General features: G+C 70.1%; 53 protein-coding genes (2 of these 53 running past the window's edge). 33 read left to right on the forward strand and 20 right to left on the reverse strand.

All coding sequences use genetic code 11. From position 1 onward, the window contains the following. The 8 genes from G4D86_RS10170 to G4D86_RS10205 form a co-directional block, all read left to right on the forward strand. Nucleotides 1-199, forward strand: the 3' portion of a protein-coding gene (locus G4D86_RS10170) for a hypothetical protein (RefSeq protein WP_163992035.1). Its footprint begins 1,280 nt before the window's first position; the window shows 199 of its 1,479 coding nt (coding positions 1,281-1,479); its start codon lies off the left edge, out of view; the stop codon is at nt 197-199. Next, the gene (locus G4D86_RS10175; RefSeq protein WP_163992037.1) at nt 196-3,312 is read left to right on the forward strand and encodes an IPT/TIG domain-containing protein; all 3,117 of its coding nucleotides are present in this window, start codon (nt 196-198) and stop codon (nt 3,310-3,312) included. The genes G4D86_RS10170 and G4D86_RS10175 overlap by 4 nt, the downstream gene beginning before the upstream one ends. Before the next feature lie 73 nt (nt 3,313-3,385). Continuing rightward, entirely contained in the window at nt 3,386-4,420 is a 1,035-nt protein-coding gene (locus G4D86_RS10180) for a hypothetical protein (protein ID WP_163992039.1), read from the forward strand. A 135-nt stretch (nt 4,421-4,555) separates the two neighbouring features. Continuing rightward, on the forward strand, nt 4,556-5,101 hold the full coding sequence (locus tag G4D86_RS10185) for a hypothetical protein (protein ID WP_240360155.1): 546 nt from the start codon (nt 4,556-4,558) through the stop codon (nt 5,099-5,101). Nucleotides 5,102-5,234: 133 nt separating this feature from the next. Continuing rightward, entirely contained in the window at nt 5,235-5,960 is a 726-nt protein-coding gene (locus G4D86_RS10190) for an SDR family oxidoreductase (protein WP_163992043.1), read from the forward strand. Then, the gene (locus tag G4D86_RS10195) at nt 5,957-6,796 is read left to right on the forward strand and encodes a dihydroneopterin aldolase (protein ID WP_163992045.1); all 840 of its coding nucleotides are present in this window, start codon (nt 5,957-5,959) and stop codon (nt 6,794-6,796) included. The genes G4D86_RS10190 and G4D86_RS10195 overlap by 4 nt, the downstream gene beginning before the upstream one ends. Continuing rightward, nucleotides 6,793-7,572 carry an SDR family NAD(P)-dependent oxidoreductase gene (locus G4D86_RS10200; protein ID WP_163992047.1) on the forward strand — a complete coding sequence of 260 codons (780 nt, stop codon included), beginning with the start codon at nt 6,793-6,795 and terminating at the stop codon, nt 7,570-7,572. Before G4D86_RS10195 ends, G4D86_RS10200 begins: the two co-directional genes overlap by 4 nt. A gap of 22 nt (nt 7,573-7,594) precedes the next feature. Beyond that, nucleotides 7,595-8,344 carry a queuosine precursor transporter gene (locus tag G4D86_RS10205; RefSeq protein WP_163992049.1) on the forward strand — a complete coding sequence of 250 codons (750 nt, stop codon included), beginning with the start codon at nt 7,595-7,597 and terminating at the stop codon, nt 8,342-8,344. Nucleotide 8,345: 1 nt separating this feature from the next. Here G4D86_RS10205 and G4D86_RS10210 read toward each other — a convergent pair whose 3' ends face one another. From G4D86_RS10210 to queD, 9 genes are all read right to left on the reverse strand, one after another. Next, the gene (locus G4D86_RS10210; RefSeq protein ID WP_163992051.1) at nt 8,346-9,650 is read right to left on the reverse strand and encodes a hypothetical protein; all 1,305 of its coding nucleotides are present in this window, start codon (nt 9,648-9,650) and stop codon (nt 8,346-8,348) included. A 192-nt stretch (nt 9,651-9,842) separates the two neighbouring features. Beyond that, nucleotides 9,843-10,754, reverse strand: coding sequence for an alpha/beta fold hydrolase (locus G4D86_RS10215; protein WP_240360156.1), 912 nt, complete (start codon nt 10,752-10,754; stop codon nt 9,843-9,845). After that, nucleotides 10,751-11,875: an alpha/beta fold hydrolase gene (locus G4D86_RS10220; protein WP_163992053.1), complete on the reverse strand. Its 1,125-nt coding sequence runs from the start codon at nt 11,873-11,875 to the stop codon at nt 10,751-10,753. Before G4D86_RS10220 ends, G4D86_RS10215 begins: the two co-directional genes overlap by 4 nt. 1 nt (nt 11,876) lies before the next feature. After that, complete coding sequence (locus G4D86_RS10225; protein ID WP_163992055.1) at nt 11,877-12,329, reverse strand: hypothetical protein; 453 nt, start codon at nt 12,327-12,329, stop codon at nt 11,877-11,879. An 82-nt stretch (nt 12,330-12,411) separates the two neighbouring features. Continuing rightward, the gene (locus G4D86_RS10230) at nt 12,412-12,966 is read right to left on the reverse strand and encodes a Uma2 family endonuclease (RefSeq protein WP_163992244.1); all 555 of its coding nucleotides are present in this window, start codon (nt 12,964-12,966) and stop codon (nt 12,412-12,414) included. A gap of 153 nt (nt 12,967-13,119) precedes the next feature. Further along, complete coding sequence (locus G4D86_RS10235) at nt 13,120-14,154, reverse strand: M23 family metallopeptidase (RefSeq protein WP_163992057.1); 1,035 nt, start codon at nt 14,152-14,154, stop codon at nt 13,120-13,122. Nucleotides 14,155-14,307: 153 nt separating this feature from the next. Next, on the reverse strand, nt 14,308-15,054 hold the full coding sequence (locus G4D86_RS10240; RefSeq protein WP_163992059.1) for an SDR family NAD(P)-dependent oxidoreductase: 747 nt from the start codon (nt 15,052-15,054) through the stop codon (nt 14,308-14,310). A 113-nt stretch (nt 15,055-15,167) separates the two neighbouring features. Next, nucleotides 15,168-16,316, reverse strand: coding sequence for a TPM domain-containing protein (locus tag G4D86_RS10245; protein ID WP_163992060.1), 1,149 nt, complete (start codon nt 16,314-16,316; stop codon nt 15,168-15,170). A 90-nt stretch (nt 16,317-16,406) separates the two neighbouring features. Then, nucleotides 16,407-16,769, reverse strand: coding sequence for a 6-carboxytetrahydropterin synthase QueD (gene queD, locus G4D86_RS10250; RefSeq protein WP_163992062.1), 363 nt, complete (start codon nt 16,767-16,769; stop codon nt 16,407-16,409). Nucleotides 16,770-17,188: 419 nt separating this feature from the next. Here queD and G4D86_RS10255 point away from each other — a divergent pair, with 419 nt between their 5' ends. Genes G4D86_RS10255 through G4D86_RS10265 form a run of 3 tightly spaced genes read left to right on the forward strand, consistent with a single transcriptional unit; the run spans nt 17,189 to nt 22,815 of the window. Then, nucleotides 17,189-18,874 carry a right-handed parallel beta-helix repeat-containing protein gene (locus G4D86_RS10255; RefSeq protein ID WP_205519523.1) on the forward strand — a complete coding sequence of 562 codons (1,686 nt, stop codon included), beginning with the start codon at nt 17,189-17,191 and terminating at the stop codon, nt 18,872-18,874. A gap of 55 nt (nt 18,875-18,929) precedes the next feature. Beyond that, on the forward strand, nt 18,930-20,909 hold the full coding sequence (locus G4D86_RS10260) for a GAF domain-containing sensor histidine kinase (RefSeq protein ID WP_163992066.1): 1,980 nt from the start codon (nt 18,930-18,932) through the stop codon (nt 20,907-20,909). Next, a complete protein-coding gene (locus tag G4D86_RS10265) occupies nt 20,899-22,815 on the forward strand; it encodes an ATP-binding protein (protein WP_163992068.1) in 1,917 nt (638 codons plus the stop codon). The genes G4D86_RS10260 and G4D86_RS10265 overlap by 11 nt, the downstream gene beginning before the upstream one ends. A 10-nt stretch (nt 22,816-22,825) precedes the next feature. On the opposite strand, the gene G4D86_RS10270 is transcribed toward G4D86_RS10265, so the two are convergent. From G4D86_RS10270 to G4D86_RS10285, 4 genes are all read right to left on the reverse strand, one after another. Further along, nucleotides 22,826-23,641, reverse strand: a complete 816-nt coding sequence (locus tag G4D86_RS10270; protein WP_163992070.1) for an isocitrate lyase/PEP mutase family protein — start codon at nt 23,639-23,641, stop codon at nt 22,826-22,828. Between the two features lie 92 nt (nt 23,642-23,733). Further along, complete coding sequence (ogt, locus tag G4D86_RS10275; RefSeq protein ID WP_205519524.1) at nt 23,734-24,282, reverse strand: methylated-DNA--[protein]-cysteine S-methyltransferase; 549 nt, start codon at nt 24,280-24,282, stop codon at nt 23,734-23,736. Further along, nucleotides 24,275-25,789, reverse strand: a complete 1,515-nt coding sequence (locus G4D86_RS10280; RefSeq protein ID WP_163992072.1) for an AlkA N-terminal domain-containing protein — start codon at nt 25,787-25,789, stop codon at nt 24,275-24,277. Before G4D86_RS10280 ends, ogt begins: the two co-directional genes overlap by 8 nt. A 66-nt stretch (nt 25,790-25,855) precedes the next feature. Next, complete coding sequence (locus tag G4D86_RS10285; RefSeq protein WP_163992074.1) at nt 25,856-26,752, reverse strand: GspE/PulE/PilB domain-containing protein; 897 nt, start codon at nt 26,750-26,752, stop codon at nt 25,856-25,858. Nucleotides 26,753-27,078: 326 nt separating this feature from the next. Here G4D86_RS10285 and G4D86_RS10290 point away from each other — a divergent pair, with 326 nt between their 5' ends. The 4 genes from G4D86_RS10290 to G4D86_RS10305 all read left to right on the forward strand — a co-directional run bounded on the left by G4D86_RS10290 (nt 27,079) and on the right by G4D86_RS10305 (nt 29,766). After that, complete coding sequence (locus G4D86_RS10290) at nt 27,079-27,813, forward strand: MotA/TolQ/ExbB proton channel family protein (RefSeq protein WP_163992076.1); 735 nt, start codon at nt 27,079-27,081, stop codon at nt 27,811-27,813. Nucleotides 27,814-27,929: 116 nt separating this feature from the next. Beyond that, nucleotides 27,930-28,415, forward strand: coding sequence for an ExbD/TolR family protein (locus tag G4D86_RS10295; RefSeq protein WP_163992079.1), 486 nt, complete (start codon nt 27,930-27,932; stop codon nt 28,413-28,415). Between the two features lie 25 nt (nt 28,416-28,440). Then, nucleotides 28,441-29,022 carry an ExbD/TolR family protein gene (locus G4D86_RS10300; RefSeq protein WP_163992081.1) on the forward strand — a complete coding sequence of 194 codons (582 nt, stop codon included), beginning with the start codon at nt 28,441-28,443 and terminating at the stop codon, nt 29,020-29,022. 87 nt (nt 29,023-29,109) lie between these two features. Further along, entirely contained in the window at nt 29,110-29,766 is a 657-nt protein-coding gene (locus G4D86_RS10305) for an HAD family hydrolase (protein WP_163992083.1), read from the forward strand. A gap of 18 nt (nt 29,767-29,784) precedes the next feature. Here G4D86_RS10305 and G4D86_RS10310 read toward each other — a convergent pair whose 3' ends face one another. Beyond that, nucleotides 29,785-30,582, reverse strand: coding sequence for a helix-turn-helix transcriptional regulator (locus G4D86_RS10310; protein WP_163992085.1), 798 nt, complete (start codon nt 30,580-30,582; stop codon nt 29,785-29,787). A gap of 142 nt (nt 30,583-30,724) precedes the next feature. Between G4D86_RS10310 and G4D86_RS10315 the strand changes: the two genes are divergently transcribed. Both G4D86_RS10315 and G4D86_RS10320 read left to right on the forward strand, forming a co-directional pair. Then, nucleotides 30,725-31,339: a putative glycolipid-binding domain-containing protein gene (locus G4D86_RS10315; protein ID WP_163992087.1), complete on the forward strand. Its 615-nt coding sequence runs from the start codon at nt 30,725-30,727 to the stop codon at nt 31,337-31,339. A 51-nt stretch (nt 31,340-31,390) separates the two neighbouring features. Further along, the gene (locus G4D86_RS10320; RefSeq protein WP_163992089.1) at nt 31,391-31,957 is read left to right on the forward strand and encodes a hypothetical protein; all 567 of its coding nucleotides are present in this window, start codon (nt 31,391-31,393) and stop codon (nt 31,955-31,957) included. A gap of 2 nt (nt 31,958-31,959) precedes the next feature. On the opposite strand, the gene G4D86_RS10325 is transcribed toward G4D86_RS10320, so the two are convergent. Further along, entirely contained in the window at nt 31,960-33,348 is a 1,389-nt protein-coding gene (locus G4D86_RS10325) for a sensor histidine kinase (RefSeq protein WP_240360157.1), read from the reverse strand. Between the two features lie 294 nt (nt 33,349-33,642). Here G4D86_RS10325 and G4D86_RS10330 point away from each other — a divergent pair, with 294 nt between their 5' ends. From G4D86_RS10330 to G4D86_RS10345, 4 genes are all read left to right on the forward strand, one after another. Further along, on the forward strand, nt 33,643-34,851 hold the full coding sequence (locus G4D86_RS10330) for a tetratricopeptide repeat protein (protein WP_240360158.1): 1,209 nt from the start codon (nt 33,643-33,645) through the stop codon (nt 34,849-34,851). Beyond that, entirely contained in the window at nt 34,848-35,975 is a 1,128-nt protein-coding gene (locus G4D86_RS10335; RefSeq protein WP_163992095.1) for a HupE/UreJ family protein, read from the forward strand. The genes G4D86_RS10330 and G4D86_RS10335 overlap by 4 nt, the downstream gene beginning before the upstream one ends. Before the next feature lie 160 nt (nt 35,976-36,135). Continuing rightward, entirely contained in the window at nt 36,136-37,665 is a 1,530-nt protein-coding gene (locus G4D86_RS10340; RefSeq protein WP_163992097.1) for a DUF4331 domain-containing protein, read from the forward strand. A gap of 4 nt (nt 37,666-37,669) precedes the next feature. Then, complete coding sequence (locus tag G4D86_RS10345; RefSeq protein ID WP_163990895.1) at nt 37,670-37,948, forward strand: hypothetical protein; 279 nt, start codon at nt 37,670-37,672, stop codon at nt 37,946-37,948. Between the two features lie 130 nt (nt 37,949-38,078). On the opposite strand, the gene G4D86_RS10350 is transcribed toward G4D86_RS10345, so the two are convergent. Beyond that, complete coding sequence (locus G4D86_RS10350) at nt 38,079-38,300, reverse strand: DUF5683 domain-containing protein (protein ID WP_163992099.1); 222 nt, start codon at nt 38,298-38,300, stop codon at nt 38,079-38,081. Nucleotides 38,301-38,433: 133 nt separating this feature from the next. Here G4D86_RS10350 and espC point away from each other — a divergent pair, with 133 nt between their 5' ends. The 3 genes from espC (at nt 38,434) to G4D86_RS10365 (ending at nt 41,932) form a co-directional block, all read left to right on the forward strand. Continuing rightward, nucleotides 38,434-40,950, forward strand: a complete 2,517-nt coding sequence (espC, locus tag G4D86_RS10355; protein WP_163992101.1) for a serine histidine kinase EspC — start codon at nt 38,434-38,436, stop codon at nt 40,948-40,950. A gap of 189 nt (nt 40,951-41,139) precedes the next feature. Continuing rightward, nucleotides 41,140-41,451: a beta-propeller domain-containing protein gene (locus tag G4D86_RS10360; RefSeq protein WP_163992103.1), complete on the forward strand. Its 312-nt coding sequence runs from the start codon at nt 41,140-41,142 to the stop codon at nt 41,449-41,451. A 103-nt stretch (nt 41,452-41,554) separates the two neighbouring features. Further along, complete coding sequence (locus tag G4D86_RS10365) at nt 41,555-41,932, forward strand: VOC family protein (protein WP_163992106.1); 378 nt, start codon at nt 41,555-41,557, stop codon at nt 41,930-41,932. A gap of 16 nt (nt 41,933-41,948) precedes the next feature. On the opposite strand, the gene G4D86_RS10370 is transcribed toward G4D86_RS10365, so the two are convergent. Next, nucleotides 41,949-42,587 carry a TetR/AcrR family transcriptional regulator gene (locus tag G4D86_RS10370; protein ID WP_240360159.1) on the reverse strand — a complete coding sequence of 213 codons (639 nt, stop codon included), beginning with the start codon at nt 42,585-42,587 and terminating at the stop codon, nt 41,949-41,951. An 81-nt stretch (nt 42,588-42,668) separates the two neighbouring features. Between G4D86_RS10370 and G4D86_RS10375 the strand changes: the two genes are divergently transcribed. Continuing rightward, complete coding sequence (locus tag G4D86_RS10375) at nt 42,669-43,454, forward strand: fatty acid desaturase (RefSeq protein WP_163992108.1); 786 nt, start codon at nt 42,669-42,671, stop codon at nt 43,452-43,454. After that, the gene (gene trhA / locus G4D86_RS10380) at nt 43,451-44,104 is read left to right on the forward strand and encodes a PAQR family membrane homeostasis protein TrhA (RefSeq protein ID WP_163992250.1); all 654 of its coding nucleotides are present in this window, start codon (nt 43,451-43,453) and stop codon (nt 44,102-44,104) included. The genes G4D86_RS10375 and trhA overlap by 4 nt, the downstream gene beginning before the upstream one ends. Before the next feature lie 9 nt (nt 44,105-44,113). Here trhA and G4D86_RS10385 read toward each other — a convergent pair whose 3' ends face one another. Further along, nucleotides 44,114-44,995 (reverse strand): hypothetical protein, encoded by an 882-nt coding sequence (locus tag G4D86_RS10385; RefSeq protein WP_163992110.1) that lies wholly within the window; start codon nt 44,993-44,995, stop codon nt 44,114-44,116. 231 nt (nt 44,996-45,226) lie between these two features. On the opposite strand from G4D86_RS10385, the gene G4D86_RS10390 reads away from it, so the two are divergent. From G4D86_RS10390 to G4D86_RS10410, 5 genes are all read left to right on the forward strand, one after another. Beyond that, nucleotides 45,227-47,446, forward strand: a complete 2,220-nt coding sequence (locus G4D86_RS10390) for a M4 family metallopeptidase (protein ID WP_163992112.1) — start codon at nt 45,227-45,229, stop codon at nt 47,444-47,446. A 180-nt stretch (nt 47,447-47,626) separates the two neighbouring features. Next, complete coding sequence (locus tag G4D86_RS10395; protein WP_163992114.1) at nt 47,627-48,619, forward strand: hypothetical protein; 993 nt, start codon at nt 47,627-47,629, stop codon at nt 48,617-48,619. 237 nt (nt 48,620-48,856) lie between these two features. Then, the gene (locus G4D86_RS10400) at nt 48,857-49,132 is read left to right on the forward strand and encodes a hypothetical protein (protein ID WP_163992116.1); all 276 of its coding nucleotides are present in this window, start codon (nt 48,857-48,859) and stop codon (nt 49,130-49,132) included. 722 nt (nt 49,133-49,854) lie between these two features. Further along, nucleotides 49,855-50,559, forward strand: a complete 705-nt coding sequence (locus G4D86_RS10405; RefSeq protein WP_163992119.1) for a glutathione binding-like protein — start codon at nt 49,855-49,857, stop codon at nt 50,557-50,559. Nucleotides 50,560-50,585: 26 nt separating this feature from the next. Next, on the forward strand, nt 50,586-51,392 hold the full coding sequence (locus G4D86_RS10410) for an MBL fold metallo-hydrolase (protein WP_163992121.1): 807 nt from the start codon (nt 50,586-50,588) through the stop codon (nt 51,390-51,392). 804 nt (nt 51,393-52,196) lie between these two features. Here G4D86_RS10410 and G4D86_RS10415 read toward each other — a convergent pair. After that, on the reverse strand, nt 52,197-53,042 hold the full coding sequence (locus tag G4D86_RS10415) for a hypothetical protein (protein WP_163992123.1): 846 nt from the start codon (nt 53,040-53,042) through the stop codon (nt 52,197-52,199). Nucleotides 53,043-53,766: 724 nt separating this feature from the next. Between G4D86_RS10415 and G4D86_RS10420 the strand changes: the two genes are divergently transcribed. Then, the gene (locus tag G4D86_RS10420) at nt 53,767-54,069 is read left to right on the forward strand and encodes a transposase (protein ID WP_240360173.1); all 303 of its coding nucleotides are present in this window, start codon (nt 53,767-53,769) and stop codon (nt 54,067-54,069) included. 44 nt (nt 54,070-54,113) lie between these two features. Beyond that, nucleotides 54,114-54,782, forward strand: coding sequence for a hypothetical protein (locus G4D86_RS10425; RefSeq protein ID WP_163992126.1), 669 nt, complete (start codon nt 54,114-54,116; stop codon nt 54,780-54,782). Nucleotides 54,783-54,923: 141 nt separating this feature from the next. On the opposite strand, the gene G4D86_RS10430 is transcribed toward G4D86_RS10425, so the two are convergent. Continuing rightward, nucleotides 54,924-55,438, reverse strand: the 3' portion of a protein-coding gene (locus G4D86_RS10430) for a hypothetical protein (RefSeq protein ID WP_163992128.1). Its footprint extends 151 nt past the window's final position; 515 of the gene's 666 nt are visible here — the last part of the coding sequence; its start codon lies off the right edge, out of view; it ends in the stop codon at nt 54,924-54,926.

Consider the following 55,438-nt stretch of genomic DNA (forward strand, 5'->3'; position numbering starts at 1 on the left):
CGCCGCGGACGGCTTGCTACGCCTGTGTCTCCTCGAAGGAGCGGACCCCCACGAGCTGGGCTGCTCCACCGAGGCCAACGGAGCGACGGTCTCACTGCCCACCTCCATCGCAGGAGGAAAGACGCTCACCGCGCGAGTCACCGGAGCCGATGCGCGCACTGCGAATGGCTACACCCTCCGCGCGGAGCTGCTGCCATGAGCCATGGCCGCCGGACCCGGTGCCATGTCACCGCCATCGCAGGCCTCCTGCGTCTGGCGGTGCTGCTCGTGCTCGCCGCCTGTGGTGACAGCCCGCGTCCGCCGGGAGTCACCCCCGACGCCGGCCTCATCGATGGGGGAAGCGGAGCCGAAGACGCGGGCACGGATGCGGGCTCCCAACCCGACGCGGGCCCCGCCCCCACGCTCAACTCGCTCCTGCCAGCACGGGGCGACAGTCGAGGTGGCACCTGGGTGCGACTGACGGGCAGCGGCTTCGTCCAGGGCGTGGCCGCGACTCCCACGGAAGCAGCCCGCCGCACGGTGCTCGAGCTGGGCGAGCGCGAGGTGCGCGACTTTCAAATCATCGACGACACTTCGCTCGACCTCCGGACACCGCCGGGCGTTCCCGGGCCCGCGAGCATCACGCTGGAGAACCCGCGAGGCACGGCTCGCTGCGAAGCCTGCTTCACGTACTTCGAATCCTTCGACCTGCGAGACCTCTCTCCGGCGGAAGGTGCGCTCTCCGGTGGCAACACGGTGACACTGGTGGGCACGGGCTTCCCCGCGCAGCTCCAGGTCCTCTTCGGAGGCACGGCGAGTCCCGCCGTCACACGAGTCTCCTCCACCGAATTGCGAGTCGTCGTCCCCCGAGCCCTGAACGAGGGGCCCGTGGACGTAAGGGTCCACGGGCAGGGAAGCGGAGGCGTGCTGCGGCGCGCGTATCGCTACATCAGCGACCCACGAATCACGGACCTCGCTCCGCTCACCGGCCCTCAGTCCGGAGGCACGCGGGTGGTGCTCACGGGGAAGGGCTTCGAGGGCACGACTGCCGTCCTCTTCGGAAGCACCCCCGCCCCACTGTTCCAGGTGGACTCACCATCCCAGCTCACGGCGACCACGCCACCGGGCCCGAGCGCGGGAGCCCTCGACGTGACAGTCCTCACCCCGCGAGGCCCCTGGAAGGTACGCAACGGCTTCACCTACGAGGAGTCCACCCCGGGCACTCTCGCCCTGCGCGGAGTCTTCCCCCACGTCGGCACGAGGGCGGACGGCACGGTGACGCTCACGGGGAGCGGGCTCGACGCGCCAGGCCTCGCGGTGTCCTTCGGAGGTCAGGCCGTCCCGCTCGTCACGGCCACGCCGACCACGGCCACTGTCACTGTACCCGTGCAATCCTCGCTGCCACGCATCGTCACCGTGAGCGCCACGGCCGGCACCGAGAGCACCAGCCTCCCGAATGGCTACACCTTCCGGCTCGCGCTCTCCCAGGTGACGCCCGACGCGGGGCCCACCGCCGGCGGGACGCAGGTCACGGTGGAAGGAACGTTCATTCCACCGGACGCGGTGGCGCGGGTGGGGGCGCTCGACGCCACGGCGGCCGCGACGCCCACGCAGGAACAGCTTCTCTTCACGACACCTCCAGGAGGCGCGGGCGCGCAGGCCCTCCATGTCTTCTCCGCGAGCGACCCGGAGAACGAAGCCCTCCTGCCGGCCGCCTTCAGCTACGAGGCGCCGCTCATGCTCGCGCAGTTGGAGCCCGTCCGAGGAGCCATCGCCGGAGGCACCCGCGTGACGGTGCGAGGCGCGGGCTTCGGTGCAGGCACCACCGTCACCTTCGGAGGCGAGCCCGCGACGGACGTGCAGGTGGTGGACGGCCACACGCTGACCTGCCGCACGCCGTCCTCGCGAGTGCAGTCCCCGGTGGAGGTGGCCCTCACGCGAGGAACCACCCGCACCGCGCTGCCCGAGGTCTTCACCTACTTCGACCCAAGGGGCCCCGGAGGACTCTCCGGTGGACCGCTCACGGGCACGCTGAACGTCACGGTGCTCGACACCTCGTCGGGGGCCTACGGTCAGCCGGTCGCGGGAGCACGGGTGATGCTCGGCCCGTATGCGTCGACTCCGCTCCAGGGCGTCACGGATGCGAGGGGCCAACTCACGCTCTCGGACCCACGGATGGTGGGCGCACAGGTCGCCACGGCCTTCAAGGACGGCTACGACGCGGTGACGGTGGCGGGCATCCGCGCGGAGAACCTGACGGTGTTCCTGCGCAAGCTCACGAGCGACGGCAACCCGGGCAACCCACCCGAGCTTTCCCCCGCCGCCATCACCGGTCGGGTGCGAGGCTTCAAGCCACCGAGGCCCCTCGGCCCGAATGAAGTGTTGGAGGCCCGAGTCTTCGTCGCCCAGCCGAGCCCCACCTCCGGCCCGCCCTTCGCGGGACCGGGAGACCGGCGCGCGGACACGTGGCGCGTGCGAGAGGACGGAGGCACGTTCCAGGTCCACAGCCAGCCCGGCCTGCGCGCGGTGTACGCGGTGCTGGGCGTACTGAAGGACGAGGTGGATTTCGAGCCCTACCTGCTCGGAGTGCGGCGCGGCATCGCGGCCTCATCCACGCGAGTCGCGCAAGGGCAGGACGTGGTGCTCGACATGCACCTGGACGTCACCGCGCCGCTCACGGTGGACGGCCCCATCAACATGTCGGGACAGCCCGCGCTGCACCAGGTGTACGCGTGGCTGGACCTGGGCGCGGAGGGACTGGTGCCGCACCCGCACAACTGGGGCACGGGGACGCGCTTCTTCTCCGTCATCGAAGGCCCGGGTCCACGGCTCACGTTCCCCGGCCTGCCACGGCTGGACGGAGCGAGCCTCCTGTTCCTCGACCTGCTGCGAGGCACCACCACGTATCCGCAGAGCCTGCTCTACCACCGTCAGCCGGGAGACCCCGCGCAGGGCATGACGCTCGGGCCCCTGCTACCGCTACCAACCTTCACCGTCCCTCCATCCGGCCAGCGCTTCACTGGCGAGGTGGCGTGGAGCACGGCCCCGTCGTCCACGGAGCCCGACGTGCAGCGGCTCACTCTCACCGCGCTGGGCGAAGGCAGCGGCATCCGCTGGACGGCCATCCTCCCGGCAGGAGTGACTCACGTCACGCTGCCAGTCCCCGCGCTGGAGTTGCTCCGCGCGGGTCTGCCCGAGGGCACTCGCCTGCGCGCGGACCTGTCCATGGCACGAGTGCCTCGCTTCGAGTACGCGCAGTGGACGTACGACACGCTCTCGCCCGCGACGTGGACCGCCTACGTGCTGAGCCGCTCGGAGGTCTTCGACCCGTGAACAACCGTCGCCGTTCATGGCCCGCGGCGCTACTGACGGCCTACGTGCCGAGCCGCTCGGAGGTCTGCGCTCCATGAACCATCGCAGCACATTGCTCGCAGCGCTGCTACTGCTCGTGCTCGCCGCCTGCCACGAGGACACTCCGGAGCCGGGCACGGTCTGCCGAGCGGACGCGGACTGTGGCTCGCCCGCGGAGGCGTACCGCTGCGACACGCAGGCCCATGTCTGCCGTTGCCGCACGGACACCGCTTGCGGCCCGAGCGAGACCTGCAACGCAGCAGGTTTCTGCCAGGACCGCGCGGGCTGCGAGTCGAACGCGGACTGCGGCGACGCCTCCCTCTTCTGCGACACGGGCACCGGGACCTGCCTCACCCGAGGCCGCTGCACCTCTGACCTGCACTGCCCGCTGGGCGAGGTCTGTGACGTCTCACGCACCGCGTGCGTGTCCGGCTGCCGGAGCGAAGGCGACTGTCCGGGCACGGCCTGCCGCTGTGGCGACGCGCCCTGTACCTGCGACGCCACCACGCCCGAGGGCCGTGCCGCCTGCGCGCTGGGCGTCTGCGACGCATCCTTCTGCGCGGAAGCCACGGACTGTGCCTTCGGCGAGCGCTGCGGCACCACCACCCACAGCTGCGACAGCGACTTCGACCCGACGCGCCGCCCCTACTGCGCGAGCTGCACCTACGGAGGCGGCCTCCAGGTTTGCGGTCGCGGCGCGAACTTCTGCCTGCGCGAGGCCACGAGTCCGGGCACCGCCTTCTGCGGCGTGGACTGCTCGCAGGGGCAGGGCTGTCCCCATGGCTACCAGTGCGCGGACGTCGTGGTGGCCGCGAGCCGTGCACGCTGTCGCTCGGATGCGGAGTGCGCGGACCGCTGTGTCATCGAGGAGGGCGACGTGGAGGGCTTCTGCACCTGCCAGCAGGACGCGGACTGTGTGCAGGACGCATGCAGCCAGGGCGCGTGTACGGTGAGTCGCCGGCCCTGCACGGGGGACGCGGACTGCCGCCCCATCCGCTGCGTGGACTCTGGAGGCGTGCGTGGCTGCCTCGTGGGGCAGAACTGTGCCCCCGAGGAGGGGTTGACCTGCGCGGAGGTCGCACCCCGCTAACCCCGCATGCTCCCGGGCCTTTCCAATGTAGGTCCAGGTGGCGCCCGCCCGGGGAAATGGCGAGGCCCCGGGCATTGAATGAACTGCGGGGACCCCCGTCAGAAGGTGCAAGCAGGACGACGGAGGTTGAACGACATGGCTCTCAAGACTGGTATCGCGTCCCTGGTTCTCGGCACCCTTCTCTTCGGCTCCACGGCGGCTCTGGCGGAAGACGGCAGCGTGCGTGACTGGGCCAACCAGGAGGCCTCGCGGCGGACGAACGGCGGCGACAACAACAACTACCGCGATGACCGCCGCAACGACCGCCACGATGACCGCCGCGACAACCGCTACGACGACCGCAACCATGGTGGCGGCAACGGCTACGTCGAGGTCCACGTCCACGGCAGCGCGTGCCACCACGGCCCGGCGCCGATGCCTCCTCCGCAGGCCCGTGGCCGCTACGAGCTGCAGACGGTGAACCGCTACGTCGACGGCCGGAACGACCGCGTGTGGGTCCCCGAGGTCTGCAAGGAGCGCTACACCCGGCGCGGGCACGTCACGAAGTGCACGGGCGGCTTCTACGAGAACCGCTGGGTCCCCGGCCACTACGAGGCGGTGCAGGAGTGGGTCTGGGTGTCCTACGGAAATGACGGCGGCTGGCGCAACAACCGCGCCCACGCGGCCAGCTACTACCCGTAGCGAAGACGGTTTCGAGTTTTAGGGGCAGGGAGTACCGCGGGGCGCGTCGGACTACGGGGGTAGTTCGGTGCGCCCCGCGCCTTTTCAGGCGCATGGTGCCTTTCCGCGGGCGGCCTGTTACTGAATGCGGCCCATGGGTACCGCATTCGTCACGGGAGCCGGCATCCGCATCGGCAGCGCGGTGGCTCGCGCCCTCGGCCGCGCCGGTTATGACCTGGCGCTCCACGCGAACCGCTCGCTCGACTCGCTGGAGTCGCTGGCGGAAGAACTCCGGGCGCTCGGCCGCCGCGTCACCCTCCACGCCGGCGACTTGAGCAACCCTGACGCGGTGGACGCGCTCGGCGTCCAGGTGCGCGAGGCGTGCCCCGCGCTGGACGTGGTGGTCCACAATGCGGGCCTCTTCGAGCGGGTGGACTTCGCCTCCGTCTCCCGCGCGCAGTACCGCACGATGCTGGCGGTGAACCTGGACGCGCCCTTCTTCCTCACGCAGGCGCTGCTGCCCAGCCTGCGCGCCGGGAAGGACCCGCTGGTGGTGCACCTCACCGACGTCGGCGGCGAGCGGCCGGTGAGCCACTACTCGCATTACTCGGTGAGCAAGGCGGGCCTCATCATGCTCACCCGCGCGCTGGCGGTGGAATTGGCCCCGCACGTGCGAGTCAACGCCGTGTCCCCGGGCACGGTGGCCTTCCCCGAGGACTTCGACGCGGCGGCGCGCGAGGCGGTGCTGAAGCGGATTCCCCTGGGGCGCGAGGGCACCGTCGAGGACATCGCCCGCACCGTCGTCTTCCTCGCCCGCGAGGCGCCGTACATCACCGGGCAGGTCATCGCCGTGGATGGCGGCAGGAGCGCACAGCTATGAATGGAGAGCCCCCCTTCCATCCCCCGGTCGTGACGACTCCGCAGGGCCGGCCGCTGGACGTCATCGAGCTGCGGGGCCTCACGGTGGATTGCATCGTGGGTGTCTTCAACCGCGAGCGCTTCGCGGCCCAGCCGCTGCGACTGGACGTGGCGCTCTTCCTGGACACGCGCAGCGCGGCGGCGGGCGGGAAGCTGGCGAACACGGTGAACTACGGCCGGCTGACGGGCGAGCTGCGCTTCCTCCTGGAGGCGTGCCGCTTCGAGCTGCTGGAGTCCGCCGCGGAGGCCGTGTGCCGCTACGTGCTCGCGCCGCCCACGGGCGACGTGCCCCGGGCGCAGGTGTACGCGGCCACGGTGCGCGTCACCAAGCCGCAGGCGCTGGGCGGCATGGCGGTGCCGTCGCTCCAGATTCACCGCACCTCCGAGGAGATGGAGTACGCGCGCGAGGACAAGCCCTTCGGCCGCGTGGACATCATCCACGAGGGCGCGGGCTACGGCGTCTACCGCCTGCGCGTGAAGCCCGGCGGCACCATCCCCACGCACGTGCACCGGCAGATGGAGGAGAGCGAGTTGGTGCTCGGCCCCGGCTTGCTGCTGCAAGGCAAGCCGGTGGAGCGCGGCATGGCCTTCCACTGGCCGCGCGGCTTCCCGCACCGGTACGACAACCCGACGGCCACGGAGCAGACGGTGCTGTGCGTGGACCGGCCGCGCTTCATCCCCACGGATGAAGTGGAGACGGAGCCGCCCGCGGAGGGACTCGCCCCCGCCGCGGGCTTCTCCTACTACCCGCACGAGGCACCCGTGGCCCCGGGCTCGCCGGCGGAGCGCAGCCCGTGAGCGCGACGGGCACCCGGAAGGTGCTCATCACCGGCGGAGGCACCGGCATCGGCCGCGCGGTGGCGGAGGCGCTGCTGCGCGCGGGCGGGCAGGTGGTGGTGACGGGTCGGCGCGCGGAGGTGCTGGAGTCGCTCGTGCGCGAGTGGCCGGGTAAGGCCTACGCCCTGCCGTGTGACCTGGCTTCACCGGAAGCGCGCGAAGGGTTGCTGCGCCGCGCGGCCGCGCTGCTCGGCGGGCTGGACGGCTTCGTCCACAGCGCGGGTCAGGTGGTGCATCAGCCGCCGGGCCACATCGGCGAGGACGCCCTGCGCGCACAGCTCGAGGTCAACCTGGTGGCGCCGCTGCGGCTGGGAGAGCAGGCGCTGGAGGTGCTGGAGCCGGGCGGCGCCCAGGTCTTCGTGGCCTCCACGCTGGCCACGCGCCCCGTCCTCACCAGCGCGGTGTACAGCGCGGCGAAGGCGGGGCTGCTCCAGGTGATGAAGGTGCTGGCCCTGGCCGGCGCCGCACGGGGCGTGCGAGCCAGCGCCGTGCTCCCAGGCGTGGTGGAGACGGACATGACACGCGAGGTGCGGCTCGCACCGGGGGAAGGTCCGCTGTCACCCACGGAGTCCGCGCGCAGGCAGGAGGTCCAGCTTGCCAGCCTGCGGGCGCTGCACCCGCTCGGTCGCCTGGGCGCACCGGAGGAGGTCGGCGAGGCGGTGCGCTACCTCCTGGGCGCCTCCTGGCTCACCGGCTCGGAGCTGGTGCTGGATGGGGGACTACTGCTCAGGGAGTGAGGCGCGGTATAGACGCGGGGCGATGGTACTCGACAGGCGGATTCAGCTCTTCGTGGTGCTGGCGGCGGTGTTCGTCATCTCGCTGGTGGTGGGCGACATCATCTCGGTGAAGCTGTTCGAGGTGAAGCTGGGGCCCATCGTCGCGGTGATGTCCATCGGGATGCTGCCGTTCCCGGTGACGTTCCTCCTCACGGACATCCTCAACGAGTTCTACGGGAAGAAGGCCGCCCGCTTCATCACCTGGGTGGGCTTCTTCATGGCCATCTTCGCCTTCGTGGTGATTGCCATCGCGGTGCGGGTGCCCTGGGCTCCGCTCACGCTCGCGCCGGACTGGAAGGGCGCGGTGGAGCCGACGTTCAACAACATCTTCGCCGGCTCGCAGCGCATCCTGATGGCGTCGATGGTGGCCTATCTCATCGGCCAGTTCTGCGACATCGCCATCTTCAACCTGCTCAAGCGCGTCACGCAGAACCGCATGCTGTGGCTGCGCGCGACGGGCTCCACGCTGGTGTCGCAGCTCATCGACACGGTGGTGGTGCAGTTCATCGCGTGGTCGGGCCTGCTGTCCACCGCGACCATCCTGAACCTCATCTACACGTCCTACGCGGTGAAGCTGCTGGTGGCGGTGTGTCTGACGCCGTTCATCTACCTGGGCCACGCCTTCGTCGAGCGCAAGCTGGGCATCAAGCCCGTGGTGCTCGGGGAGAATGGCGAGCCCGTGGAAGCGCCCGCGCAGGCCGCGCCCCCGGAAGCCACGTCCCGCGCCGCCTGAGTCAGGGCACCAGTCGCTGGAGGAAGACGTCGGTGTCGTCCGCGGCGAAGGAGCGGCCGCCGAAGGAGCGCGTGCCGGAGAACATGCCCGCGCCCACCACGTCTCCGCCGGGCAGGAAGGTGACGTCGCGGAGCAGCGGCGTCGCGAAGCACGGCGCGGTGACGTAGAAGTCCTGCCACAGCACGTCGCCCCCGGCCGACAGGCGCGCCAGCTCCGAGCCGCACCCGTGCCGCCACAGCATCGCCGAGCTCCCGTCCGTGTCCACCGCGAGGCGTGCCCCCTCCGAGCCGCTCACGTCCTCGCTGTCCAGTACTCGTCCCCAGAGCGGCTCGCCGTAGGCGTCCGTGGCCAGGGTGAACACGGTGCGGAAGCAGCCGCGCTCCGAGCAGGGCGTCTGCAACGTGTCGCGCCCCCACTGGAGGGTGCCGTTGAAGTCACCGGTGAAGAGGAAGCTGCCATCCGGACGGAAGGACACGTCCGTGAAGTTCGGCGCGCCGGGGCCCACGTCGCGCTCCCAGCGTATCTCGCCGTCGGGTGACAGGCGCACGATGAAGCCGCGGCTCTCGAAGGGGCCCAGGGGCTTCTGTCCCGCCATGATGAGCCCGCCCTCCACGTCCAGCGCGGCGACGGTGGCCGAGCCCACCGCGGGGACGTCCCGCTTCCAGCGCGAGCCTCCCCCCGCGTCGTGGCGCTCCACCTCCAGCCCATGCGCCAGCATCAGCTCTCCGGCTCCATCCGGAAGCAGCGCCTTCACGGGGCCCGTGGCCCGGGCCCAGCGGGGACTCCCGTCCGCCGCCAGCTTCGCCACGAAGTGGCTGCCGGTGATGACGGTGTCGCCCATGCGCAGCTGGCCCTCCACCTTGCCGGCGACGAAGACGTCGCCCGAGGTGGAGACCGCGAGCATCAGCGCATCCACGTCCGCGAGGCCCTTCGCTCCCGGCTCGGGGGTGAAGCTCCTGCTCCAGAGCTGCTGCCCGTTGCCGTCATGGCGCGAGACGGTGAGCGTCGTGCCGTCGGGGTCCTGGGACGTATCGCTGGAGGTGGGGGCCTCGCTCGTGCCGAGCAGGACGACGCCGCCACTCCCATCCGAGGCGACGGCCGTGACGTCCTGTCTGCCGGCCATGGCGGTGTGTGTCGTCCAGCGGGCGTCTCCCGGGACGAACTCGGGAGGCGTGCCCGGCGCGGGGTGCGGCTCCTCGACGACGGGTTGCGGCGCGGGGCCCGTCTTTCCCTGGTCGCAGCCACTTCCGAGCGCGGCCCAGACGCCCAGCGCCAGCCCCGCCGTGCCTGCTCGCCAACGCATCATGCCCGTCCCCACTCCCGCCCCGGTCTCCGGCCGGTCGCGAAACTGTGCAGGCCTGCCCGGAGAGGCAAGGCCAGGGTCCGGTACTTCACGGAGCGGAGGGCGTGAAGCCAGCCTCATGAGGCCGAAGGCCCACCCGGTGTCGAGCCGCCGACACCGGTCAGCTCGCACCAGCGGGCCAGGAGCATCGCGCCCTCAGACGCCCTCGTGCACCAGCGGGGCGAGGATGTCCCTCCAGTGGGAGTAGATGGAGAAGTGCCCGCCGCCCGTGAGGAAGTGGGGCACGGCGCGCGGAATCCGCGTGGCCAGGTAGCGCCCCATCTGCGGCGGGACGATGCTGTCTCCCTCCCAGTACCAGAGGTCCACCTCGCAGCGAATCTCCTCCAGCGGCACGTCCCACGGTGCCGCGAGGATGTGCGCCTCGCGCCGCATGCCCGCGATGCCGTTGCGCGTGGCCTCGCGGCGCCAGCCCTGCACCTGCGCGGCGATGAGCGGGTCCGCCAGCACGGCGCGGTCATCCGGCGATGCGTGCGCCATCACCCCGGCCAGCGCTTTCGCCGGATTCGCACGCACCTGCCGGTCATGCATGGCCATCAGCGGGTGCAGCAGCCACTCAGGCCACGCCGCCATCGAGTACGCGTTGCGGTAGTCCCGGTTCACTCCCTCCATGGCCCCACGCCGCTTCAGCGGCGACGCCCCGGAGACGATGGCCGCGCGGGTGAGGCGCGCCCCCAGCTTCCACGCGCAGGCGGCGACATACGGCCCGCCCGCGGACACGCCGAAGAGGGCGAAGCGGCCCACCTTCAGCGCGTTGGCGAGCTGCTCCAGGTCGTCCGCGAAGTCCAGCAGCGTGCGCCCGGGCTGGTAGTCCGACAGCCCGTAGCCCGGCCGGTCCGGGGTGATGAGGCGCACCCCCAGCCCGTGCGTGAGTCGGTCATCCGGGTGCCGCATGTAGCGCGAGCCCGGGTTGCCGTGGATGAAGACCACCGGCAGGCCGTCCAGGTCACCGGACTCGACATACGCGAGCCGCCGCCCGTCCCGCAGGCGGATGGAGCCCTCGCGCACCTGTACTCCCGCCCCTGAGGTCTCTGTCTCGGTGGAAATCATGGCTCCATCGTCTTCGAGCGCGCGCCAATCCAGGCGGCGATGGAGGGCCACACCACGGTGGCGCCCTTGCTGGAGGCGGACAGGCCGATATGGCCCACCGGGTAGCGACGCGTCTCGACGTCCTTCGAGGACACCAGCGACGGCAGCGGCTCGCTCATGGCGGGCAGGGCGATGGTGTCCTGCTCGGCGATGACATTGAGCACCGAGCACTGGATGCGGCCCAGGTCGATGTGCTGCTCGCCCACCTTCATCTGCGCCTTGGGGAAGAGGTTCTGCTGGTAGCAGTCCTTGATGTACTGGCGGTAGACCTCGCCGGGGAAGGGAACGGGGTCGGCGCCCCAGCGCTCCATGGCGAGGAAGGTGGTGACGAAGTCCGGGTCGTCGATGCGGCGGCACACCTCCAGCCAGCGCGTGAGGCGCTGCACCGGTGCGGCCATCATGAAGCCGCTCTCCAGCACCTTGGTGGGCACGTTGCCGTACGCGTCCACCAGCGAGTCCACGTCGAAGTTCTCCGCCGACGTCCACAGCGTGTAGACGCCGCCCTTGCTGAAGTCCACGGGCGTGGCCTGGGCCACCAGGTTGCGCACGCCCTCGGGGTAGAGGGACGTGTACGCCAGCGCCATGGTGCCGCCCATGCAGTAGCCGTAGAGCGTCAGCTCGCGGCTCTTGCTCACGCGCAGCGTCCACTGCACCGCCGTCTGGATGAGGCCGCCGAGCAGCTCTTCCCAGTCGATGTGCTCCTCGGTCTTCCCGGGCACGCCCCAGTCGATGGCGTAGACGTCGTAGCCGGCGTGCGTGAGGTGCTCGATGAGGCTGCGGCCGGGGAGGAAGTCGAGGATGTACCAGCGGTTGATGAGCGAATAGACGAAGAGGATGGGCGTGCGGAAGCGCCGCCGGGGCGAGGCATAGCGCAACAGGCGCATGCTGCCGCGCGTGTACACCACCGTGTGGGGCGTGGCGCTGATGGGCGGCTCGCGCACGCCGGACGCCTTCTCGATGATGGACTTGAGGTACGGGTAGGGATTGAGCGGCCGCGCCTTGAGGACGCTGGCCACGGCGCGCGGGAGGTCGAGCTTGCCCGCGACGAACGAGCGGAGACGCTGGGTGGTGGACGCGGTCATGTCAGGTGCGGCGCGTGGACGAGGCGCGTCCCTTCGGGCGGGGCGCGCGGGTTTCGGAGTCAGGGGCGTCAGCCTCGGAGGACTCGGGGGTGTGGACGAGGTCCACCATCGTCTCGAGCTGGGTGCCGAGCGCCTCCACCTGGTCATTCACGCGGCGGAGCTGGTCCCTGAGGTCTTCCACCTCGGAGGGCGTGGGCAGGCGCAGGGTGCGCAGGGTGCGCTCCACGAGTCCCCGGCGGCGGATGCGGGCATTGAAGCCCTGGCGCATGAGACCGCCGCTGACCCGCAGGTAGGTGGGGCTCTCCGCGAGGCGTGCGAGCACCTTGGTGAGGCCCTGCTCGGCGCGGGTGAAGACCTTGCCGGTGCGCGTCTGCGGGTGGGTGAGCTGCCCCAGCAGCTTCAGGCCGCGGGCGAGGAGCCCCTTGTTGGGAGCTGAAAGGTCCGACTGACTCATGGATGGGATCTTAGCCCAATGATGGGAGGGGCGCGCCGGGGCCCTCATTCTTCCCGCAAAAACATGAACCCTGATTCACTCCTCAGCGCTTCCAGAGAAACGCCAGGCTCAACGGAAGCGCCTCGAACGGCTCGGCCTGGACCACGACGTTGCCCGCGTACACGCCGAGTTGCTTCCAGCTCTTGCCTTCCAGCCGGAAGACCTCCAGCGACTGGCTGCGCGGGTCCACGAACCACAGGTGCCCCACGTCCTCACGGGCGTACACCGCCATCTTCCGGCCCCGGTCCAGCGCCTCGGTGGAGGGCGAGAGCACCTCGCAGACCCAATCAGGCGCGAGCTTCACTCCAACGATGTCCGGCATCTCGGGCATCCGCTCACGCCGCCAGCCCGCGATGTCGGGCACCAGCACATCCCGCCTCAGGTGAAGCTCGGGCTCGAGGAGGTGCAGCCAGCCGCCCGGGCCTTCTTTTCTCCCGAACGGCCCGAGCTCTCTGAAGAGCTCCCCCGCCGCCAGGTTGTGGACCGTGCGTGGCTGGGGACTGACGTACAGCTCGCCATCGACAATCTGGCTGACGACGCCCTCGGGGAGGCGCTCCCGTGCCTCGTACACGCTCTCCGTCCTCGGCTTGTCGCCCATGTCCCCAGGATGCGGCCCCGCCCCGTTCGTCGCAACCCGCTCCCCGTCCTGCACCTGGATGTCTTCGCTCATGTGTCCAGCATGCACCAGACCTCTGACATCCTGCACATGGGGGGCAATCCTCCAGGTAACTCGCGAAAATGCTGACCCGCCTCAATCCGCCGAGGCGTAGCGCTCGAACGTGCGTGGAATGCCCTTGTCCTCGTCGACGTCCTGGAAGGTGACGGGGATGCCGTCGCCGCCCTTCTCCACCACGAAGTGGATGTGGCCGGTGAGGCTGTTGCCCACGTTGCCGACCTCCGCCAGCGGGTCTCCCTGCTTGACGGTTTCGCCTTCCGTCACCTTCGCGCTGCCGGTCTTGATGTGCATGTACTTCGCCACGGTGCCGTCATCGTGCTTCACCGTGATGAAGTTGTTCTTCTTGCCCTTGCCGTTGCCCTCGAAGTCCTGCTCGACACCGAGCACCGTGCCGCCGCGCGCCGCCAGCACCGGGGTGCCGCACTGGCGCCGGAAGTCCCAGGCAAACTCCTCGTCCTCCTTGTGGTTGAAGTGCGAGTTGTTGCCCTGGATGACCCACGAGCGCTCCCCGTCGGGGTACGGCAGCTGGTACGGCGAGTTGGCCGCCGTCGGATAGGCCCCGGCCTCGATGGAGCCGCGCAGCAGCATCCACGCGACGAGCCACACCACGCCCCACAACCCGTACACCGCCGTGCCGATGATGGCGAGCCGCCCCCAGCCGGGAAGCGCCACGCGCTGTCCCGCTTCACCCGCCGTCTCTCGCGCGATGAAGGGCGCGGCGAACCAGGCGCCGAAGCACAGCATGCTGCCCACCAATCCACCCCAGTGGTACATCCCCGACAGCCACACCGGGCCGCACGACGCGAAGGCGCCGAAGCCGAAGGCGAACGCCGTGACGATGGACAAGAGCGCCCCAATCAAGGGAAGCGCCTTCGTCCAGAACACCGTGGCGTCGAACCGGTTCGCCTCGCCCCCGCGGACGGCCAGCGCGCGCCGGAGTCCGTGGAGCGTGAGCACGATGAAGCCGCCCCACGTCAGCAGCGCCACCACCGCGGTGGGCACCATGGGCCCGTCCCCCGCGAAGCCCGCGAAGGAGGCGAAGAACATCAACGCCGCGTAGCCCCCCAGGAGGATGAGAAGGACCGACGCAGCCGTTCCGTAACGAGTCATCGCTGTTCCCCCCGCCCGCGTGGACCTCACGCATGGCTTCTCATGAGGGGAACGGCGGACGGGGCAGGGTGTCGTCCGCGAAGAGGGCCCACCACCGGCCCGGGCCTCCATCGGACGCCGGGCCCACGGCGGGCGGCGCGAGCGCCTCCTCGCTCAGCCCCGCTTCACCGGCAGCGGCCCGAAGGCCTGCGCCACCGGCATCAGGGAGATGATGTTGATGTTCACGTGCGCGGGGCGCGTGGTCACCCAGTGCACCGCGTCCGCGATGTCCTCGGGCGTCAGCGGCTGGGTGTTGGCGTAGAGGGACGCGGCGCGCGTCTCGTCGCCCTTGAAGCGGACGCTGGAGAACTCGGTGCCGCCCACCAGGCCGGGCTCGATGTCCGTCACGCGCACGGCGGTGCCGTGCAGGTCCGCGCGCAGGTTGAGGCTGAACTGGTGCACGAAGGCCTTGGTGGCGCCGTACACGTTGCCGCCGGGGTAGGGGAACTCCGCGGCGATGGAGCCCATGTTGACGATGTGGCCCCGGTTGCGCGCCACCATGCCGGGCAGCACCGCGTGCGTGGAGTACAGGACGCCCTTCACGTTGGTGTCCACCATCACGTCCCAGTCCTCCACGCGCGCCGACTGCGCCAGGTCCAACCCCAGCGCGAGGCCCGCGTTGTTGACCAGCACGTCCACCTCGGCGAACTCCGCCGGCAGCGAGCGCACCGCGCGCTCCACCGCCTCGCGGTCCGTGATGTCGAGCGTCACGGGAAGCAGCCGCTCTCCCAGCTCCGCCCGCATCGCCTCCAGCCGCTCCGTCCGCCGCCCGATGGCGATGACGCGCGCGCCGTCCTGGAGGAAGCGCCGGGTGATGGCCAGCCCGAATCCGGAGGTGGCTCCGGTGATGAACACGTTCATGGGATTGCCCTCGAAACTCGAAGTCGGTTTCCGGGCGCTACATGCCACGGGCGGGACGGCCGCGCACGGGATTGATGCCGCCCGTCACGGCCCGGCGACACATGAGGTGCGGGCTACCACGACGAGCTGGAGCCACCCCCGCCGAAGTCTCCGCCCCCTCCGCTCCACGAGCTGTCCGAGCTGGAGCTGCTGGACGAGGACGAGTCGGAAGAGGAGGACGAGTCGGAATAGGAGGACGACGAGGACGAGTCGGAATAGGAGGGCGAGGAGGACCCCGACGACGATGAGGAGTCTCCAGAGGACGAGGAAGCGCCACCCCACGACGAGGAGCCGCTGCCGCTGGTGGCAGCCCGGATGATGGCCCAGAACACGAAGGTGCTGCCGACGAAGCAGCCGCTGAACATGAGCGTGCTCCAGAGCAGGTCCAGCACGTTGGCGGAGTGCGGCCCCATGCCCACGAGCCCGCCGCAGCCGAGCACGAACGCGGCGGCAAGCACCGCCACGACCCGGGAGGCGTGGATGCCGAAGAGGGCTTGCAGGAAGAACACCGTCGCGATGAAGGCGAAGGCCCACAGGAAGTCCGCGGTGGGGCGCTGGCTCGACTGGACGGCGAGGGTGATGACCCCCAGAGGCAGCAGCACGAGCGCGCCCCCGGCCCCGGCCAGCTTCACGGCGCCGAGTCGCTTCCTCCACGGTCCCACGCACAGCCCCAGCAGCACACCGACGGCGAACCCGCCGAACATCAACCCCAGGAAGGCCTCACCCACCTTCGCCGCGGGCCACGGAGCCTGGTACGCCACCACGCCGTCGGCATTCGGAATGCGCAGACGCACGCCCTGCACCACCGCCAGCAGCGCGCCCCCGTAGTCACCCTGTCGCAGCAGCGGCCCCTGCGCGTCGAGCAGCGTGCGCACGGCGTCGTCCGGGAGGTACTCCTCCAGCCCGTAGCCCACCTCCAGCCGCTGGCGCCGGTCATTCACCGCGAGCACGAGCAGCAGCCCGTTGTCCTGGCCCTTGCCGCCGCCCTTCCACGCCTCGGCAACCTGCAGGGCATAGTCCTCGATGGGCACCCCGCCGGTGGTGTCCACCATGAGCACCGCCATCTGCGCGCCCGTCTGCTCGCGCAGGCGGACGAGCTCGGTGGCCACGGCCTCTTTGTCGGAGGGGGACAGCCGCCCGCTCGTGTCCACCACGGGCCGGTCCACGACGGGCGTGGCACCGAGCAGGAGCACGGGCAGCAGCAGCAACAGAGACTTCAGCATGCGGGGCCCCCTCGACGGCCCGCCCGCTCGGAGCGGGGCACGGGCCGGAGGGAACGATACGTCAGAACGCCAGGAGGGCGGCAGTGCCCCCTAGTCGTCCTCGCCCTGGTAGATGCAGCCGCTGGTGCACGTCTCGCGCACGACGACGCGGCTGAGCTGCGGGAGCGTGGGCCGCAGCCGCTTCCAGATCCACCGCGACAGATTCTCACTGGTGGGGTTGTCCAGGCCCTCGATCTCGTTGAGGTAGTAGTGGTCCAGCCGCATCCGCACGGGCTCGAAGGCCTCCTTGATGTCGGAGAAGTCCATCACCCAGCCGGTGCGCTCACCCACGGGGCCGCGCACGTGGATTTCCACCCGGTAGCTGTGCCCGTGAAGCCGGCTGCACTTGTGGTTGGGGGGCACATTGGGCAGCCGGTGGGCCGCCTCGAAGGTGAATTCCTTGAAGATGTCCAAGGCGTCTCCTGACCGCGGGTGGGGCGGGCTCATATCCCGCGCGCTCCGCCCCTCGTCAAGGAACGCCGGACCCGCCTCCGAGCATGAGCAGACCGCCCGCCCACGCGCACGTCCGCCCGCTCCCGCCCGGGCCGACCTTCTCTCAGGGTGAAACAGAAGAGGCCCGACTCGGGAATATCTCCGCCTCCACGGGCCCACATATGCTCGCCAATCTGGCGAATGCCGGCCCCGCGACGCATCAGCCGCGCTTCTTTCCGCATTCCGCAACCCTGCGGAATCGCGATTCTCGCCTCCTTCCCCTACGTCCCGGCAGGCATGGGTTGCCGTTGGGTGCGGGAATGAACAGCGCGGGGCCCGGAATTGGCGGCCGTCCTCGCGAGCGCCCCACACGTCGCGACCCACACAAGGAGTCTCACAGGATGCGCCAACGGTTTCCGCTGATACCGGCCCTCTGCTCCGCTGTCCTGCTTTCCTCCGTCGCCTGCAATGGCAAGGGAGAGCTCTCCCAAGACACCGGTGCGTACCCGGCTCCGGGCGAGGCCCCTTCGGCGGAGACGCCCCCGGTCGTCCTGCCCGACCTTCCCGGCAGCTCCGACGACGACGAGACGCCGACCCCGCCGGAGGACCCCGACCCGACCCCCGGCCCGCTCCCCATCCCGGACCTGCCGACCGACCCCGTCCCGACGCCGACTCCCACCCCGACGCCCACGCCCACTCCGACGCCGGAGCCCGAGCCGGAGTTCTCGCGCATCCTCTGGGTGGCCACCAACGGCAGCGACAGCGCGGCCGGCTCGCAGGGCGCGCCGCTGCGCACGGTGACGAAGGCGCTGTCGCTGCTCAAGCCGGGCGAGGCCGTGTACCTCAAGGCCGGCACCTGGTCCGAGCGCCTCAAGCTGGAGGAGAAGGGCGGCTCGGAGGCGTCGCCGCTCACCGTGAGGGCCGCGCCCGGCGCCACGGTGGTGCTGAAGCCCTCGGGCAGCGGGTCCGCGTTGGTGGACGTGCGGGGCGCGTACTGGCGCATCGAGGGGATGACGCTCGACCTGGCGGGGGATGCCTCCTTCGCGGTGCTGTGGCGCGGCGTGGGCGCGCACCACGGCGTGCTGCGCGGCTGCACGGTGAAGAACGGCACCGCGGGCGCGGGCGTCAACGTGGGCGAGAAGGCCGCCGACGTGCTCATCGAGAACAACGTCATCAACAACTTCAGCCGCGGCACCGACGACAGCCACGGCGTCATCCTGCAGACCACGTCGAAGAACGTGGTGGTGCGCGGCAATGACATCCACCACAACTCCGGGGACGCGGTGCAGTGCATCGGCCCCGAGGCCGGCGCCACCGTCTCCGGCACGCCCTTCGACAACCTCCTCGTCGAGGACAACGAGCTGCACGAGAACCGGGAGAACGGCGCCGACATCAAGACGTGCACGCACGTCACCCTGCGCGGCAACATCGTCTGGGGCCACAAGTCCTCCACGACGTCGCGTGGCGAGGGCGTGGTGGTGCACCTGTCCGCGAAGGACGTCACGCTGGAGGACAACGTCTTCTACAACAACGGCCGCGCCATCAGCATCGGCGGCGTGCGCGTGGACGCGCCTCCCACCAACATCATCATCCGCCGCAACCTCGTCCGTGACGCGCTCGGCGGCAGCGAGGAGGGCAGTGGCATCCGCGTGGACACCTCCATCAACGTGAAGGTGCAGCAGAACACCGTGTGGAACGTGCCGGGCCCGTGCCTCATCTTCGGCCACGGCGACACCGGCCCCAGCGCCACCCTGGACGTGCGCAACAACGTCTTCGCCGGCTGCGGCGTGGCGGCGCGCGGCGGGCCGGAGCGCACCAACACCGTGCTGGACTCCAATCTTTATTTCCGCTCCGGCGGGGCGGCCGTCTTCCGCCTGAATGGGGTGGACATGGACTTCACGGACTGGAAGGCGGGCAGCGGCCTGGACCGCCGCTCGCTGGAGAAGTCGCCGGCCTTCCTCAACATCGACACCGGGGACTTCCGTCTCGGTACCGGCTCGCCTGCCCGCAACGTGGGAGTCTCACTGGGGCTGACGTACTGCGGTGCCGCGCCGGACCTGGGTGCCTTCGAGTCGGACTGCCCCTGAGCGTCCGGGCCGTGTAGAGTGGGGCTCCCCGCCTTCCCTGGACCCCACCTCCCACGTGCCGTCCTCGCTGGAATTCGCTCTCGGCATCACTCTGGTGCCTCCCGACTCGCAGGCGCGTGAGGCGCTCAGCGCCTCGGCCGCGCGTGCGGGACTGCGGGTGGTGGAGGGCCTGGAAGAGGCCTCCCTCGCCCTGGTGGACCTGACCCTGCCCGGCAGTGGCTCCGCGCTGCGGAACCTGCTCGACGGCCCCCGCGCCACCAGCCTCACGCTGGTGGTGCTGGTGGAGCCCGGCGAGCGGGGCTTCGCCGCCGCGCAGGCGCTCAAGCCCGCCGACATCCTCACCATGCCGGTGGCCACGCATGAGTTGGCGTGGCGGCTCCAGTGCGCCGCCGCGCGCCATGTGGAGCGCGGCGAGCAGGAGCGCAGCCAGGAGGACCTGGCCCTCCTGCTGGAGTTGACGGCGGAGTACGCGGAGAGCTCCGACGTGGAGGCGCTCCTGCACGGCGTCACCCGGCGGCTGGCGGAGAAGCTGGACATCGCCCGCGCCACGCTGGTGATGCTCGGCCGCAACGCCGACGAGGGCGTCATCGTCGCCGCCAGCGACGACCCGGCCCTCAAGGACCTGCGCATCGAGCTGTCGCGCTACCCCGAGATTCGCGAGGTGATGCGCACCGGCAAGCCGGTGGTGATGCAGGAGGCGTCCACGCACCCGCTGCTGGGCGACGTGGAGCGCCGCGCGGTGGCCGCCAGGGGCATCCACGCCATCGCCGCGCTGCCGCTGCCGGTGCGCGGGCAGGTGCGCGGCGTGCTGCTGGTGCGCGCGGCGGGCACGCGGCGCACCTTCACGCCCCGGGAAATCGACTTCCTCACCACCGTGGCGCACGCCACCGCGGTGGCGCTGCGCAACGCGTCCATCCTCCAGTCCGTGCGCGGGCAGACGGAGGCGGAGAAGACGGCGCGCCTGGCCGCCGAGGAGCAGGCGGCCTCCTTCAAGCCCTACCAGCTCTTCTTCGCGCACGTCAGCGAGGGCGTGGCCATCCTCGACGACAAGGCCTGCGTGCTGTCGCTCAACCCGTCGGGCGCGGCCATGCTGGACCTCCCGGCGGTGGAGGCTCGCGGCCGCCACCTGCACCAGGTCACCCAGCCGGTGGACGAGTGCGTGCTGATGGAATTGGTGACGACGGCCTCGCACGGCGAGGCCCGCTCCGGCGTGGACGTGGAGGTGCGCACCGCCGCGGGCCGGCGCCTGACGCTGTCCATGTCCGCCGCGCCCATGCGCGACGAGGACGCGGCCACCATCCTCTCCTTCCGGGACGTCACCGACGCGCGCAAGCTGGAGTACGAGCTGCGCCAGACGAAGGACTTCCTGGAGCGGCTCATCGACTCGTCGGTGGACGCCATCATCGCGGCGGACGTGAAGGGGCGCATCATCCTCTTCAACAAGGGCGCGGAGGCCATGTGCGGCTACACCGCGCAGGAGGCCATGAGCGGCCTCACCGTCCACCAGCTCTATCCGCCCGGCGTGGCCAAGCGGGTCATGGCCATGCTCCGCAGCCCGGAGCACGGCGGCAAGGGCCGCCTGTCGCTCACCCGCGAGGAGCTGATGCACCGCTCGGGTGAGCGGGTGCCGGTGAACATGACGGCCTCCATCGTCTACGAGGGCGGCCGCGAGGTGTTCAGCGTGGGCATCTTCACGGACATGCGCGCCCGCATGCAGCTGGAGCGCAAGCTGTCCGACGTGGAGACGCGGCTGGAGGAGAGCGAGAAGAGCGCCGTCATCGTCGCGCTCGCCGGCACCGCCGCGCACGAGCTGAACCAGCCGCTCACGTCCGTCATGGGCTACGCGGAGCTGCTCAAGCGCAAGCTGAAGGAGGAGGACTTCGCCTGGAAGCCGGTGGACATCATCTACCGCGAGGCGGAGCGCATGGCGGAGATCGTCCGGAAGATTGGGAAGATCACCCGCTACGAGACGAAGTCGTACATGGGGGCGCAACAGATTCTCGACCTGGACAAGGCCACCTCCCATGAAGACTGAGCCCCGCGTCGTTCGCATTCCCGGCGGCCCCTCTGCAGAGGCGTTCCAGGCCTTCTTCGAGGCGCTGGACGCGCCCTCGGCCATGTGTGACCCGAGCCTGCGGCTGGTGGCCGTCAACGACGCCTTCCGCCGCTTCTGCGCCGAGCACCATGTGTCGGTGGACGACGTGGCGCGCGCGCTGGCCGGCGCCTGCGTGCCCTCGGACGGCGCCAGCTGCGACGTGGAGCTGCTGGCCGACCTGGCGGGCGTGGTGCTCACGCTGTCGCGCCGCGGAGACGTGGTGGCGGTGCGCGCGCGCAACGAACCGGAGCTGGCGCGCAACCGGCTGGTGGTGGCGGAGAAGGCCCTGCTGGAGCAGGCGCGCACGGAGAGCGTGCTGCTCGATTTGGGCCGCAGCGTGGCCGAGTCCGGCGGCGAGGAGGAGCTGGTCGCGGCGGTGGCGCGCGGGGTGAAGGAGCTGTTCCCCGGGCGCTCCTTCTGCATCCGGATTACCGACGCGCGCACCGGCGGGCTGACGTCGCTCTACGCGGAGGGGCGCCTGAAGGAAGGCGCGCACGAGCCGCTGGCGCTGCTCCAGCGTGCGGTGGACAAGACGAACCTGTCGCCCACGTCACTGCCCCCGGGCCGCGTGGCGGTGCTGGGCGAAGTGCCGCTCTTGTTCGAGGGCTGCAGGCACGGGGTGAGCGCGCCGCTGGTGGCCAGCGGGCAGCTCTTCGGCGCCATCAACATGGAGTACCCGGAGGGCTTCGACGCGGACGTGCAGCACGACGAGCGCGTCCTCCTGCAGCTCGCCAACCAGGTGGCGGTGGCGGTGAAGAACGCGAAGCTCATCGACGAGCTGACGTTCGTCCGCAAGTACCTGGAGGACCTGCTGGAGAAGGCCAACGCGCTCATCCTGGTGGCCAGCCGGGACAAGCAGGTGGTGGTCTTCAACCAGGCCATCAGCGCGCTCACCGGCTTCCGCAAGGAGGACGTGCTGGGCAAGGACCTCTTCTGGCTGGTGCCGGAGAGCGAGCACCTGCGGCTGACGCAGGTCATCGCCTCGGCCATGCGCGGCGAGTCGGTGAACAGCTTCGAGACGCGCCTGCTCTCCCGCGACGGCGGCGAGGTGCGCGTGTCCTTCGCCACGTCCTCCATGCTCACGCAGCATGGTGAGGTGGAGGGCGTCATCGCCATCGGTCAGGACATCACGGTGGTGAAGGAGCTGGAGAAGCGCATCATCCACGCGGAGAAGCTGGCCTCCATCGGTCAGCTCGCGGCCAGCGTGGTGCACGAAATCAACAACCCGATGACGGCGGTGGCCACGTACGCGGACGCGCTGCTGCAGCGCTCGCGGCTGACGCCGGGCGCGAATCCGGCGGACCAGGAGAAGCTGAAGAAGATCCTGGAGAGCAGCCACCGCATCCTGCGCTTCACGCGCGATTTGGTGAGCTACGCGCGGCCGGCGCAGGACAAGCCGGAGCGGGTGCTGCTCAACGCCGTGGTCGACATGGCGGTGGGCTTCTGCGAGCACGTGGTGGCGCAGGCGCGCGTCAGCGTGCACCGCGAGTACTCGGAGCTGCCGCCGCTGTCCGCGGTGCGCGCCAACCTGGTGCAGGTGTTCGTCAACCTCATCACCAACGCGTGCCACGCGATGCCGCCCGGTGGCTCGGTGTACCTGTCCACGGGCCGGGACGGGCAGGACGCGGTGGTGACGGTGCGTGACACGGGCACGGGCATCGACCCCAAGCACCTGCAGCGCATCTTCGAGCCGTTCTTCACCACCAAGCCGGAAGGGAAGGGCACCGGCTTGGGCCTGTCCATCTGCCAGGGGATTGTCGAGAACCACGGCGGCCGGCTCACGGTGGAGAGCACCGTGGGCTCGGGGACGACGTTCACCGTGCGGCTGCCGCTGCCGGTGGGGTGAGGTTCCGGACTCAGCGCGGCGCCATCAGCGCGTTGAGCTCGGGGTAGGAGAGGGCGCCCTCGAACAGCGCGGGCGTGGCCCCGTCTCGCAGGAAGGCGGTGGTCAGCGCCGCTGCCCTTCCGAGGACGGCCGTGGCGATGTTGATGCCCGCGCTCAGGCGGCGCACGCCCATCGCCTGGAGTTCCGAAGGAGAGGGCAGGCCCGGCCGTGCCATCACGTTCAGCGGAAGCCCCGCCCCCGAGGCCACGGCCCGGATGTCCGCCGCGTCCACCATCGCCGGAACGAAGAGGCCGTCCGCCCCCGCGGCGCGATAGCGCTCGGCGCGAGCCAGCGTCTCCTCGACGCGCCGCTCCTTGGGAGCCAGCCCTTGCAGGTAGACGTCCGTCCGGGCATTCACGAACACGTCCACGCCGAGCCGCGCGGCCGCGCGCTTCACTTGCTCGAGCTTGGCGCAGAAGAGGTCCGGCGAGCCGGCGCCGTCCTCCAGGTTGATGCCCACCGCGCCCGCTTCCAGCACGGTGACGACCGTCGCGCCCACGGTGGCGGGGTCATCCGAATAGCCGCCCTCCATGTCCACGGTGAGGGGCACGCGGATGACGCGGGCCATCTCCGCCACCGTCGCGGCCAGCAGCCGCACCGGCAGGTGGTTCCCGTCCGCGTACCCATGGGACCAGGCCACGCCGGCGCTGGTGGTGGCGACGGCCTTCGCTCCCAGGCTCTCCGTCAGCCGCGCGCTTCCCGCGTCCCAGGCATTGGCGAGGAGCAGCAGTCCTTCGGTGTGCAGCCGGCGGAACACCTGGGCATTCACTGATTGGGGCGAGGTCATGGCTTGGTTCCTTTCCTTCGGAGGACGCAGTTATGCGCTCGAGCGTGCGGGTGCGCACGCTCGTTTCGTGGGCTCGTGGGTGTGAGGTCTGTCTACCGGGCGAACGGGAGGAGCGACTGGGACGCGGCGTGGCCCTCGTGGGCGAGCAGCCAGCGCTTCCGCTCGATTCCGCCGCCATAGCCGGTGAGTGAGCCGTTGGCGCCAACGACGCGATGGCAGGGCACGACGATGCCCACTGGATTCGCTCCGTTCGCGAGCCCCACCGCGCGCACGGCGGCGGGGCGACCGATGCGTCGCGCGAGCTCGGAGTACGAGACTGTCGTGCCGCAGGGGATGTCGCGCAGCGCGGCCCACACCGTGCGCTGGAAGGGCGTGCCGCCGGTCTCCACGGGCATGCTGGCAATGATGCCGAGGTCTCCCGCGAAGTACGTGCTCATCGTCGTGGTGAGGCCCCCGGGATTCCGCTCGGGCACGAGCTCGAAGCCGCCCTCTCCGTAGTGCAGGCGCAGCAACTGGCGCATGCGAGCCTCGTAGTCGGTCCAGTCGATGGCGCGCAGCCGGCCTTCTCGGTCAGCGACGATGACCAGCTCGCCAATCGGCGTCTCGGTCCGGTCGATGAACAGGCGCAGGGGCTCAGCCATGACGGGCCTCCCGGGCCTGCTGGCTCATCACCGCATCGGCGGCCCACAGGTGCTGCGCGGCATAGGCCCGCCAGGGTCTCCAGGGCTCCGCGCGTTGCAGCAGCCCCTCGGGCGTCGGCCGCTCGCCCGCGTCGTTGGCCGCGCCTCGCAGCAGCGCGACATCACTGGCCGGAAACGCATCTGTCTCACGCAGGGCGCGCAGCGCGATGTACTGCGCCGTCCACTCCCCCACGCCACGAATGGAGCGCAGCCGGGCAATCGCCTCCTCGACCGTGCCGAAGGGACGGAAGAGGTGAGGGTCCGCCATCGCCGCCTCCGCCAGCGCCTTGAGCGACGCCCGCCGCGCCGAGGGCATGCCCAGCGCGCCGAGGTCCGTCGAGGCCACGCGCTCCGGCGAGGGGAACGCGCGGGACAGCGCCGCGTGGAGGCTCGCCGCCTCGGGAAGGACTTCACCGCAGAGGGCCACCAGCCGGACCGCGAGCTGCCGCGCCGCGACCACCGTCACCTGCTGGCCCAGGATGGCCCGCACCGCGAGCTCGAACCCGTCCCACCCTCCCGGCGCGCGCAGGCCCGGGCGCTGCGCCAGCAGCGGCGCCAGGAACGGGTCTCTCGACAGGTGCGCGCCAATGGTCTCGATGTCCGCGCCCACGTCGAACACCCGCCGCACGCGCGCCAGGATGGCGGGAAGGGCGCGCACGTCCGGGAAGCGCACCGTGACGACCAGGTTGTTCCGCGCCGGCTCGTGCTGGACCTCCACCGTGCCGAGCCGTCCATCCTGCGCCACCGTCCGCCGGTAGCGCCCGTCCACCACCTGCTCCACGCCGTCGATGGCGCGCGCTTCCAGATACGCCAGCATCGCCGCCTGGTCATACGGCGGGCGGTAGCGAAGCCGGAGCGTCACTCCCGCTTCGCCCACGGAGCCCGCGGGCAGCTCCGTCAATGCCTTGCGTCGCAGCTCGCTCGGCGGGCGGTGAAACAAATCATGAAACGTTTCATTGAAGCGCCGGACGCTGCCGAAGCCGGCGGCGAGCGCCACCTCCGCCATGGGCATCCGTGTCTCTTGAATGAGCTGCTTGGCGAAGAGCACCCGCCGCGTCTGGGCCACCGCCACCGGCGACGCTCCGAGGTGCTGCTTGAACAGCCGGCGAAGCTGGCGCCCGCCCACCCCCAGGCGCTCGGCCACTTCGTCGACGCCCGCCTCACCGCCATCCAGTCCGCCGTCCGCGATGATGGCCAGCGCCCGGGACACGGTGTTGGAAGTCCCGCGCCACGAGGCCAGGTCCGGGGCCGTCTCCGGCCGGCAGCGTAGGCACGGCCGGAAGCCTTCCTCCTGCGCGGCGGCGGCCGAGGCATGGAAGGTACAGTTCTTGAGGAGCGGCGTACGGGCCGGGCAGATGGGGCGGCAGTAGATGCCCGTCGACGTCACCCCGACGAACAGGCGTCCGTCGAACCGGGCATCACGAGTCTGGAGGACGCGGTAGCACGCGTCGCGGTCGAGCAGGTCCATGTGCTGACCCTTCTCATGTCCGGGTGAAGCGCTCTCGCGGTTTTCGGACATGACCATCCCAGCCCGTCAGCGCTCACCCTCGTCGTCCAGCTCGCGGGTGAACTCCTCCTTCGACAGCAATCCCTTGCGCGCCATGATCCTCATCAGCGCCCAGAACTTCCGCTCCAGCTCCTCGATGCGGTCCGGGTCCTCGCGCGCCTGCCCGAAGAGATAATCCAGGTCATCCAGCACGCCGCCAGCATTGGCCGCCGGCTTCGGCTTCGCTGCCTGGGCCTGCCCGCGCCGCTGCTTGCGCTGCTCCTCCCGGTCGCGGATCAACTCCGCAAGGGACGTGCGCTGGGTCGTCTCGCCCGGCGGCAACTCCTCGCCGACGATGACGTCCTCTTCCTCCTCCTCGGGAGGCGGCGCCTTCGCCACCGGCGCCGCGGGCCTCGCCGGCACGGCCGAGGGCCTGGCCGCCACCGGAGCGCGCGGCGTCGGGGCCGGAGCCGCCGTGCCCTGCCCGTTGGCCACCGCCACCGGCACCTTGTGGTAGTAGCGCAGGATGGCGCTGCGCACCGCCGACAGGGCCGCCACGCGCGTGCTCACCTTCAGGCCGGTGGTGAACTCGATTTCCTCCACCGCCGTCACGTTGAGCGGATCACTCATCGCCACCACGAGCTGCCGCCGCCCGCCCACGCTCTCCAGTGCGATGGGGAACAGGTCGTGCTGCTCACAGAAGCGCGCACGCAGCAGGTGCACCGCCGCCCACTCGGGGGTGATCGCCGCCAGGTCCACCTGGGGCAGCCCCAGCGCCTGGCTCAGCGCGCCCGCCAGCGTGGCCTCCGTAATCACGCCCTGCGCGATGAGCGCGGCCCCCAATCGCTGTCCCGACTTGCGGTGCGCGGCCAGCCCCGCCTCGAGCTGCGCGACGCTGATCGCCCGCTGCTCCAAAAGCAGCTCGCCAATGCGCTTCCTCGCCATGACGCCGCGCTTAGCATGCGTTCGCGAGCCCCGGAAGCGCGCGCCGTGTCACATCTGACTCGTCTTGGGAATCCCCCCGAAAATGCCTGCCCTGCTGCTGGGGAGACATCCTGGCAAGGGGTGGACCGGCGCAAAATTCCTGTGAGATTTCAGCACTTAACGTCACTGGGCCCGCCTTGACACCCCTGCCCTGCATTCCTAAAGTCGGCACACCGTTTTCAACATCCATTCCTGCCGCCCATGAGGGTGGATCATCCGCCCGAGGGGGCGGCAGGCATGTAAGGCCCGCCTCAGCGGGTCCAGCCGCCTAGTGGAGGCATCAAGCGATGAACCTGGGGTTTCTGACGAATCTGACCGTACTTGCGAACACCGGCGGCCCCGAGCGCAGCCTCTTCGAGGAAATCGCGCGGCGCTGGGAGGCCGGTCAGTGGGGCATGTACCCCATCGCTGTGTGCCTCGTGATTGCGCTGTCCATCATGGTGGAGCGCGGCATCGTCCTGTTCGGCAAGGCCTCCATCAACAAGGAAGCCTTCCTGCGCGGCCTGAAGAAGCACATCTACGCCGGTGACCTGGACAAGGCCATCAACTACGTGGCCGGCCAGAAGTCCACGCCGCTCACCAACGTCATCAAGGCCGGCCTGATGAACGTTCCCAAGGGCAACGACGAGGTCCAGGCCGCCCTGGACGAGGCCAGCCTGCGCGAGACGCCTCGCCTGGAGGCCCGCACCGGCTACCTCGCCATGCTCGGCAACGCGGCGATGCTCGCCGGTCTGCTCGGCACGGTGTCCGGTCTCATCTCCTGCTTCGAGGCCGTGGCCAACGTGAACCCGGCCGACAAGGCCACCATTCTCGCCAACGGCATCTCGGAAGCCATGAACTGCACGGGCTTCGGGCTCGTGACGGCCATCCCCGCCCTGGTCGCCTTCTCCGTGCTGATGGGCCGCACGCAGGCGCTCATCAACGACATCAACGAGACCAGCGTCTCCGTCCTCAACCTCATCGTGGCCAACAAGGACAAGTTCAAGAACATGAACGTCCCCGCGGCCCGCGACGAGGAGTAGTCGGTCGGGAACCCGGTGCCCGGGCGCGCTGTCCTGTCCCCCTGGGGGACGCACAGCGCGCCCTTTTGTAATCTTTCTGGCTCCTCACGGGGCCACGGCCGAAGGAGAGAAACGCCATGGCCGGCGGAATGGACACAGGTCAAGGTGGCAAGGGCAAGAAGTCGCTCGACGTCGCCATCAACCTGACCGCATTCATCGACCTGATGGCTGTGACCATCAGCTTCCTCATCATGACGGCAGTCTGGACCCAGATTGGCCGGCTCCAGGTCTCCCAGGCGGGAGGCCCTTCCACGGAGGAGCAACAGGAGGAGGAGAAGACCAAGACGGTCCAGCTCAACCTGCTGATTACTCCCACGGAGCTGCGGCTGACGGCGGACCAGAGTGCCTTCGACCCGATTCCCCTCACCAAGGATGCCAAGGGCAAGACGGACCTGACCAAGCTGGTTGCGCGCTTCAAGGAGCTGAAGGCGCAGCTGCCGGACCAGTCCGCCATCACCCTGCAGCCCGAGGACAAGGTCCGCTACGAGGACCTGGTTCGCATCATCGACGAGTGCATCGGCTCTGGGCTGCCCCAGGTGTCGGTGTCCGCGGCGATGGGCTAGCCATACACGGAGCTAACGACACGTCATGGCCATCCAGGTCCCAGGCAAGCGGTTCGGCAAGCGTCTGCAGCACTCCAAGGTGTTCGGACACGGCGCACACGGCAAGAAGAGCGGCTACGCCGACCTCCTCATCACCCCGCTCGTCGACATGTTCGTCATCATCGTGCTCTTCCTCATCGCGAACTTCTCCGCGACGGGCGAGGTGCTGATGATGACCAAGGACATCGAGCTTCCCGAGGCGATCAACGTCAAGGAAGTGGAGATGCACCCTGTCGTCATGGTGTCCAACGACCAGATCAGCGTGTCGGGCACCATCGTCGGCCGCGTCGAAGACTTCTCCAAGGACGAGTACCTCAACATTCCCGCACTGGAAGAGAAGCTGCGGGACATGAAGAAGCAGTACGAGGACCTCCACGCCATGGCGAAGGACGACGAGGGCGGCTTCAAGGGCGACATCAACATCCAGGCGCACAAGGACGTCGAGTACGCCATCATCAAGCGGGTGATGTTCAGCTGCGCCACGGCCGGCTACCAGAACATCAACTTCGCGGTGATGACCGTCGCTGGCGACGCGCCCCCGGGCCCCACGGCCCAGGTCACGCCGTAGTCAGCAGCTGAAACGCGGGCCCTCGAGGCCCCGGACGCCCTGGCCCACCGGCCGGGGCGTTTTCGTTTTTCTGGAGACCTGAATCCCATGCAGCTTCGCGCCGTCATCTTCGACCTCGATGGGACACTGGTGGACTCGCTGGGGGACATCGCGGACGCGATGAACCACGCGCTCACGCACCACGGCCTGCCTCCGCATCCGGAAGCCGCCTACCTACGCTTCGTCGGTGAGGGCGTGAAGGAATTGGTGCGCCGGGCGGTGCCGGCCGGGCGCGAGGACCTGCACGCGCCGGTGCTGGCCACCTGGCGCGTGTACTACGACGCGCACCTCGTCGACCGGACCCGGCCCTATCCCGGCATCCCCGCGATGCTGACGGCGCTGGCGCAGACGGGCGCGCGGCTGGCGGTGCTGAGCAACAAGTCGGACGTCTTCGTGAAGCGGCTGGTCGCACAGCTGCTGCCGGGCGTGCCCTTCGGCGCCGTGTATGGAGAGCGGCCGGGCGTGCCTCGCAAGCCGGACCCCTCGGCGGCGCTGGCGCTGGCGGCGGAGCTGGGCGTGGTGCCCGGCGCGTGCGGCTTCGTGGGCGACACCTCCGTGGACATGGACACGGCGCGCGCGGCGGGCATGTACGGCGTGGGCGTCACCTGGGGCTTCCGGAGCCATGAGCTCGAGGCGCACGGCGCCCGCGCAGTGAGCACCACCGCGGACGAGTTGCTGGCCGCGCTGCGCGACGCGCGGCCGTGAGCAGCTTCGAGCCGTGGCTCAGGCGCTCAAGGGCAGCAGCCCCTTCCGCGCGGCGCCCGGAGTCCTTCCGTAGCGGCGCATGAAGGCATTGCCCAGGTGGCCCTGGTTGGCGAAGCCGGCCTCCAGCGCCACCTCGGCCAGCGGCAGCCGCGTGTCCAGCAGCAGGGCGAGCGCGTGCCGCAGGCGGACCTCCTGCTGGTGCTGGTGGATGCCCGTCCCCATCACCCGGCGGAACACCCGGCACGCGTGGAAGACGGACACGCCCGCGCCTTGCGCCAGGTCCTCCAGCGAGAGGCGCTCGTCGAAGCGCAGGGAGACCTCGTGGGCAAGCGCCCCCGCGAGGTTCCGCTCGCGTGCGGTGGGCGCACTGCTGGTGGCGCGTGGCTCGGAGCGGGACACCGTCAGGCACAGGGCCTCTTCAACCTGGAGGCGCTCCACGGGCTCGCTGCGGGCGACGCGGGCGAGCACGGCCTGGAGGCGCACGTAGGCCTCGGCGCTGACGGAGAACGTCGCGGTGGCCGGGTCCACGAAGCGCCGCACCCAGGGGCCGCGCACGGAGAGGCAGGCGTCGCCTCCGCCGTGGGGGTGGCTGATTTGACAGGGGTTGTGCGCGCGCATGAGCAGGCCGGTGCCCGGGCCCACCACGGCGCGCGTCCTCGCGTCGCGGAACTGGAAGCGGCCGTGCAGCGCGAGCACCAGGCTCTCGCTGTCCGAAGACTCGTCCTTCAGGCGCGGGGCGTCGTGGCCATCACACGTCACGCGGAAGAGCTGGAGGTCCGTTTCGCGGAGCAGGGGCGAGGCGTGCAGGCGCGGCATGCCGCAACCATGGCAAGCCGCCCGGGCTCCGGACAAGCGCGGCGAGCGTGGACTCCGGACGAGCGCCGCGAGCGTGCGCTACGAAACGTCGGGAGCAAGGACGTGTAAGACGGCGCGCGCGGCCCGGCCTAGCTTTTCGCGCATGACTTCCCAGCGCACCGAGTCGACCCCTCGTCCGGTCCCCGCGTCGCGGTGCCTCCGCGCGCTCATCTGGCACCGGATGGGCCAGCCGGGGAGCGAGTACTTCGAGCTTCGGGAGTCCGCCGAAGGCTGGACGCTGGCCGGCTCGGTGGTGCTCGCGGAGGACGGCGTGCCGTACGCGGCGGACTACACCATCGGCTGTGACAAGCAGTGGCTGACACGCGAGGCGCGCATCCTGCTGCGGCGCGAGGGCGTGGAGCAGTCGCTCTCCCTTCGCGTCGATGCGCAGCAACGCTGGTGGCGGGGCGCGGAGGAGGTGCCTCAATTCCGCGGTTGCTCGGACATCGACCTCGCCTTCACGCCCTCTACGAACACCCTGCCCATTCGCCGGCTCGCGCTGGAGGTGGGGCAGGGGACCGACGTGACGGCCGCATGGGTCCGCATGCCAGACTTGTCCCTGGTGACGTTGCCCCAGCGGTACACACGGCTGACGCCATCGCGTTACCGGTACGAGAGCAACGGCGGCCGCTTCGTGGCCGAGGTGGAGACGGATGAGCTGGGTCTCGTCCTGAGCTATCCGCCCGGTTGGGAGCGCGTCGCCACCACGGCGGGCTGAGCCCGCGCAGTCCGCCCGGCGCACCCGGGCCACCCCACGGAGGAAGTCCTCATGTCGAGTCACCCGACCCCGCTCTCCGAGCGGGCACTGGCACTGCTGCGCGCGGAAGGTCCCCTGGCCACGCACGCGGACAAGCTGATGCTGTTCGGCCGTTTCGTTGGAGCCTGGGACGCGGAGGTGGTGTTCTACGGCGAGGACGGGAAGGAGGTCTTCCGCCAGCCCGGGGAGTGGTCCTTCTCGTGGGCGCTCGACGGGCGCGCCATCCAGGACGTGCTCATCTACCCCAACGCCGAGGCGGGCCTGAGCGCGGCCGTGGGCGAGCGGCGCATCGGCACCACCCTGCGCCACTACGACGCGAAGGCGGACCACTGGCGCGTCGTGTGGCTCGGCGCCACCACGGGCTTCCTCGCCGTCCTGACGGGCAGGCCCGTGGACGGGGAAATCCACATCGAGGGGCCGGACCCGGAGGGCCACCTGCTGCGCTGGATGTTCACCGCCATCACCGAGGACTCCTTCCTCTGGCGCGGTCTTCTCTCCAAGGACGGTGGCGCCACCTGGCGCGTGACGCAGGAGATGCCCTGCCGCCGTCGCGGGGCTCCGGGCGCGACGCGCGTCTGACGTCACGCGGTGCGCGCGAGCGCGTCGGCGTGCAGCTCGATGAGGAACTCCGTCCCCCGGCCCACCTCGCTGTGCACGGAGAGCGTGCCCTCGTGCTTGTGCACCAGCGCGGAGACGATGGCGAGCCCCAGCCCCGTGCCCTGCGTCTTCGTGGTGAAGAGCGGCTCGAAGATTTTCGACAGCACCTCGGCGGGAATCCCGGCCCCGTCGTCCACCACGCGCAAGCGCCAGGGCACGCCCGCGCCGCCCTCGGCATGGACGCGCACGGTGCCGTTGCTGCCCGGGGGCACCGCCTCCACGGCGTTCTGCACCAGGTTCACCAGCACCATGCGGAACAGCTCGCGGTCCAGCCGTGGCACCGGGAGCGACTCCGGCACCTCGTTGACGAGGCGCACCCCCGCGCGCTGAGGCACCACGCCGAGCGCCTCGTCCACCAGCGGGCGCAGCGCGCAGGGCGCGAGCTGGGGCGGACGCTCGCGCGCGAAGTCCAGCACGTCGGAGATGATGCGCGCGCACACCGCCAGCTCGCGCTCGGTGACGTCGAGGAAGTGCAGGATTCGCGAGTCCGTCAGCGCGTCCTGCAGGTTGGCCACCCGCAGCAGGACACAGGACAGCGCGGTGCGCGCCGCGGCCAGCGGGTTGCGCAGCTCATGGCTGATGCTCGCGGCCATCTGTCCCATGGTCGCCAGCTTCTCGATGCGCGAGTACTGCTGCTGGAACTCGCGCAGCTCCTGCTCGGCGCGCACCAGCGCCTGCTGCTGTGTGTGGAGCTTCTGCTCGTGTGCCAGCTCCGCCTCCGCCCGGCGCTCGGCCGTCTCCCAGGCCTCGCGCTGGAAGACGCGGCACGCCGCGAGGAGCACGGCGTCCGTGATGAGCACCCAGAAGGCCAGCTCCAGGAAGCGCCACCACGCCGAATCCGCCGTGCCGTAGACGGACTGGGGCCACAGCATGCCCCGCGCGAAGTGGTCCAGGATGGTGGTGGCGCTCGCGGACAGCAGCACCCACGGGTCCCGGTAGAAGGCGAGCAGCGCCAGCGAGGCGAAGACGTGGAAGTGCGTCTCGCTGCGCCCACCCGTGAGGTGGATGAGCAGCGCCGACCAGAGCACCTGCGCCACCGCCATGCCCTGCCGCGCGAGCACCGAGCCCGGTCGCCAGCGCGCCAGCAGCACCGCCACCCCACTCAGGGCCGTGCCCAGGAGGACCGTGGCCCGCACGTGGGCCTGCTCCGTGTGCGCCCAGGCAAGCGGAGAGAAGACCCACGCCACCACCACGCCGCACACCCACTGCCCTGCCATCAGCCACGCGAACAGCCCATCCACCCGCCGCCGCACGTCTTGCAACTGGGATGCATGAAGCCGGGCCGCGCGCTCCTGAAGTGACGGTGCGCTCATGTGCATGAGGACTCCTCCAGGGAGCGGACGAACACAGGGTGGAAATTGCCGGGGCCACGGAAGTACCTGCTGGCTCATCGACTCCTTGCGAGGGTTGGCGGGGTCGCACCCGACGTCATCGGGAGGTAGTGAGCGCGGCGGGCGCGGGTGGATCTCCCACCTGGAAACGTAGGGTCCATCGGTCCAGTGCCTGTGTTGGCAAGGAGGCGTTCGGGCATTGGCGGGCTTCGTGGCATGCCCGGTGAAATCCATCCGGGTGCGGGCCGCGTAAGGCTGTCACCGATGCGAGCCCACATGCCCCGCTCCCGCTTCGTCACCCACCTCGCGGTGGGCGCCGTCGCCGTGCTGTCCCTGCGGTGTGGAAGCAATCCTCCCGCCGCCGAGCGGGTGCCCTTCACTCCCACCTCGGACGCGGTGGTGCTGGAGCAGGTGCCCGCCACCGCGGGGGACGCACGTGCCCGGGAGCGTGCCGCGCTGCGGCGCGCACTGGCCGCCCAGCCCGAGCAGCTCGACCTGGCGCTGCGACTGGCGCGGCTCGACATCGAGGAGAGCCGGATGCGGGGAGACCCGCGCTACCTCGGCCGGGCCCAGGCTGCGCTCGCGCCGTGGTGGGACGCGGCCAGTCCTCCTCCCGGCGTGCGGCTGTTGCGCGCCACCATCCTCCAGAGCCGGCATGAGTTTCCCGCCGCGCTCACGGACCTCGACGCGGCCGTACAGGAGGACCCGCGCAACGCGCAGGCGTGGCTGACGCGCGCGGTGGTGCTGGGCGTACGGGGCGAGCATGCCGAGGCGGCCCGGAGCTGCGCGCCGCTCTCCGCCCTCGCCGGGCCGCTGACGGCCGCCGTGTGCGAGGCCCAGGTGAAGAGCCTCGCCGGCCGCTCGCGCCAGGCCTCTGCGTTGCTCACGGACGCGCTGGCCCGGGGCGCACCGGGCCCGGAGGCGGAGGCGTGGGCGCTCTCCACGCTGGCCGAGGCCGCGGCGCGCTCGGGCGACACGGCGCGCGCGGAGAAGCTCTTCGTCCGGACGCTCGCGCTGGACCCGGGAGACGCGTACACGCGCGCCGCCTACGCGGACCTGCTGCTGGACGCGGGGCGCCCGCGCGAGGCCGCCACCCTGGTGCGCGGGCACACCGAGGATGACAACCAGCTGCTGCGCCTCGTGCTCGCGGAGACGGCGCTCGGCTCCGCGGAGGCCGCGCCGCTCGCCGCCGAGCTGGCCGAGCGCTATGCGGCCAGCCACCTGCGCGGAGACGGCCTGCACGCGCGCGAGGAGGCCCGCTTCGCGCTCCACGTGGAGAAGGCGCCGGACAGGGCCCTCACGCTCGCGCGCGCCTCGTGGGACGTGCAGCGCGAGCCGTGGGACGTGCGGCTGCTGCTGGAGACCGCGCTCGCCGCGGGGAAGCCGGAGGCCGCTGCGCCCGCCGTGGAGTACCTCCAGGCCACCGGCTGTGAGGACCCTGGACTGGTGGCGCTCGCCGAGCGCGTGCGGAGGAGCCTGCCATGAGCCGCCTTGCCTCGCTGTTGCTGCTGCTCGCCCCGCTGGCCGCGCTGGCTCACAAACCGAGCGACAGCTACCTGCACCTGACGCGGGACGGGAACGGCTTCTCCGGCCGCTGGGACGTCGCGCTGAAGGATTTGGACGAGGTCCTCTCCCTCGACGCGGAAGGGGATGGAGCGATTACGTGGGGCGAATTGCGCGCGCGACAGGCGGACGTCGCCGGCTATGTGCTCGCGCGCCTGGCGCTGGGCGCGGACGGCGCACCCTGCACACTGGAGCCGGGGAGCGCCGCGCGCGTGGTGCGCCACTCGGACGGTGCCTATGCGGTGCTGGACTTCACCGCGCGCTGCCCGGCGGGGCCCGCTGCGCTGGACGTGGACTACACGCTGCTGTTCGACCGGGACCCGCAGCACCGCGGCATCGTCCGCGTCGCCAACGGGAGCGCGAGCGAGACGCTGGTCCTCTCCGCCTCGAAGCACACGGCCCGCGTGTCGCTGGAGGGGCTGTCCCCCTGGCGCCGCTTCGGCGACATGGTGGTGGAGGGCGTGAAGCACATCTTCGCGGGGCTGGACCACCTGCTCTTCCTCTTCGCCCTGCTGCTGCCGTCGGTGCTGCGCCGGGACGCGGACGGGCGTTGGGTGCCTGTGCTGGCCTTCGGCCCGGCGGTGAAGGACGTCGTGAAGGTGGTGTCCGCCTTCACGGTGGCGCACTCGCTCACGCTGAGCGCCGCCGTGCTCGGCTTCGTGTCGCTGCCCTCGCGCTTCGTCGAATCCGCCATCGCCGCGAGCGTCATCGCCGCCGCGCTCAACAACGTCTTCCCCGTGGTGCGCGGCACGCGCTGGGTGGCGGCGCTCGCGCTGGGCCTGCTGCACGGCTTTGGCTTCGCATCCACGCTGGCGGATTTGGAGCTGCCGGGCGGCAGCCTCGCCGTCACGCTGCTGGGCTTCAACGTGGGCGTGGAGCTGGGACAGCTCGCGTGCGTGGCGGCCTTCCTTCCGCTGGCCTTCGCCCTGCGCGGCTCGGTGCTCTACCGCCGGGCACTGCTCGTCGGTGGCTCGGCCGCCATTGCCCTGGTGGCCTGTGTCTGGCTCGCCGAGCGCGCGTTCGGCGTGGGCCTGTCCTTCACCTGACACCAGACGTGCGCTCCAGCGCGCTGGCGCGAAGGCCGGCGGTTCAAGCATCCACGCACGGAGCGCGTCCGTATGGAGTCGTAGCCCGGGTGTGCAGTCCGTGTCGGCCGCGTGCCCTGGCGCAGTAGCAGTCCCTCCACCACCCCAACAGGAGAAGCGAATGAGAGCCAGAAAGCTCGCGGCGGCATTGACCGTTGCGACAGCACTGGGCGCCACTGGCGCCCTGGCGTCCAGCCACCGGGAAGCTCCCTTCATCACGGAGATGCCCAAGGTCGACGCCACCGACTTCTACATGTTCCGCAGCTACGAGCCGGGCCGGGATGCCTACGTCACGCTGATTGCCAACTACCTGCCCCTGCAGGACGCGTACGGCGGTCCCAACTACTTCTCGCTGGACCCGGATGCGTTGTACGAAATCCACGTCGACAACACCGGTGACGCCGTCGAGGACATCACCTTCCAGTTCCGCTTCACCAACACCCTGGCCGCCAACGGCAACGGCGTCACCCTGGACATCGGCACCGGGGCCAACAAGAAGTCCGTGGCGGTGCCTCTCGTCAACGTGGGTCCCATCACCGCGGCCGACCGCAGCAAGCTCAACGTCCAGGAGTCCTTCACCCTGAAGGTCGTCCGGGGCAACCGCCGCACGGGCACCGCCGCGGACGTGACGAACGCCAGCGGTGGCAGCGCCACCTTCCTCAAGCCGACGGACTACATCGGCACGAAGTCATTCGGTGACGCGGCCGCCTACGCGGCCTATGCGGGCCAGCACATCTACTCCGTGAACATCCCCGGCTGCACCGGCCAGGCGAAGCTGTTCGTGGGGCAGCGCAAGGAGTCCTTCGCGGTCAACCTGGGCCCCGTCTTCGACCTGGTGAACGCGCCGGCCTCCGTCATCGCCGACGCCGCCAACCGCAACGCGGTGCCCAACCCGCTGGACGAGAAGAACATCACCACGCTGGCGCTGGAGGTCCCCATCTCCTGCCTGAGGACGGCGGCGCAGCCCGTCATCGGCGGGTGGACCTCGGCGAGCCTGCGTCAGGCGCGCGCCCTCAACCCGAAGGCCACCTACACCACGCCGGCCCGTGAGGGCGGCGCGTGGGCGCAGGTCAGCCGCCTGGGCATGCCGCTGGTCAACGAAATCGTCATCGGCCTCAAGGACAAGAACCGCTTCAACGCCAGCGAGCCCAAGGACGACGCCCAGTTCGCCGACTACGTCACCCACCCCACGCTGCCCGCGCTGCTGGAGATCCTCTTCACCGCCGACGGCGTGAGGGCGCCCACCGTGTTCCCCCGCGCGGACCTGGTGGCGGCCTTCCTCACCGGCGTGACGGGCGTGAATGCCAACGGCTCCACCGCGGAGATGCAGCGCCTCAACGTCGAGCTGCCGGCGACGGCCCGCGCCGGCCAGAACAACCTGGGCGCCGCGGCCTGCTTCAAGGACGGCGCGCTCGACACCACCCTCCCCGGCTGCGACCCGGCGGGCTTCCCCAACGGCCGCCGTCCCGGTGACGACGTGGTGGACATCGAGCTGCGCGTGGCCATGGGCTACCTGCTGGCCAACGACACGCAGGCACCGTCGCGCAACATCCCGTTCCACGACGCCGTGCTCCAGGACGCGTCGCAGTTCGACACGACCTTCCCCTACCTGCGCACGCCCAACCCGGGCGCTCACGGCGACGGGACCTGATGCCATGGGCAAGCTCAGAGCACTGGCCTGCATCCTGACGCTGGGGTCGGCCCTGGCCTACACCGGATGCAGTGACGACGACGACGACCCGGTTCCCCGCCCGGACGCGGGCGTGGACGCGGGCACCGATGCCGGCACCGACGCGGGCACGGAGTTCACCGCCTTCGTGAAGGACCTCATCGAGAACCAGACCACGGCCACCGGCACGCCGGTGGAGGTGGACAACCGCGAGTTCGTCGACACCGAGCCGACGAACGCCTTCCCGGACGCGTTCTTCCAGTAGCGCGTCGGGACGAGAAACAAGGAGCCCGGTGCCGGGGCAGCAGTCCCCTCGGCGCCGGGCTCCAGCTTGCTTCGGCGGAAGGCACCCGCCAGCTCGGCTCCAGACACGCGACGGGAGCCGGCCGGTGCCGTTACACGACTGTGACGCGGTATTTCAGCTGGTTCTCCGCCCGGCTGTGCGCCGTGGCGGCCGCGATGACGTGGCACACCCAGCCCAGGCACCCACCGGTGCCGATCCAGAAGCCCGGGGTGACGATGAGCCAGAAGACTCCGCGGAGGATGTCCCCGTTGTAGATCTGGCCCACGCCGGGGATCAGGAAGGACAGCAGGGCAGCGATTCCGGGACGCGACATCGTTTCGGTGAACCTCCTTGCCCCTTTCTACGCAAGAGGCTCCAACCCATTGCATGGCCGGCTATCGGCTCCTGGACGCTTGCCTGCCTGCTCTCCGGGCGGCAGGTGCAATGCGCGGCCGGACCCGGTTAGCATGGCGGCCGTAGGTACGCGTCGGGTCGGCGGACGGTACCTGGGGGGATGGGTCATCTTCGGGCTGCTCCGAGCCAGCGTTCGCGCGGTCAACGTCAGGTACCTCCTGGAGGTGCTGGCGCTGGCATTGGTGTACTTCGTGGCCGGGAGGCTGGGCCTGCTGGTGGCCACCGTGGGCAGCAACGTCAGCCCCGTCTGGCCTCCCGCGGGGGTGGCCCTCGCGGGGCTGGTGCTGCGCGGCCCCTCGCGCTGGCCCGCCGTCTTCCTCGGGGGCCTGCTCGTCACCTTCGGGTTGACCCATACACCCCTGCCTTCGAGCCTGGGTGTGGCCACGGCCGCCACGCTGACGGCGGTGCTGGGCGCGCTGCTGCTGCGGCGGGTGGGGTTCGACGCCCGCCTGGGACGCATCCGGGACGTCGTGGCGCTGTGCGCGGGGGCGGGCGCGGCCTGCACCACGGTCAGCGCCACCTTCGGCTCGCTGAGCCTGCTGCTGGGGCAGATGCTGCCGCGCTCGGAGCTGGCCCGGTCCATCTGGGTGTGGTGGGTGGGGGACATGATGGGGGTGCTGGTGATGGCCCCGCCGCTGCTGGCGCTGGGGCGGCTGAGGCGCCCGCGCAAGTGGGGAGAGGCGCTGCTGCTGGCGGGGCTCACCGCCGCGCTGGGCGCGGCCATCTTCATCGTCTCCGACGTGGGGCTCAGCGCGAAGCACGTCGCGGCCTTCCTCCTGTTCCCCATGTCGGCCTGGGCGGCGCTGCGCTTCGGCGCGAGCGGCGCGGCCACCGCCACGCTGTTCATCGCCACGGCCGCCACCGTCGGCACCGCGAGCGGGCAGGGGCCCTTCTCCTCCGGCCACATCACGGAGGACCTGCTGGTGCTGCAGCTCTTCGTCGCCGTCACCTCCGTCACCGGCCTGCTGGTGGCGGCGGCGAGCGACGAGCGCAAGCGCGCCGTGGAGCAACTCCAATTGCTGGCCACCACCGTGCACGGCGTGCACGAGGGCGTCCTCATCGCGGAGGTGCGCGGCCCGGGCCTGCTGCGCACCGTGTTCGTCAACGAGGCCCTGTGCGCGCTGGTGGGCCACCATCGGGAGGACCTCGTGGGCAAGGACCCGTGCTTCGTCTATGGCGTGCAGGAGCCGGAGCTGACCCGGCGCGTGAGGGGGGCCGTGCTCGCGGGCGAGCCCCTGTGCACGGAAGTCCCCGTGACGCGCAAGGACGGCAGCCCGCTGCGCACCGAGGTGCTCCTGTCCCCGGTGCGCGCCACCGGCGAGGACATCACCCACTTCGTGGCCACCCACCGCGACATCACCGCCACCAAGGAGCTGCAGGCGCGCCTCGTCGCCGCCGAGCGCGTGGCCGCGGTGGGCACGCTCGCGGCCGGCGTGGGGCACGAAATCAACAACCCGCTGGCCTACCTGGTGCTCAACCTCGAGGCCGCCGCGCGCAGCCTCTCCGAGGGCGGCGTGCCCGCGACGCGGGACGCGCTGTCTGGAGTCCGGGGCGCGCTGGAGGGGGCGGAGCGCATCCGCCTCATCGTGAGGGACCTGCAGGTGTTCAGCCGCCAGGGAGACCAGGAGCGAGGGCTGGTGGACCTCAACGCGCTGGTGCCTCCGGCGGTGCGCATCGTCAGCCATGCGCTGCGCCACCGCGCCCGGGTGGTGGAGGAGTTCGGCCCGGTGCCGCGCGTGCTCGGCAGCGAGGCGCGGCTGGGGCAGGTGCTGCTCAACCTGCTGGTGAATGCCATGCAGGCCATCTCCGAGGGCAGCCCCACGCTGAACGAGGTGCGCGTGCGCACCAGCACGGACGCGTCCGGCCGGGCACGGGTGGACGTCATGGACACCGGCGCCGGCATCCCCGCCCATGTTCTGCCGCGCATCTTCGAGCCCTTCTTCACCACCAAGCCCACCGGCGAGGGCACGGGCCTGGGGCTCGCCATCTGCCAGCAGGTGGTCCGCGCGCACGGGGGCGAGCTCGAGGTTCGCAGCGAGCCGGGTCGGGGCTCCGTCTTCAGCGTGCTGCTGCCGGCCGCGCCGGTGCAGGTCAGCACGCCCTCTTCGCGGTCCGCGGCGGCGGCCGCGCTGCCCACGTCCCGCAGCCGCCGCGGGCGGGTGCTCGTGGTGGACGACGAGCCGAGGCTGGCGCAGTCCATGCGCCTGCTGCTGGAGCCCTACCACGACATCGTCACCACCACGCGCGGCAGCGAGGCGCTGGCGCTGGTGGCGGCGGGGCACCGCTTCGACGTCATCCTCTGCGACTTGCAGATGCCGGAGACGGACGGGGCCGCCGTCTTCCGCCGCCTGTGCGCCACGGCGCCGGACCAGGCCGAGCGCGTGGTGTTCATCTCCGGCGGGGCCTACACCGCGGAGTCGCGCGCGTTCATGGAGTCGGTGACGAACCGCGTGCTGGAGAAGCCCGTCCGTCCGGAGGTGCTGATGGCCACCGTGGACGCCGCGCTGACGGACGGAGGCCCCCTGGTGGAGCCGGAGCCCGTCGCCGCCGTGGGTGGCTCGCGCCACTAGCCGTGCGCTCCGGGCCACTGCTCCATCGGATGGCGGCGGAGCAGGGGCCCTGGCCGGGTGTGGTGCCGGGTCCGCGCCGGGCGCAGCTTGAGGGCAGGACGGGTGCTGTGTCTCGCGTCGCCGGGCGGAGGGCCTCGGGCTCGTTCGCCGGGCGGGCCTCGCGGGAGCAGTCACCGCCGGGAGAGCGCCATGGTGATGGAGAACTGGAGTGAGAACCAGGCCAACGTGGAGCGGATGGTGGCCGGCCGAATCGTGGACGCCGGCCCGGACCACCTGACGGTCCACGACCTCGCCGCGGGAGAGGACATCACGGTGCGCATCGACGACCGTGCCCGCTACAGCTGGACGGACGTCACGGAAGAGGGCCAGTTGACGGACACCGCCCAGATTCGCGTCGGCTACTTCATCGCCGGAGGGCTCCACATCGCCACGGAGGTCCGGGTGCTAGACCCGGGGGACGGGGAGTCCATCTCGGACATCATTCCTCGAACCCTCCACTGACGCGTGCCCACCCGGCGGGGTGACGAGCGCACGGCACGGTCCCCGCTGCGGACCTGTCCGGGCACCCCCACGATGGCTTCGAGGCGCTGACCAGGAGGCGCGGATGTTAGGGAACACCCAGGCGTTCAGCGGTTTCTCGGTGAACGACATACAGGCGGCGCGGAAGTTCTACGCGGAGACGCTGGGCCTGAAGGTGTCGGTGGAGAACGGCATCCTGTTCCTGCACATCGCCGGAGGCCGGGACGTGCTGGCCTACCCCAAGGACGACCACGTCCCCGCCACGTTCACCATCCTCAACTTCCCGGTGCCGGACGTGGAGAAGGCCGTGGACCAGCTCTCCGCGCGCGGCGTGCGCTTCGAGCGCTACCCGAAGTTCGAGAAGGACACCGACGCGAAGGGCATCTTCCGCGGCGGCGGCCCGCTGATTGCGTGGTTCAAGGACCCCGCCGGCAACGTGCTGTCCGTCATTCAAGAAGGCTAGCGGCGCTCAGGAGCGGCTAGCCGCGCCGCTTCGCGCCCTGCCGCGCTCCGGGCGAGTCCGGCTCGCGGGGCAGGTGGCGCAGCCCCATCCACCCGAGCGCCGCGACATGCCGTGACACGTGGTCGATGGAGAAGGACTTCCCCTCTGCGGCCCACCACTGGCCCACCTGCGTCACCATGCCCACCAGCGCGTTGGCGTAGATGGGGGCCACCTTGGGGTTGAAGCCCGCGCGCTCGAACTCGCTGCGGAAGATGTCGCCCACCCGCTGCGCCAGGTCGTCGATGACGCGCGTCAGGCCGCGCCGCGCGGTGGCCAGGGGCGAGTCGCGTGTCAGCACCGCGAAGCCCGCGGGCTCCTCCTTCGCGTACGTCATGAAGGCCAGCACCGCCGCCTCGAAGCGCTCGCGCGGCGTGCCGTGGGAGATGCTCTCCGACATGCGCGCCACCAGGTCGTCCATCTCCCGGTCCACGATGGCCGCGTAGAGCCCCTCCTTCGCGCCGAAGTGCTCGTAGACGATGGGCTTGGACACGCCCGCCTGCTGGGCGACCTCTTCAATCGAGGTCGCTTCGTAGCCGTGCGAGGCGAAGACCCCCCGGCCGACCTCCATCAGCTGGACCCGGCGGTCGGCTGCCGACAGTCGCTTCTTCGTCGCCACGTTGACCTCTAACCTACTCGCGAGTAACTTACTCAACCGGAACCTACTGGCCGGTAACCCACCGGCCGAGCTGGAGCCTCCATGTACCTCGCCCTCTGCGGAGCCGTCTTCCTGGCAGCGTATCTGCTCAACATCCTCACGATTTCGGTGGGTTACCACCGGGGCCTGGCGCACAAGGCGGTGCGCCTGCACCCGGCGCTGCGCAGGGCGCTCATCACCGGGGGCAACTGGCTCACCGGCCTGGACCCGAAGGCGTGGGTGGTGATGCACCGGCTCCACCACGAGCACTCGGACACGCCGTTGGACCCGCACTCGCCGGTCAACGTCGGCATTCTCGGCATCGGGATGGAGCAGTTGCGCAACTACAAGCGCGTCATCGTGGGCCTCTTGCGCGAGGAGCCGGAGTACACGCGCTATGCGAGGGACCTCGACTTCCCGCTCAACTCGCTGAACCGCACCGGCCGCTGGTACCTGCCGTACCTCCTGCACGCCGCCGTGGGACTGGCGCTGGGGTTCGGCATCGGGTGGCTGCTGGGCGCCGCGTGGTTCCTGGGGATGATGAGCCACCCGGTGCAGGGCGGCATCGTCAACTCGCTGGGGCACGCGGTGGGCGGGCGCAACTTCGATACGTCGGACAACTCGCGCAACAACCACCTGGCCGCGTGGCTCATCCTCGGCGAGGGCTTCCAGAACAACCACCACCGCTATCCGGGCTCCGCGTCCTTCTCCTACCGACGCCACGAAGTGGACCTCGGCTATGGTGCGTGCGTGCTCCTCGAGAAGCTGGGCCTCGCCACCATCCAACGTGACTACCTCATTCCTCGTCCGCCCTCGGAGTCGGCCGTCGAAGCGCAGGCCCCGTCCTGAACGCCCGGGCCGCGGAGAAGCCGAAGCTCAGAGGGGTGCTGCACCAGTTCGCCGCCGCGAGTGCGCTCGGGGCGGGCGGGGTGCTCGTGTCGATGGCGCCCACGCCCCGGGCCGCGGCGGCGGCGGCGCTGTATGCCTTCAGCCTGGTGGTGCTGTTCTCGGTCAGCGCGACGTACCACCGGGTGGACTGGTCCCCGCGCGGGCGGACGTGGATGCGGCGCATGGACCACGCGTCCATCTTCATCCTCATCGCGGGCACCTATACGCCGGTGGCGCTGCTCGGCGTCACCGGAGCCGCCGGTGACAGCCTGCTGCTCGCCATCTGGTGCGGCGCGCTCGTCGGCGTCCTCCAGTCGCTGTTCTGGGTGGGGGCGCCGAAGGTCATCACGGCGGCGCTCGCCGTCGCCGTCGGCTGGACGCTGGTGCCGTACCTCGAGGATGCACGCCGGGCGCTCGGCTTCACCGAGCTCTCCCTCATCCTCGCGGGCGGCGTCGCCTACACCACGGGCGCCATCGCGTATGCGCTGAAGCGGCCGGACCTGAGGCCCGGCGTGTTCGGGTACCACGAGCTCTTCCACGCGCTGACGCTGGTGGGCGCCGGGCTCCACTTCGCCGTGGTGCTGCGGCTCGTCCGCGCCGCGAGCGCATAGGCAAGGCGCTCAGGGAGGGCTCACCGGCGGCGCGTGGGCCTGGCGCTCCGGGCCGGGCTCCCTCGCGGCGCGGGCTCCCAGGACGAGGCCATGCGCCGCGGGGCCGGGAGCCCAGCCGGCCCAGGATTCGAACAGCGCGGCCAGCACCATCCACGCCGCCGGAGCCTGCTGGAAGCAGGCGCTCTCGCGCGCCTGGAGTGCCGCCACCACCTGGACGTGCGACTTCTTCTTCGGGCGCATCGTCGACCAGTACCGGCCCGCGGCCGCGCGGAAGTCGTCCTGCGGAAAGCGCCGCACCAGCGTGTGGAGGACGTGCACGCCGCAAGAGAGCTGTGCGTAGGGATTCAGCAGCGAGCGCTCGGGGTGGAGGGAGTGGAAGGTGCGGGCCCCCGCGCCCGCCGCCAAATCGAGTGCGAAGGCCGCCCGGTCCGCCTCCCAGTCGAACCGGCAGCCCAGCCCCTCCGCCGGGGGATAGCCGTCCATGTCCGCGTAGGAGAGCTGGAGCAGCCCCTCGCTGAGGATGGGCCGCCGCGTCACCGGGTCGATGGCCTGCCGCCGCGTGGCCCGGTCGATGATGCCCGTCTCGTTGAACATCACCCGCCTGTCCCAGCCCGACTCCGGCCCGGAGATGGCGTACAGCAGGTCCGCGTAGAACTGGAGGCGCGCGTCGGGCGCCAGCTCCGCCCACCTCGGGCAGAAGTCCGCCATCTTCTCCGCGGGCAGCGTCCGCAGCGCCGGCACCTTCGCCGCCTCCGCGCGCACGTGCGCGTCGTAGGCCGGCACCCAGCCCCGCACGGGCGCGGGCCGCGGCTCCGCGAGCGGCTCTGGCACCTGGGCCCACACGTCAGCACTCCAGACGACACTCAGCAGCAACAGCAATCGCTGACTCATGACAGGCCCTGGCTGGAAGGGAGGGACAGTCTGCTCACGCCGGGCGCCCCGTGCCTCCCCGGGGACACTCCCTGCTCACCCGTGGACACCGCTGGGCCCCACATCCGCACGGGTAGGTAGGAAGTTCAGTAACACCGGAAAATCTCGTAGGTACTTGAGAGACGGGTAATTCACGTGAGACTCTGATCCCGGCCGTATCCATCCAGGTCGTTTTTTCCAGGGGGTAACAGAATGCAGAATCGAGTACGTGGAGCGCTCGGAGTCGCGGCGCTGTCGTTCCTCGTTGGCGCGTGCAACGAGGCCGCTCCGGCGGCGGGCGCGAAGGCCCCGGAGTCCGGGAGCCGCAGCCAGCGGCTGGAGAATGGCGTCAACGTCATCGAGACGGACGCGTCCGGCGCCCCCAGCTTCATCGGTGGGGACCTGGGCACGCTGCCCGTCATCGACACGGTGGGCGCGGAGTCCCTGCAGGCGCCGCAGCTGGCCTCGGTGATTGCCACCGTGGCGCCGCTGCTGAAGCTGGACCCGGCGGACCTGTCCTTCACCAAGGCGTACAAGGACCCGCAGGGCGACGTGCACTACCGCTACGACGTCACGCGCCAGGGCCTGCCGGTGTACGGCGGCGAGCTGCGCCTGCACGCGCGTGACGGCAAGGTCTTCGCGGCGAACACCAACGTTCGCAGCGACCTGAAGGCGGCAGACAAGGCCTCCATCCCCGCCGAGGCGGCGCTGGCCGCGGCGGCCGCGGACCGCGACACGCTCGCGGGTTCCGTCACCAGCCCGGAGACGGAGCTGGTGTACTTCCGCGACGGCGACGAGCTGCGCCTGATGTACAAGCTCGAGCAGACCGGTGAGCGGCCTGACGGCACCCCCGTGCGCGACATCCTGCTGGTCGACGCGCAGAAGGGCGACGTCCAGGTGCGCATCCCGACCATCAAGGAGGCGCTCAACCGCCGCCTGCACAACCTCAACCACCTGACCACGCTGCCCGGCCCCGTGGCCCGCACCGAGGGCCAGGCCCCCGTGGCCGACCCGGTCATCAACACCAACTACAACCACCTGGGCACGGTCTACAGCTGCTACAGCTCGCTGTTCGGCCGCGACTCGCTCGACAACGCGGGTGGCATCCTCATCAGCTCGGTGCACTACAGCAACAACTACGTGAACGCCTTCTGGAACGGCACCCAGATGGTGTACGGCGATGGCGACGGCGTGAATGCCTCGAACCTGGCCAACTCGCTGGACGTGACGGCGCACGAGCTGACGCACGCCGTGACGGACAACGAGTCGGACCTCATCTACTCGGGTGAGTCCGGCGGTCTGAACGAGTCCATGTCGGACATCTTCGGCGCGGTCTGCGAGTGGTACGGCGACGGCTCCGGTGCGGTGTCTCCCCGCCACTGGCTGGTGGGCGACGACGTGTGGACGCCGAGCATCCCGAACGACGCGCTCCGCTACATGAACGACCCGGTGCTGGACGGCTCGTCGCTGGACTACTACCCGAACTACTCCTCCGGCGTGGACGTGCACTACAGCTCGGGCATCTCCAACCTGGCGTTCTACCTGCTGTCGCAGGGTGGCACGCACCCGCGCGGCAAGACCACCCAGGTGGTCGCGGGCATCGGCATCGAGAAGGCCGCGCGCATCTTCTACAAGGCCAACGCGGACATCCTCCTGGCGTCCTCCAACTTCGAGGCCGCGAAGACGGCCACGGAGCAGGCGGCCACGCAGCTCGGCTATGACGCCGCCACCGTCACCTCGGTGGGCAACGCGTGGAAGGCCGTCGGCGTGGGCGTGCCGATTCCTCCTCCGGTCAACACCCCGATGCAGAAGGGCGTCCCTGTCACGGGCCTCTCCGGCGCGCGCAACGCCAAGGTGTACTTCTCCGTGGTGGTGCCCGAGGGCGCGAAGAACCTGAAGTTCACCATGTCCGGTGGCACGGGTGACGCGGACCTGTACGTCCGTTACAACAACGCGCCGACGTCCACCTCGTACGACTGCCGTCCGTACACCGGTGGCAACAACGAGACGTGCACCTTCGCCGCTCCGGCGCAGGGCACCTGGTACGCCATGCTCAACGGCTTCAGCGCCTACTCCGGCGTGTCGCTGGTGGTGACGTGGGAGGGCGGCTACCTCCCCATCGAGCCGAACGTGCAGATCTCCGACCTGTCCGGCGCGGCGGGCTCGTCGCAGGTGTTCACCGTGCAGATTCCGGAGCGCACCACCGGCGGCACCCGCAACATCCACGTCCAGCTGCGTGGCACGGGCAACGCGGACCTGTACGTGCAGCGCGCCTCGGTGCCCTCGTTCTCCGCCTACGACTGCCGTGGCGTGAACGAGCACAGCACGGAGAACTGCAACCTGAACGGCTTCGAGCCGGGCAAGTACTACGTGCACGTCTTCGGCGCGAAGGGTGGCTTCACGGACGGCACGCTCATCGTCAAGTTCAACTGAGCTGAGGCGGAGGGGGCCGTTGTTCCGGCCTCCTCCGTCTGACGGGAAGCGCCCCGGTTGCCCGCGAGGGTGGCCGGGGCGTTTTCCGTTCTGACGCCGTGCCGGCCGCTGCCTTGCGCGTGTTATGAGGGCGTCGGTACGAGTGCGGGGGCCGGACCGACATCGCCACGAGGAATCTCGATGCGCAATGGCAGGAGTCCGTCGCTTCCCCTCAACCGCCGTCTTCGTCGCACCGTCGCCGGCCTGTTGCTCACCGTCCCCTCGCTGTCGCTCACGGCCTGTGAGGGCGAGGATGATGGTGGCTGCATCCCGTATGGCCCTTCCGAGGCTTACAGGACCAGCTTCGAGCTGCTTCCGGATGGGAGCCAGCCCACGAACGCCAACTGCATGACGCTGTGCCAGGCGATGAACCTGCCTGACCTCCAGCGCTGCGACGTCACGCTGGTCGAGACGCATCTCGTTGATGGAGGGACCGGGCAGCGGACCGATACCCGTTGTCATTACATCGCTCCGGGAGGCTGCCGCTCCGACGGACGCCATCCCGAGGGGCTCCTGGCGGGGCGGGTGGAGTCGCGGTCCGCGTTGGGCGCGCTCTTCGCGGAGATGGCCTGGCTGGAGGCCGCCTCGGTGCCCGCCTTCCTCCGGCTCGCGGAAGAGCTGAAGGCGCACGGGGCTCCCGAGGCGCTCATCCGGGCCGCGCGGCGCTCGGCGGGGGACGAGGTCCGTCACCAGCGCGCCATGGAGGCGCTGGCCCGGCATCACGGCGCGTCCGTGTCCGCCGCGGAAGTGGCTCCCTTCTCCGCGCGCTCGCTGGAGGCCATGGTGACGGAGAACGCGAGGGAGGGCTGCGTCCGGGAGATGTACGGCGCGGTGGTGGTCGGCTGGCAGGCGCGCACCGCAGGGGATGCGCGGGTGCGGGAGGAGCTCGGGCGCATCGCGGAGGACGAGTTGCGCCATGCGGAGCTGGCCTGGGCCGTGGATGCCTGGGCGGCGGAGCGGCTGTCTCCCGAGGAGCTGCGGCGCGTGCGCGAGGCGCGCGTCGAGGCGTTCCAGGAGCTGACGCGCCTCGTGGAGCAGGAGGAGCCCGAGGCGGTGCTCGTCGAACAGGCGGGGCTGCCGTCTCGCGGCGACGCTCGCCGGTTGCTTCAGGGACTTCAGGTCCTCGTCGCGTAGCGCGGTTGCGTGGTGTGGGGCTCGCCCGATTGCATCACGGGTGGCGCTTGGGAGGCGCCCTGGTTTCCCGCGAGGGGACCGGGGCGTTTTCCGTGACACGTCCCTAACGTTTCTCGCGGGCGCCGTCGTGGGGTGTGCCTCATCGCGAACCGTGACCCCCGCTCCACCCAGCCCCAGGTGTCCATCCGGGATGCCAGCGGGCAGCCGCCCGGCGAGAACAGTACTCGTATCTTGTTGATGGCAGACACCCAGTTCCACAACGTCGCGGGTGGGCGGCTGCTTGGCACAGGTTACTGGTCTGACAGCGCCATTACTGCCGTTGCAACACGGCCGCCTCAGCTCGATGCGTGGACCGGCTGGGCGGCCGCGGAGGTGCTCTGCTCCACCACGCCTCGAAAGCCAGGGTTGTGTGAGCGGCAGCTTGCGACCGCCGTGGACAAGCCCGCCGAACTGGTCGTCCACCTGGGTGATGTCCTCAACATCTCCGGCGCCCGCCGCAGCCAGGGCAGGTGAAGACGTCGAAGTCGAAACTGCGCTTCAGCAGCGTCGCCTGGTCCAACTGCGCAGCGCGCCGCTTCCTCCGCACCTCCGCAGCGCCAGCAGGGGCCTCAGTCTGGGCGTGGCCCGGCTCCGTGGCTCTCCCACACTTTGTGTGGTGCCCCTCGGGGGTAAAAGGGAAACACGGCGAATTGCCGACCGGCGCCATTCGGCAGGGAAACCAAGTTTTGCTACCTGTCGTCCCCGTACTCCAGACGCACTCCCATGGGGATCGAGCGGCGGAGCAGCCATTCGCACAGATTCTTCCTCATGCCCCTCCACGAGAAGTGCGGAGAGCCACAAACCCGGGAAGGCTCACTCCTGACTTTGGGGTGGGCACAGGCCTGATCTGGAACCGTGGCCTGGGCTCCTCCCGAGGAGGAGGCCCCGCGACCTGGAAGATCGCGAGCCCAGCCTCATGCATCAACTCCCGCCAGGCCGTCGGCTCGTGTGGGAGTCATCTACGAGAGGATTGAAGCGAGGACTCCTTGGCGCAGATGGGATGGCCTTCGTATCTCCCTGCGTGTTCGAGTTCCTCCATCCACTGCCTGCCTCGTGCGCTCCCGTAAACCTTCCTCATCCGGGCACTTCATTGGCCCAGTGAGAAACCAACGAACTGGCCCAATAGGAGGGCCAGCGCGTGTCTAGTCTGGGCTCCAGCGTGGCCGCATGACGTGGCCTCGCTGTGGAGCTTTCCGATGATTGACCTGTACTGCAGCCCCACCCCGAACGGCCTGAAGATTCGACTGTTCCTCGAGGAGACCGGCCTTCCTTACCGGCTCGTTCCGGTTCGCCTGTCGGCCGGGGAGCAGTTCGCTCCGGCGTTCCTCGCCATCTCTCCGAACAACAAGATTCCGGCCATCGTCGACCATGCGCCGCTGCACGGCGAGACGCCGCTGCCGGTGTTCGAGTCCGGCGCCATCCTGCTCTACCTCGCGGAGAAGTCCGACCAGCTCCTGCCCACGGACGGCCGGGCCCGCTTCGAAGCCACGCAGTGGCTGTTCTGGCAGGTCGCCGGCCTGGGACCGATGGCGGGGCAGGCGGGCTACTTCCGCGTCTACGCATCCGAGCCCCAGCCCGCCGCCATCGAGCGCTACACGCGGGAGGTGTCACGGCTCTACGGCGTGCTCGACCGCAGGCTCGAAGGCAGGGACTTCATCGCGGGCGGGGCGTACTCCATCGCGGACCTCGCCTGCTATCCCTGGGTCGTCCCGCATGCGGCGCACGGGCAGACGCTCTCGGCCTTTCCCAACGTCGAGCGCTGGTTCGAGCGCATCAAGCAGCGGCCCGCCACTCAGCGCGTCTACGACTCCGTCGAGGACGTGTACACGAAGAAGCAGGACCTGTCCGCCGAGGCCCGCCAGGTTTTGTTCCATCAGGGAGCTGCTCCGGCGGCGCGTTGAAGTTCCCCATTCATCCGAGCCCCATCATGCCTCTCTATCTATGTGAGACCTGCGGCACGCAGTACGCAAAGACGCCCGCGCCTCCCGAGCACTGTCCCGTATGCGAGGACGAGCGCCAGTATGTGGGCTGGAACGGCCAGCGGTGGACGACGCATGAGGCCCTCGCGAGGAAGTACACGCTGCGCATCGAGGAGGACGCGGGCCTGTTGGGCCTCAGCCTGCCGGCGGACTTCGCCATTCCCCAGCGGGCGCTGCACCTGCCGACGGACGCGGGCAATGTGCTCTGGGAGTGCATCAGCCTCGTCACGGATGAGGCGGTCTGCGCGCTGAAGGCGCGCGGGGGGGTGGACCGAATGGTCATCTCGCATCCGCACTTCTACACATCGATGGTGGAGTGGAGCGAAGCGCTGGGCGGCGTGCCCATCCTGCTGCACGAAGCCGACAGGGAATGGGTGCGCAGGCCGTCGGCGAGCATCCGGTTCTGGAGTGGGGACGTGCTCCGGCTCTCGGAGGACGTCACGCTCATCCGCTGCGGCGGACACTTCCCGGGCAGCACCGCGCTCCATTGGAAGCGGGGACCGCGCGCTGGCGGAGCGCTGTTCCCCGGCGACGCGTTGCAGGTCGTCTCCGACCGGCGCCACGTCACGTTCATGTACAGCTATCCCAACTTCATCCCGATGAAGCCGAGCGACGTGCGGAGCATGCGCGAGCGCCTGCGCTCCTACGACTTCGAGGACGTGTTCGGCTACACCTGGGGGCGCAACATCCTCGGCGGCGGGCGAGCGGCCGTGGAGACCTCCTTCGAGCGCTACCTGTCCGCGGTCTCTGGCTGAGACGCAGTTGCGGTACGGGGGGCAGGGGAGGGGCTCGTTCCGTCGCGAGCCCGACCACCGGGCGCCTCCAACTCAGACCCCGAACGTTCCTGGCGCGGGGCCTTTGCTTGCCAAGGCCGCGCCGGAGCCATACCCAGGCCCGAAAGGTCGCGGCGCGCGGAGCCAGGGTGCCCGCGTGCTTCCATGGACTCCGGGGCGCTGTCAGGCACCGGTGCTCTTCGGCGACCCTCGTGAGCGATGGGACTCCGATACGCTTCACAGAAGGCGGAATTGGCGGCCAGTCTCACCTCGGCGTCCGGTAGCCCCTCTGTGCGCCCCCCTTGGACGCTGGCGGGCCGTGGCCCTCGAGGGGTGCGCGGCCCCCCGCCGCCTGACTGCGCGCGCACTCCTTGCCTGTGGGGCGGCCTCTATGGCCCAGCCGGTGACTCCCCGTCTTCGAGCAACTGGGGCTATGCGGCGACCTGATCGTCGGACGTGCGAAGCTGGCTACTCTCTACCTTGCCCGCAATCAACCCGGAGACCATGCGCTCGCCACCGAGTTGCTGAAAGCCGCACTCCGCGAAGCACGGGACATGCGCCTGCCCGACGCAGACCAGATCATTGCACTCATGAAACAACGTGGGATTGATGAGTAGCGCGTGGTTTCTGGCTTGTCCGGCGACTCAACACCCGTGCCATCGTCCCAAGCCATGGCCCCCACTGATTGCTCCATCCAGGGACTCACGAGCCGGCTCGCCATCACTGACTCGGATGAGGACGGGCTCTCTCCCTGAGCAGAAGCGCGCACCATCCCAGAGCGCGCCGCTACTCATCGTCATAGGGCCAGAAGCGGGTGCGTCGTCGTTCGGGCACTGCGCCGCTCCCCGGGCCCACGGGGACACTCAGCGCCCGTACCAGTCCGACGAGCCACTCGTGGGGTGGCTCGAATGTCCGCGCGGGGTGGAAGCCATCCTCATCCTCCACGACACTGCTCGGGCCTTCGTCATTCTCGAAGCGGCGCATCAGCTCCTCACGAGGAATGGCCGGAAGCAGCTCCAGGAACTGGGGCGCGGGAAGCGGCTTGGGCGCGGGCTTGAAGAGCTTCTGCTTCAGGGCTTCGAGCGGCCCGGAGGGCTCCGCATGAATCACCCCCTCGACGCCGACCCGGACCGGCGCTTCCGCCCACGGCGACACCGCAGCCGAGAAGAGCGCATCCAGCGTGTCGCCGGCCTTCGCCCTGCTGACTCCCGCCTCCTGCACGGCCCGCAGCCACGCCTTGGGGGAGGGTGAGCCAAAGCCCACGCCGCAGTCCTCCGTCGACAGAATCAGCTCGAAGTACGAGCCCTCGTCGGTGCGGTCGGGTATCCACAGCAACTGCTCCCCGAGCCGCCACGCGGACCAGCAGGTGGCGTCATCCCCGCACCAGAGCTGCCATTCCCCCCTCGCCGCCTGGGGCACCAGGCCCTTCAGCCATGCGGAGACGATGGCGCGGGCCCGCTCGACGGGAAGGTCCCGCTTGCGGAGCTCCTCCAGTATCCGCGCGGCCCGCGCATCCACCTGCGCGGGCCGGGTGGGCAACCAGCGCGGCGCATCGGGCATCCAGGCCGGGCGATTGAGGGCCCGGCCATCCGCCGCGAGCCGGACGGGCTCCAGCCACTCACGTGTACTCACGTCGTACACCTCGAGCCGGCCACCCTCGACGTCGAGGATGAACCACGTGAGGAACTGAGTCCCGCTGTGCTCGTCGTCCTGCGTGAACCAGGGCGCCAGCCGCTATCGAGCGCCTCGCGCGTCGGCAGTTTGCGCCAGCCCCAGGGAGCGGAAACAAACGCTTTCGCGACACCCTTCGCTCCGCCATGGCGGCGCAGGAGGCGCAGGAGGAAGACGCCCAGCATCTCGGGAACACCGTCGTCGGAGACCTCGATACCTCGCCACCGGTCCCGGGTTCCCACCGCGAGAATCGCTGGTTCGCTCATGCCCGGACTCTCTCATGACCCGAGCACGGCAATGACAGGAGTGTGGCCAGCACGTCCCTCGCGCCACACGCCAGCGGCCGGCGCTGGCGCTTCGGAAGCGAGGAGCAGACTGGTGGCAGCTCACCACTCGGACGTCCGCGGTTGCACGGTGAACCGCGAGCTTCTGGCATGGTGGCGCCCATGGCACCCACCCACCGCACCATCCAGGGCCCCGCGGGCCGGCTCGCCGTCACCGACTCCGGTGAGGGCGGGCTCCCCGTCCTCTTCGTCAACAGCAACGCCGGCAGGCGCGAGCAGTGGGCCGCTCAGCAGGCACACCTGAAGCAGCGCTCCGTGTCCTTCGACCTGCGCGGCATGGGTGACGAGCATAGGCGGCATGGGAGCCCAGTTGCGTGCGAGGGCCGGGGTAGCTGTTGCTGGTGCTCGACAGGGCCAGCTGCCACACCGCCCAGAAGTCTCAGCGGCTCGCCGCGCGTCTCGGTACCCACCTGGTGCTGCTGCCCAAGCAGCGCTCGGAACTCAACTGCATGGACCACCTCTGGCGTCCACTCAAGCAGCGCGTGTCCGCCAACCGGCAGTACCCTACGGTGCAGCAGCATGTCGATGCCGCCATCCAGTGGGTGTTGGGCCTGTCGCCCCAGGATGCCCTCCGCAAGGCAGGCTGCCTGGCCGAGGGCTTCTGGCTGCGTGATTTGTTAGAGAACTTCTGGCGGCCTACTTAGGATAAAGTGCCCGGCCCCCCGAGTGACACGTGATGGACTTGGCCATGAGCATTGATACGAAGGCTGTACTGAACGAGATCGATGGCGTACTCGGCGAATGGACCGCCCTCCGCAGTAGGTCGCAGTATGACGACTGCTCGGATCTCCCCCCGGCGGATATCGCTAGCGTGGGCAGCCAGCTCGCCGCGTGCATCGAACGCATGGCTCCCCCCGGCAGTATTTACCGCCGTATCCTCGCCGACTACCTCAAGAAGTACGACTTCACGAACGTCTTTGGTATTCCGAACCTCAAGGGCGCCCTTGACGGCCTCCGAGCCGACATCGCGGCCGGCCGGCATCGGAGCTTTGAAGAGCTTGTTCACGCGGAGCTGTTCGCGGATCTGCTCGACGCCGCCGCTCACCTACTTGAGGAAGGCTGGAAGGACCCGGCTGCGGTCACCGCAGGGGCCGTTCTTGAGGAGCATCTCCGAAAGCTCGCACTGAAGACCGGCATCGCCGTCGAAGCCCAGAACGGGAAGCCCAAGAAGGCTGACTTTCTGAACGCTGAGCTTGCTGGCGCGGATGTCTACTCGAAGCTCGACCAGAAGAACGTCACCGCATGGCTTGGCCTGCGAAACAGCGCGGCGCATGGAAAGTACACCGAGTACACGAAGGAGCAGGTGAGCCTCCTCATCCAGTCCCTCCGCGACTTCGTGACCCGTCATCCGGCATAGGTCGCAAGCACGCTGAGATGTCTGCGCGGCAAGAATCGGTCGTTTCCGGCCAGGGGCGAGCTCGCTGCGTAACGATGTGGATTCACGCCCTCCCTCCTCTGGTGGCGTCCGGGCGTTTTCGGCCACCTGGGGCCATCAAGGTCAAGGGAGCGTGATTCTGGTTCGCACTCTTCTGCTGACCTTTGCTGACCGCTCCTTCAGGTGCCCGTTCTCTTCAAAGAGGATCTTCTCTTCGTGGGCATCGAAGTACGCATCGCGTCTACCGACGGTGCACTTCAGCAAGTCATCCGCCAGCACATCAGCGAGGTCCCTGAACGCCTCGCTGCGAATCTCCCTGCGATCTCCTTCTGCATCGGCCGCGACGGAAGCGGGGACGGCGAAGTAACCATTCGGCGAGTAGTCCACCACTACACCCCGGAGTCCCTCGATCTTGCGAGCTTGATTCGCAACGTTGGGATCGCGCTCAGTCCAGCGATTCTTCGCCTGGATCGGTAAGAGCTTTCGACCAATGGTTCCGCCATCGGCATCGCGCACTTCGATTTCAAGGATCGAGTCTGCGCCTATGCGCTTCTCGGCTGCGCCTTTGCCCCGGCCTCGCAGCTTCCAGGCTGAGGTGGCCCAGGTCACCTCTCCGGCCTGCGTCATCACAGAACCAT

It is taken from the genome of Pyxidicoccus caerfyrddinensis (assembly GCF_010894405.1).
GTDB classification, from domain to species: Bacteria; Myxococcota; Myxococcia; order Myxococcales; family Myxococcaceae; genus Myxococcus; species Myxococcus caerfyrddinensis.

Coding starts and splice junctions, on each gene's coding strand:
- G4D86_RS10205 (WP_163992049.1), top strand. CDS start 7,595: ATGGTACTCGACAGGCGGATTCAGCTCTTCGTGGTGCTGGCGGCGGTG.
- G4D86_RS10185 (WP_240360155.1), top strand. CDS start 4,556: ATGGCTCTCAAGACTGGTATCGCGTCCCTGGTTCTCGGCACCCTTCTC.
- G4D86_RS10345 (WP_163990895.1), top strand. CDS start 37,670: ATGGGCAAGCTCAGAGCACTGGCCTGCATCCTGACGCTGGGGTCGGCC.
- G4D86_RS10400 (WP_163992116.1), top strand. CDS start 48,857: ATGGCAGACACCCAGTTCCACAACGTCGCGGGTGGGCGGCTGCTTGGC.
- G4D86_RS10365 (WP_163992106.1), top strand. CDS start 41,555: ATGTTAGGGAACACCCAGGCGTTCAGCGGTTTCTCGGTGAACGACATA.
- G4D86_RS10290 (WP_163992076.1), top strand. CDS start 27,079: ATGAACCTGGGGTTTCTGACGAATCTGACCGTACTTGCGAACACCGGC.
- G4D86_RS10340 (WP_163992097.1), top strand. CDS start 36,136: ATGAGAGCCAGAAAGCTCGCGGCGGCATTGACCGTTGCGACAGCACTG.
- G4D86_RS10235 (WP_163992057.1), bottom strand. CDS start 14,154: ATGACTCGTTACGGAACGGCTGCGTCGGTCCTTCTCATCCTCCTGGGG.
- G4D86_RS10305 (WP_163992083.1), top strand. CDS start 29,110: ATGCAGCTTCGCGCCGTCATCTTCGACCTCGATGGGACACTGGTGGAC.
- G4D86_RS10315 (WP_163992087.1), top strand. CDS start 30,725: ATGACTTCCCAGCGCACCGAGTCGACCCCTCGTCCGGTCCCCGCGTCG.
- G4D86_RS10230 (WP_163992244.1), bottom strand. CDS start 12,966: ATGGGCGACAAGCCGAGGACGGAGAGCGTGTACGAGGCACGGGAGCGC.
- G4D86_RS10285 (WP_163992074.1), bottom strand. CDS start 26,752: ATGGCGAGGAAGCGCATTGGCGAGCTGCTTTTGGAGCAGCGGGCGATC.
- G4D86_RS10310 (WP_163992085.1), bottom strand. CDS start 30,582: ATGCCGCGCCTGCACGCCTCGCCCCTGCTCCGCGAAACGGACCTCCAG.
- G4D86_RS10225 (WP_163992055.1), bottom strand. CDS start 12,329: ATGAGTCAGTCGGACCTTTCAGCTCCCAACAAGGGGCTCCTCGCCCGC.
- G4D86_RS10245 (WP_163992060.1), bottom strand. CDS start 16,316: ATGCTGAAGTCTCTGTTGCTGCTGCTGCCCGTGCTCCTGCTCGGTGCC.
- G4D86_RS10190 (WP_163992043.1), top strand. CDS start 5,235: ATGGGTACCGCATTCGTCACGGGAGCCGGCATCCGCATCGGCAGCGCG.
- G4D86_RS10385 (WP_163992110.1), bottom strand. CDS start 44,995: ATGAGTCAGCGATTGCTGTTGCTGCTGAGTGTCGTCTGGAGTGCTGAC.
- G4D86_RS10395 (WP_163992114.1), top strand. CDS start 47,627: ATGCGCAATGGCAGGAGTCCGTCGCTTCCCCTCAACCGCCGTCTTCGT.
- G4D86_RS10180 (WP_163992039.1), top strand. CDS start 3,386: ATGAACCATCGCAGCACATTGCTCGCAGCGCTGCTACTGCTCGTGCTC.
- G4D86_RS10240 (WP_163992059.1), bottom strand. CDS start 15,054: ATGAACGTGTTCATCACCGGAGCCACCTCCGGATTCGGGCTGGCCATC.
- G4D86_RS10335 (WP_163992095.1), top strand. CDS start 34,848: ATGAGCCGCCTTGCCTCGCTGTTGCTGCTGCTCGCCCCGCTGGCCGCG.
- G4D86_RS10425 (WP_163992126.1), top strand. CDS start 54,114: ATGAGCATTGATACGAAGGCTGTACTGAACGAGATCGATGGCGTACTC.
- ogt (WP_205519524.1), bottom strand. CDS start 24,282: ATGGCTGAGCCCCTGCGCCTGTTCATCGACCGGACCGAGACGCCGATT.
- G4D86_RS10210 (WP_163992051.1), bottom strand. CDS start 9,650: ATGATGCGTTGGCGAGCAGGCACGGCGGGGCTGGCGCTGGGCGTCTGG.
- G4D86_RS10215 (WP_240360156.1), bottom strand. CDS start 10,754: ATGATTTCCACCGAGACAGAGACCTCAGGGGCGGGAGTACAGGTGCGC.
- espC (WP_163992101.1), top strand. CDS start 38,434: ATGGCGGCCGTAGGTACGCGTCGGGTCGGCGGACGGTACCTGGGGGGA.
- G4D86_RS10325 (WP_240360157.1), bottom strand. CDS start 33,348: ATGAGCGCACCGTCACTTCAGGAGCGCGCGGCCCGGCTTCATGCATCC.
- G4D86_RS10375 (WP_163992108.1), top strand. CDS start 42,669: ATGTACCTCGCCCTCTGCGGAGCCGTCTTCCTGGCAGCGTATCTGCTC.
- G4D86_RS10175 (WP_163992037.1), top strand. CDS start 196: ATGAGCCATGGCCGCCGGACCCGGTGCCATGTCACCGCCATCGCAGGC.
- G4D86_RS10255 (WP_205519523.1), top strand. CDS start 17,189: ATGCGCCAACGGTTTCCGCTGATACCGGCCCTCTGCTCCGCTGTCCTG.
- G4D86_RS10390 (WP_163992112.1), top strand. CDS start 45,227: ATGCAGAATCGAGTACGTGGAGCGCTCGGAGTCGCGGCGCTGTCGTTC.
- G4D86_RS10350 (WP_163992099.1), bottom strand. CDS start 38,300: ATGTCGCGTCCCGGAATCGCTGCCCTGCTGTCCTTCCTGATCCCCGGC.
- G4D86_RS10295 (WP_163992079.1), top strand. CDS start 27,930: ATGGCCGGCGGAATGGACACAGGTCAAGGTGGCAAGGGCAAGAAGTCG.
- G4D86_RS10330 (WP_240360158.1), top strand. CDS start 33,643: ATGCCCCGCTCCCGCTTCGTCACCCACCTCGCGGTGGGCGCCGTCGCC.
- G4D86_RS10280 (WP_163992072.1), bottom strand. CDS start 25,789: ATGGACCTGCTCGACCGCGACGCGTGCTACCGCGTCCTCCAGACTCGT.
- G4D86_RS10405 (WP_163992119.1), top strand. CDS start 49,855: ATGATTGACCTGTACTGCAGCCCCACCCCGAACGGCCTGAAGATTCGA.
- G4D86_RS10220 (WP_163992053.1), bottom strand. CDS start 11,875: ATGACCGCGTCCACCACCCAGCGTCTCCGCTCGTTCGTCGCGGGCAAG.
- G4D86_RS10410 (WP_163992121.1), top strand. CDS start 50,586: ATGCCTCTCTATCTATGTGAGACCTGCGGCACGCAGTACGCAAAGACG.
- G4D86_RS10270 (WP_163992070.1), bottom strand. CDS start 23,641: ATGACCTCGCCCCAATCAGTGAATGCCCAGGTGTTCCGCCGGCTGCAC.
- G4D86_RS10195 (WP_163992045.1), top strand. CDS start 5,957: ATGAATGGAGAGCCCCCCTTCCATCCCCCGGTCGTGACGACTCCGCAG.
- G4D86_RS10360 (WP_163992103.1), top strand. CDS start 41,140: ATGGTGATGGAGAACTGGAGTGAGAACCAGGCCAACGTGGAGCGGATG.
- G4D86_RS10300 (WP_163992081.1), top strand. CDS start 28,441: ATGGCCATCCAGGTCCCAGGCAAGCGGTTCGGCAAGCGTCTGCAGCAC.
- G4D86_RS10265 (WP_163992068.1), top strand. CDS start 20,899: ATGAAGACTGAGCCCCGCGTCGTTCGCATTCCCGGCGGCCCCTCTGCA.
- G4D86_RS10320 (WP_163992089.1), top strand. CDS start 31,391: ATGTCGAGTCACCCGACCCCGCTCTCCGAGCGGGCACTGGCACTGCTG.